Consider the following 57232-nt stretch of genomic DNA (forward strand, 5'->3'; position numbering starts at 1 on the left):
CGAAGACATCAACGTCGTGGCCTCGATCGACCAGGCGATCCTGGAGCAGGCGCTGTTCCAGATCTACCGCTGGGAAGCGAGCGGCATTCATATCCCCAAGGTCTCGGTCAATCTCTCCTATGCGCGGCTTCACGACGAAAATCTGATCGAGCGCCTGGAGCAGTTGCAGATCCCGGCGGGCCGCCTGTCGTTCGAACTGTTGGAATCGATCTCCTTCGACGAGAGCGACATGACGGTTCTGTCGAACATCCGTCGGATCAAGGGACTCGGCATCGACATCGAGATCGACGATTTCGGCACCGGCTATGCATCCATCGTCAGCCTCTTGAAGCTGACGCCGCGGCGCTTGAAGATCGACCGCCAGCTCGTCCTGCCGATCCTGAAGTCGCCGGCCGAAAAACGCCTGGTCGAGTCCATCATCGATATCGGCACCTCGCTCGGCATCGAGGTGATTGCCGAAGGCGTCGAGACCCTCGAACACGCTGCCATCCTGAAGGAACTCGGCTGCCACGGGCTGCAGGGTTATGCCTTCGCGCGGCCCATGAGCGCCAACGACCTTGCGACCTTTGCCTTCGAGCGCCGGTGGCTGGCAGCCTGAGATAGGCTTCGGCGCCTGTTAAAAACGCGGGTGCGTGCATTTTTCGCAGGCCTGAGGCTTGGCAGCCCTGCCGCGAATCGCCATAAAAACAATTGCCTGCCTCCGCTTCATGGGAATGGCGGCATCACCTGCGGCAGTCGCTGATGCGACCGCCCTTTCGGGCCTCTAGAGTGTCCCGCTTCAAGTGGAACCACTGAAAGCGGAAAAGATGCTCTAGAATCAAAATTCTGGTGCGTTTCCTGTGCATTCTTTCGGAAAGCACGGCGCTCGGGTGCCCGCTCTCCATGAACCCGAACGAAGGGAACGGTACGATCGAATACGCGGGAAAATTGCTTTCTGTCTTCATTCTCGCCCCATTTGCGGGAAGCCTCCTTGCAATCTTCTTTCCGCCCGATCAGCGCGGTGCGACAGCCTGGTTTGCAGGAGCGATCGCGCTCCTGTGTTTGCTCGTCGCCGCCGGTCTCTATCCCTTCGTCACCTCCGGCGGCGTCCTGCGCTACGACATCGCCTGGCTTCCGGAACTCGGCCTCAACTTCACGCTCCGGATGGACGGATTCGCCTGGCTCTTCACGGTTCTGGTGACCGCGATCGGCGTGCTTGTGGTGCTTTACGCCCGCTACTACATGGCGGCGGAAGACCCGGTGCCGCGCTTCCTGTCGCTGTTCCTCGCCTTCATGGGCTCGATGCTCGGCGTCGTGCTTTCAGGCAATCTCATCCTGCTCGCCGTCTTCTGGGAACTGACGAGCATCGTCTCCTTCCTATTGATCGGCTACTGGCACCACAATGCGCACGCCCGTGACGGCGCACGCATGGCGCTGACGGTGACCGGCACCGGCGGCCTCTGCATGCTCGTCGGCCTGCTTCTGATGGGCCGCATCGTCGGCAGCTACGATCTCGACGTCGTGCTCGCCTCCGGCGACCTCATCCGCAACTCGCCGCTCTACATTCCGGTCTTGATCCTGGTGCTGCTCGGCGCGCTGACGAAGAGCGCGCAGTTCCCGTTCCATTTCTGGCTGCCGCACGCCATGTCGGCGCCGACGCCGGTCTCGGCCTACCTGCACTCGGCAACAATGGTGAAGGCCGGTGTCTTCCTGCTGGCGCGCCTCTGGCCGGTCATGGCCGGCACCGAGGCCTGGTTCTGGATCGTCGGCCTTGCCGGTCTTTCGACGCTGCTGCTCGGCGCCTATTTCGCCATCTTCCAGCAGGACCTCAAAGGCCTGCTCGCCTATTCCACCATCAGCCATCTCGGCCTGATCACCGTGCTCCTGAGCCTCGGCAGCCCGCTGGCCGCCGTCGCCGCAGTCTTCCACATCGTCAACCACGCGACCTTCAAGGCGTCGCTGTTCATGGCGGCCGGCATCATCGACCACGAGACCGGAACGCGCGACATGCGCAAGCTCGGAGGGCTGATCAGGTACATGCCTGGAACGGCGGTGCTCGCCATGGTCGCGAGCGCGGCCATGGCCGGCGTGCCGCTCTTGAACGGCTTCATCTCCAAGGAAATGTTCTTCGCCGAAGCGATCGAAACGCACCAGGCCAATATTCTCGACACGATGACGCCTTATGTCGCGACGCTCGCCGGCATGTTCGCGGTCACCTATTCGCTGCGCTTCATCCACAGCGTCTTTTTCGGAAAGACGCCGGAGGACCTGCCGAAGGTGCCGCACGAGCCGCCGCGCTGGATGCGCGTGCCGATCGAGTTCCTGGTGCTTGCCTGCCTCGTCGTCGGCATCATCCCGGCGATCACCATCGGCCCATTCCTGCACACGGCGGTCGTCTCCATTCTCGGCGCCAACACGCCCTATTACAGCCTGTCGGTCTGGCACGGCTGGAACCTGCCGCTGATCATGAGCTTCGTCGCGCTTGCTGGCGGCGTCGGCCTCTACTTCCTGATGCGCAACTATCTCGCCACCAGCGTCGAAGGGCCACCGATCTTCCGCCTGCTGCATGGCCAGCGCATCTTCGAGCGCGTGCTGGTAACGCTCTCCTGGAAATGGGCGCGTTTTCTCGAGCAACGCCTCGGCACACGGCGGCTGCAGCCGCAAATGCGCTTCCTCGTCTTCATCGCGATCGCCGCCGGCGCACTGCCACTGCTTCTCAATCATTTCGAGTTGCCGCCGCTTCTCGTGCGCAGCATCGATCCGGCCTTCGCCCTGCTCTGGGCGATCGGAATCGCCTGCGCCATCGGTGCTGCGATCCTGGCAAAGTTCCACCGGCTGGCAGCGCTCGTGCTGCTCGGCGGCGCCGGGCTCACCACCTGCCTGACGTTCGTCTGGCTTTCCGCGCCGGATCTGGCGGTAACCCAGCTGCTCGTCGAGATCGTCACCACCGTGCTGATCCTGCTCGGCTTGCGGTGGCTGCCGAAGCGCATCGAGGACACCGAGGAAACCGAACTGTTGTCGCTGAAGGTCCGCTTCCGGCGCCTGCGTGACTTCCTGCTGGCGGTCGTCGCCGGCGGCGGTGTGGCGCTGATCGCCTATACGATGATGACCCGGCCCATGCCCGACACGATCGCAAGCTACTTCCTCGAGCGCGCCTACAAGGAAGGCGGCGGCACCAATGTCGTCAACGTCATCCTCGTCGACTTCCGCGGCTTCGACACGCTCGGCGAGATCGCGGTGCTGGCGATCGTCGCGCTCACGGTCTTCGCCTTGCTGCTGCGCTTCCGCCCGCAGGCCGACAGCCTGGAGGCGCCGGAACAGCAGCGCGTCCAGAACGCCTTCGACGACGATCATCCAGACCGCAACAAGGGTGACAGCGTCGCCGAATACCTGTTCGTGCCGTCGGTGATCATGCGCTGGATGTTCCCGGTCATCGGCATGCTGGCAGCCTACCTCTTCCTGCGTGGCCATGACCTGCCGGGCGGCGGCTTTGCTGCCGGCATCGCCATGTCGATCGGCTTCATCCTGCAATACATGTCCGGCGGAACCCGCTGGGTCGAGGAACGGCTGCGCATCCATCCGCTGCGCTGGATGAGCATCGGCCTTCTGGTGGCGGTGGCAACCGGCATCGGTTCCTGGTTCTTCGGCTATCCGTTCCTGACGTCCCATGCGCAATACGTGACGCTGCCGATCATCGGCAAGTTCCCGCTGGCGAGCGCGCTGTTCTTCGATCTCGGCGTGTTCTCGCTGGTGCTCGGCGCAACCGTGCTGATCCTGATCGCGCTTGCCCACCAGTCGATCCGCGCGCCGCGTGCCCATGCACGCGCCATGCGAAAGGAGGCACGCTGATGGAGATCATTCTGTCTGCCGCAATCGGCGTGCTGACGGCATCCGGCGTCTACCTGCTTTTACGTCCGCGCACCTATCAGGTGATCATCGGCCTCTCGCTGCTCTCCTATGCCGTCAACCTCTTCATCTTCGGCATGGGACGCCTTCGGGTGAACGCGCCGCCGGTGCTGGAACCGGGTGGCGTCGGCGATCTCAGCCGTTTCACCGATCCGGTGCCGCAGGCCCTTGTCCTAACGGCCATCGTCATCGGCTTTGCCATGACGGCACTCTTCCTCGTCGTGCTGCTCGCCTCGCGCGGCTTCACCGGCACCGACCATGTCGACGGCAGGGAGCAGCGCCATGACTAACTGGATGCACCACCTGCTGATCCTGCCGATCCTGCTGCCGCTGATGGTCGGCGCTGCAATGATCCCGATCGACGAGCGCAACCGCTCGCTCAAGGGCGTGATGAGCCTCGTCTCGACGCTCGCGCTCTTTATCCTCTCGATCGTGCTGATGCGAATCGCCTCGATGGACGGAACGCCCGCCGGCAATGGCGTCTATCAGCTCGGCAACTGGCCCGCCCCCTTCGGCATCGTACTCGTTCTCGACCGTCTGTCGGCACTCATGCTGTGCCTGACGAGCGGACTGGCGCTGGCCGCCCAGGCCTATTCGATCGCGCGCTGGCACACCGCCGGCCATCACTTCCATTCGCTGTTCCAGTTGCTGATCGCCGGCCTCAACGGCTCGTTCCTGACCGGCGACCTCTTCAACCTCTTCGTCTTCTTCGAGATCATGCTGGCGGCGTCCTACGGGCTGCTGCTGCACGGCTCCGGGCCGCTGCGCGTCAAGGCAGGCCTGCACTATGTCGCGATCAACCTCGCCGCGTCCTCGCTCTTCCTGATCGGTGTCAGCCTGATCTACGGCGTGACCGGCACGCTCAACATGGCCGATCTCTCGATGAAGCTGGCAACGCTCTCGCCGGAGGATCGCCAGATGGTCGAGGTCGGCGCCGGCGTGCTCGGTGTCGCTTTCCTGGTGAAGGCCGGCATGTGGCCCTTGAGCTTCTGGCTGCCGACGGCCTATTCGGCCGCGACGCCCCCGGTCGCCGCCGTCTTTGCGATCCTCACCAAGGTCGGCATCTATGTCATTCTCAGGCTTTCCCTGCTGGTTTTCGGTGCGAGCGCCGGCGCGTCTGCCGGTTTCGGCCAGCCGGTCCTGCTTGCAGGCGGGTTGCTGACGATCGCCTTTGGCGCCATCGGCGTGCTCGCATCGCAGGCCATGGGGCGCCTCGCCGCCTATTCGGTGCTGGTCTCCTCGGGCACGCTTCTCGCCGCCATCGGCCTCGGCCATCCGAGCATGATCGCCGGGGCGCTCTTCTATCTCGTCAGCTCGACACTGACGATCGCCGCCTTCTTCCTGCTGATCGAACTGGTCGAGCGCGGCCGTGACGCCGGCGCCGACGTTCTGGCGGTGACGATGGAAGCCTATGGCGACGCCGACGAGGACGAAGAGGAAGAAGAAGTCGGCGCCGCGATCCCCGGCACGATGGCGATCCTCGGCCTCTGCTTCTGCCTTTGCGCTCTCCTGCTTGCGGGCCTGCCGCCGCTCTCCGGCTTCGTCGCCAAGTTCGCCATCCTCGGCGGTCTCTTCGGCCTTTCGGGAGCGGAAGCCGCGCCGGCAATCTCCGCCGCCGACTGGACTTATGTCACGCTGCTGATCCTTTCCGGTCTCGCCGCGATGATCGCGATGAACCGCGTCGGCATCCGTACCTTCTGGGCGTCGATCGAAAACACCGTGCCACGCGTCGTCGTCATCGAGATCACCCCCGTCGTCGTGCTGCTCGCGGCTTGCATCTTCTTGAGCGTGCAGGCCGGGCCGGCCATGCGCTACATGCAGGCAACAGCGGATTCGCTGTTCGATCCCGCTGGGTATACGGAACGAGTGCTCACGGCGCCCCGGGCGGGAGGGCAGTAGGCGATGCGCACCTGGCTCCCCTATCCGCTTCTCTCCGTCGGGCTGCTCGTCATCTGGCTCCTGCTCAATCAGTCGGTCGCGCCCGGCACCTTCCTCATGGGGACGATACTGGCAACCGGTCTCGGCTGGGTGACGCTGAAGCTCGGCCTCATGCGATCGCACCCGCGCCGGATCCTGTTGATCGTGCGCTTCGGCTTTGCCGTCGCCCTCGACGTGATCCGCTCGAACATCGCGGTCATCGCCGTCATCCTGCGTGGCCAACGCCGCCCGCCGAATTCAGGCTTCCTGACCATCGATCTCGATCTGGAAGACGAAAACGCCCTGGCGCTGCTTGCCTGTGTCATGACCGCGACGCCGGGAACGGCCTGGCTCGAATACGATCGCGGCCGCAAATCGCTGCTCTTCCACGTGCTCGACATGGAAAACGAGGACATCTGGCTCGATACGGTCAAGCGCTACGAGACCGCCCTGAAGGAGATATTCGGATGATGGAACTTTCAATCATCTGGTCGATCCTGGTTGCCCAGATCATGCTCGGCCTGGCGATGGCCTTTGCCTTCTATCGCATGGTGCGAGGACCGCGCGCCCAGGACCGCATCCTCGGCCTCGACACGCTCTACATCAACGCCATGCTGATGCTTTTGACCTTCGGCATCCGCACGGCCAACTCGCTCTATTTCGAGTCTGCACTGATCGTGGCTTTGATCGGCTTCGTCTCGTCGATCGCCTTCGGCAAGTTCCTGATGCGCGGGGAGATCATCGAATGAGCCACCTCACCGATCTTCCCGTCTGGGCCGCCGTGCTCGTCTGCGGGCTGACCGTTCTCGGTGCCGCGGTGGCGCTGATCGGCTCCGTCGGCCTACTCCGGTTCACGAGCTTTTACGAGCGCCTGCACGCGCCGACGCTCGCGACCAGCGGCGGCGTGCTGATGATCTGCACCGCCTCGATCATCTGCTTTGCCGTGCTGCAGAGCCGCTGGGTGTTCCACGAGATCTTGATCATCGTCTTCGTCGTCGTCACCACGCCGGTGACGCTGATGCTGCTCGGCCAGGCGGCGCTCTACCGCGACCGCGTCGAGGAAAAGCGCGGTGTCCCGCTCAAGCAGCGACCGCCCCGCGAAGAACCGGGGGAATAGGTTTCAAGCCGTTCCTGGACCTGGGACTGCATGCCATGGGAGCGCGGCCTATTCGCCGCGCCCTCTGAAGCGCCGCTGATAGGCGGGATCATAAAGCGAGCTTTCGCGGAAATCGGAGGCTTCGAGCCCCGGACCGACGAAGATCAGCGCCGTGCGCTCGATCGGCTCTTCCGCCACCTTGGCGGCGATATTGCCGAGCGTGCCGCGCACCACCCGTTCGTCCGGCCAGGAGGCCTTGACGACGATCGCGACCGGGCAGTCGGCACCGTAGAGCGGCGTCAGTTCCTCGACGACCTGCCCGAGCGCGTGGATCGCAAGGTGGATCGCCAGCGTCGATCCCGTAGCGCCGAAGGCGGCAAGCGTTTCGCTGTTCGGCATCGGTGAAGCGCGGCCGGAAACGCGGGTCAGAACCAGGCTCTGGGCCAGCGCCGGAATGGTCAGTTCACGCCCAAGCGCTGCGGCGGCCGCCGCAAAAGAGGGAACGCCCGGCGTCATCGTATAGCCGATGCCGTGCTTTTCCAGCCGGCGGATCTGCTCGGCCACGGCACTCCAGACCGAGAGGTCGCCGGAATGCAGACGCGCCACATCCAGACCATCAGCTTCGGCTCTGAGATACTCGGCCTCGATCTCGTCGAGCGACATCGGCGCGGTGTCGATGATCCGAGCACCGGGCGGGCAATATTGCAGCAGTTCCGGCGAGACGATCGAGCCGGCATAGAGGCAGACCGGGCAGCGCCCGATCAGGTCGCGACCGCGCACCGTGATCAGGTCTGCAGCCCCCGGGCCGGCGCCGATGAAATGTACCGTCATAGGTTGCTCTTTCTTTTTCTTACGCAGTCCTGACGCAAGACCGCGTCATACTTTTTCTGGGCCTTAGCCCTTCGTCCACGACCATTGCGTGACCGGCATGGCCGGCTTCCAGCCGGTCATTGCACCGATCGGTCCTGCCCGCGCGATATCGATGCGGATCAACGAACCGCCGAGCCGCGCGTGATGTTCAAGCAGAACCGCCTCCATATCCGTCGTTACCGCATTGGCAACCAGCCGTCCGCCTGACTTGAGCGCGTCGATCGCCGCTTCCATCACGCCGTCTTCGCTGCCACCGCCACCGATGAAGATCGCGTCCGGCTGCGGCAAGCCGGCAAGCGCCGCCGGCGCCTCGCCTTCGACGACGGTCAGCCCGGGCACGCCGAACATCGTCGCGTTGCGGCCGATGCGCGCTGCCCGCTCCGGTTCCACCTCGATGGTGATCGCCTGCATGGTCGGGTCGGCCAGCATCCATTCGATGCCGATCGAGCCGGAGCCGCCGCCGATATCCCAGAGCAGTTCGCCCTTGCGCGGCGCAAGAGCCGAGAGCGTCAGCGCCCGCACCTCCCGCTTGGTGATCTGCCCGTCATGTTCGAATAGCGCGTCGTCGCGGCCGGCGGCGAGCGGCAGCACGCGCGCGCCCTCGTCAGCCGTCACTTCGATGGCGCAAACGTTCAAAGGATGCACGAGGCCGAGCATGAAGCGCGAGGCAATCTGCGTCGTCACCCGTTCGCCGGCGCCACCAAGTGCTTCCAGCACCGTCAGCCGCGACTGACCGAAGCCGCTTGAAACCAGCAGTTCGGCCAGGTCCCTCGGACCCGCACCGTCCGACGTCAGCGTCAACACCTTGGCACCGGGATGCAGGTGCGGCCGCACCAGATCGAGCGGGCGTCCATGCACGGAAACAAGCGTCGCGTCCTGCAGCGCCCAGCCGAGGCGCGAGGCGGCAAGGCTGATCGAGGACGGCGCCGGAAGCGTGCGGATTTCGGCCGACGCGATCCGGCGCGCCAGGGTCACGCCGACGCCGAAGAAGAACGGGTCACCCGAGGCGAGCACCACCACCGGGCTGCCGCGGCGCGCGACGATCTCGACGACCGAGCGCTCCAGCGGGCTTTGCCAATTGTGCGCTTCGCCGGTGATGAGGGAGGCCGCAAGTTCCAGATGGCGGTGGCCGCCGTAGACAACCGGCGCCTCGGCGATCAGCCGCTTGGCCTCGTCGCCGAGACCCGCTACACCATCCTCACCGATACCGATGACGGTCAGCCAGGGGGAGACGATGGCGGGTTCGCTGTTCGACACGTCAGCCATGGAAAAACCTCGTATTCTGATATTGGGTGGCACCACCGAGGCACGCGAGCTCGCACGCCGGCTGGCCGAAGATGCCCGCTTTGATACCGCCATCTCGCTCGCCGGCCGCACGGCCGACCCACGGCCGCAGCCGGTGAGGACCCGCATCGGCGGCTTCGGCGGCGCCGAAGGACTGGCGCATTTCCTGCGCGACGAAAAGATCGCGTTGCTGGTCGATGCGACGCACCCCTTTGCCGCGCGCATTTCGCACAATGCCGCCGAGGCGGTGCAAAGAATTGTCGTGCCGCTGCTCGCCCTTCGCCGACCGGAATGGTTGCCCCTGCCCAGCGACCGCTGGACCCTGGTCGATAGCGTTGTCGAGGCGGTCAGTGCGCTTGGCGATCGAAGGCGCCGCGTGTTCCTTGCCATCGGCCGGCAGGAGGCGTTCCATTTCGAAGTCGCGCCTCAGCACAGCTACGTCATCCGCAGCGTCGATCCGGTCACGCCGCCGCTCGATCTTCCGGACCAGGAGGCGATTCTTGCAACCGGCCCCTTCAAGCAAGCCGACGAAGCCGAACTGCTCAAGAGCCGGCAGATCGACGTGATCGTCGCCAAGAACAGCGGCGGCAGCGCCACCTACGGCAAGATCGCCGCTGCGCGCCGGCTTGGCATCGAGGTGATCATGGTCGAGCGGCGCAAGCCCGCGGACGTGCCGACGGTGGGCAATTGCGACGAGGCGCTCGACCGCATCGCTCACTGGCTCGCCCCTGCATAGAAGCGCGGCGTGTAGACGAGATCCGGCTGGCCGTCGCGCTCGACGGTACGCGTCTCGGGCGAACCGATGATGACGCAGGTCGCCATGTCGGCGCGGTTGGCATCGGCCTCGCCGAGCGGCATCACCGCAATCCGCTCGTCCGGCCGCCCGGCCGCGCGGCCGAAGATCACCGGAACCGTTGCCGGCAAGACGCCGCGCAGAAGCTCGAAGGCTTCGCCCAGTTGCCACGGCCGCGCCTTGCTGATCGGATTGTAGAGCGCGATGACGAAGCCCGCTTCCGCCGCCAGCCGCAGCCGCCTTGTGATGACTTCCCAGGGCTTCAGATTGTCGGAAAGCGAGATCGCGCAGAAATCATGACCGAGCGGCGCCCCGATACGAGCGGCAACGGCGAGCATCGCGGTCACGCCGGGCGTGATTACGAGTTCGACCGACTTCCATTCCTCAGGGCCCTTGTCGATGGCCTCACAGACGGCGGCGGCCATGGCGAAGACGCCGGGATCGCCGCCGGAGACCATGCAGACCTTCACGCCCGACGCCGCCCGCGCCAGCGCGACCTGCGCCCGGTCGAGCTCCTCGCGGTTGTCGGAGGCGACGCGGACCTGATCAGGTCTGAGGTTCAGCCGGTCGAGATAGGGAAAGTAGCCGTAGAATTCCTGGGCGGCGGCAACGGCTTCCGCCGTTTCCGGCGTCATCTGCTTGGCGCTGCCCGGTCCGGTGCCGACGACGTACAGCGTGCCGGTCATGGCCGGTCCTTCCAGCCGGGAACGAGCACCAGCGAGAAATAGGGCGCATCGTCATCAGCCTTTTCGGCGAGCGCCGTCATCGCCGCGTTCTTCATGGTGCCGCGTTCGACATAGACGGCCTGAGCGAGGCGGCCGGAGGCGGCAAGCGCGCGGCGGATCTTCGGCAGGTTGCGCCCCACCTTCATGATCACGGCCGCTTCGGTATCCTTCAGCCTGCGGCCAAGCTCGGCTTCGGCCATCGTGCCGGGAAGCACGGAGAGAACATCATCGCCCTGCACCAGCGGCAGGCCGGCAAGCGACCAGCAGCCGGACATGGCGGTAATGCCGGGGATCACCTCGACCGGGAAACGGTTGGCGAGCCGCACATGCAGATGCATGTAGGAACCGTAAAACAGCGGATCGCCTTCGCTGAGCACGGCGACCGTACGACCGGCGGCAAGATGCGCCGCCACGGCTTCGGCCGACGCATTGTAGAAATCGGTAATCTGGCTCTTGTAGGCGCCGTCGTCCTTGTCGATCTCGGTCGTCACCGGATAGTAGAGCGGCAATTCCACGAGATCCGGCTTCAGCAGTCCCTCGACCACGGCGCGACCGTTGCCGCTGCGCCCGGCCTTGGCGAAATAGGCAAGCACATCGGCCTGCCCGAGCGCTTTGACCGCCTTGACCGTCAGAAGCTCCGGGTCGCCGGGGCCGGTTCCAACGCCGATCAGGCGTCCCACACCGCCGCCGCTCACAGGCCCGGCCTCGCGAGCGAGTTGAGCGCCGCCGCCGTCATGGCGCTGCCACCGAGGCGGCCGCGCACGATCGCAAAGGGAACGCCATAAGAATTTTCCGCCAGCGCATCCTTCGATTCCGCAGCACCGACGAAACCGACGGGCATGCCGAGGATTGCCGCCGGCTTCGGCGCGCCATCACGCAGCATTTCGAGCAGGAAGAACAGCGCCGTCGGTGCGTTGCCGATCGCGACCACCGAACCGGCCAGACGCTCGCTCCAGAGCTTCAGGGCTGCGGCGGAGCGCGTGTTGCCGATCTCGGCGGCGATCTCGGGCGTGCGCGGATCGCGCAGCGTGCAGATCACCTCGTTACCGGCCGGAAGACGTGCGCGGGTCACACCATGCGCAACCATCTCGGCATCGCAGAGGATCGGCGCACCGGCCTTCAACGCCGTACGGGCGGAGCTTACGAAATCGGGAGAAAACACGAACTGCCTGGTCGCCTCGACGGAGCCGCAGGCATGCACCATGCGCACCGCCAGATCCGCTTCCTCTTCGGAGAAGCGCGAAAGATCGGCCTCGGCGCGAATGATAGCGAAGGAACGCTCGTAGATGGCGTTGCCATCGCGAATGTAATCATACTCAGGCATGTCTATCCCTGTTCGAACGCTGCCGAGACGCGCGCAGCTCCGAGCCGTGTAAGACAGGACTGCGCCGATTCGCCAGCGTCTTTGTTTTGCCGCACCAGCCAGCCGAGCCGGGCAAGTGCGGATCCCATTCCATTCTCATCGGTGTAGGCGCTTGGCAAGCCATTGGCAGCCCCATTTACGACAAGCCCGTATCCTGATGGCGCACCGACGAACGTCAGTTCGGACGGCTTCGGCCGGGCGCAGCCCTTGGCGCAGCCGGAGAGATGCACGGTCAGTGACCCGTCGAGCAACTCCGGCGCCGCCTCGACGAGGCGCTCAGCCATGCCCTTGGTCTCCATCCGGCCGGACGCACAGCCCTTGCTGCCGGCGCAGGTGGCGATCGCGTTGCGCGGATCCTCTTCGGCAATGCGAAAACCGTGTGCCACCGCCAGGCCCTGCGCCATCGCCGCCGTCTCAGGGCGAAGGCCGAGCACGAAGAAGGCGTGCCCCGGCGCAAGCCGGATCGCGCGCGCACCAAGTTCCTGGACCTGAAGGAGGTAGGATGCCAGCGCGGCAGCCTCCACTTGAGCAAAGGCCAGACCGAGACCAAGAACGGTGTCGGCGCTACCTAGGGCGTGAATGCCGGGTATGGCAGCCGAACGCGGAACGGCCGGGCGTTCGCTCGATGCCTCACAGCGACAGAGCGCGCGGATGTCCGCCGGGTCCAGATCGCGCCCGCGCGCCGCCGCGCCCAAGCTCGCCAGTTTCTCGAAAATGGTGACCAGGGCCGGCACGACTGCGTCGCCGGTAAACGTCCCGACGATCGATGCCTTCGCCGCCGTGCCGCCAAGCGACAGAACCCACGTCGCGCGCCCGGCAGTCGAAACCGCCTGAAGGCGAATGTCCGCAACCACGGCGCCAAGACCGAAGCGGCCGCCACTATCGATGACGACGGATAGTTTGGGTGCAAGCTTCAACGGCACCTGGCGCGCGCGAAGCGCTTCGCGAAGCTCGCTCGCAATCGGCCGGGGGTCGGCGATCTCGTCCGGGTCGATGCCGGCGAGAGGCGGCACTTCGATCGCGAGCCCGTCGGCTATCGTGATCTCCGCATCGCCGATCGCCTGCGCCAGCATCGCCACGGACGCCGCGCTCAGGCCGCGAAGCTGCAGGTTTCCGCGCGCGGTGATCTCGATGATGCCGTTGCCGAGGCGCTCGGCAGCAACGGCAAGTGCAATGACCTTCGGCAGCGTCAGACTGTCGTCCGTCGGCCTCAACCTGACGAGCAGGCCGTCGCCGGTCTGCATCGGCTCTGCCAAGGAAGGGCAGGCACCGCGGCGCATCGACGCGACAGTACCGGCATCTCCGGTCGATGGAAGGGCGCAGCTGGTCATCAAATCCGTCATCACGTGAGGCTCTCCTCCCTGAAGAAACCTCTTAAGACGCTATAACACAGCCGCAAACCTTGAGTGAGATCAAACACGACGCAGATCAGTACTTGCCGTCACTCGTCGAAGTCGGCGCCCTTGCGCAGGAGATAGATGTCCATGATCCATCCCATCTTCGCGCGCGCCGCCGCCCGCGTTTCAAGGATTCGGTCCTTCACCGCAGCCACGCGGCCGGAAATCACGATCTCATCCGGCGTGCCGAGATAGGCGCCCCAGAAGATCTCAGCGTCCGGATCGTCGATCCGCTGGAACGCCTGTTCGCCGTCGAGCATGACGACGGAGGTCTGGCTCTTTTGCGGAAAACTCTCGTGCAGCCGGCGCCCGGTGGTGATCTCCACCGGCTTGCCGACCAGGTTCAGCGGAATGCGGTGGCTGGCGCAGAGCGCCTGCAGGCTGGTGATCCCGGGAATGACGTCATAATCGAAGGCGACCTCACCGCGTGCCTTGACCCGCTCGACGATGCGAATGGTGCTGTCATAGAGCATCGGGTCACCCCAGACGAGAAACGCGCCAATTCCCTCGTTGCCCAACTCCTTCGAAAGAAGCCCTTCATAGATCGCGGCGATCTGGGCGTGCCAGTCGTCGACGCTGCCGTCATAGCTGACGCCCTCGGTGCGCCGCACCGGCACCGCGAACTCGACGGTGCGGCCGTCCTTGCGCGTGACGTAGCGGGCGCAGATGTCGCGACGCACGTCGGCAAGCTCGGTTTTCTTGGCGCCCTTGGTCGGAATGAAAAGCACGTCGGCGCGGTTGAGCGCATTGATCGCCTGCACGGTCATGTGTTCGGGATTGCCCGAACCGATGCCTATGATCAGAATTTTGCGCATGCCCGCCTCCGCCATTTCGTTCGGGCGTCTTAGGCGGATCTCCGCCGCCAAGGCAAGACCTCAGGGCGACGACGAAGCCGTCAATCACGCCAAGCCGTCAGTTGATGTCCGCAGCCGGATTCTCGGGCAGCCGCCAGTCGATCGGATCGTAGCCCTTGCTTTCAAGGAAGGCGTTGGCCTGGGAAAAATGCCGGCAGCCGAGAAAGCCGGAATGCGCCGAAAGCGGCGACGGATGCGGCGCCCTCAAGACCAGATGGCGTGAGCGGTCGACGAAGGCCGCCTTCTTCTGCGCATAGGAACCCCAGAGCATGAAGACGACGGGATGCTCGGCCTCGTTGACCGCGCGGATGATCGCATCCGTGAACTTTTCCCAGCCGCGTCCCTGGTGTGACGCCGCATTGCCGCGCTCCACCGTCAGCACGCTGTTCAAAAGCAGCACGCCCTGTTTCGCCCAGCTTTCGAGGAAACCATGCCGCGCCGGCGGAATGCCGAGATCGGTGTTCAGCTCCTTGTAGATGTTGACGAGCGACGGCGGCGTCCGAACGCCGGGGCGCACACTGAAGCAGAGCCCATGCGCCTGGCCATCGCCGTGATAGGGATCCTGGCCGAGGATGACGACCCGCACCTTGTCGAGCGGCGTCAGATCGAGCGCGCGAAAATACTCAGGTCCCCGAGGAAAAATCTGCCGGCCCTCGTTCTTCTGGACCACCAGGAACTGCTTGAGGTCAGCCATGTAGCCGCTGGCAAATTCCGGTGCCAAGGCTTCCTTCCAGCTTTCTTCAAGCTTTACTGCCGTTTCCATCGCGCGTCCGCTCCATGTCAGAGGATCGAGGCCGCAATTTAGGCCGCTCGGACATCACCGCAAGCCCAATCGCGCCTGCCGCGGGAATGCTGCACGGGTTTTGCCTGCCGGCCGCAGGCACAGGGGTATTGCGCTAGCCCTTTTGAGAAGCATTGTATTTCAACAGATACAACGGTAATCAGGAGGCGATATCGTTGTATCCTTAGAGATATCACGCATCGTTGGAGGGAAATCGATGATCAAGAGAAGAGACTGGCTGAAGGGCCTGGCGCTGACGCTCGGCCTCGCCTGGGTCGGCGCAATCGTTCTGCCGGCGTCCGCGCAGGCCGAAGAGAAGGTGACGGTCTTTGCGGCTGCGAGCCTGAAGAACGCGCTCGATGCGATCAATGCCGAGTGGCAGAAGGAAAGCGGCAAGGAAACGACCGTTTCCTACGCGGCAAGCTCCGCGCTTGCCAAGCAGGTGGAACAGGGCGCGCCCGCCGACGTCTTCATCTCTGCCGACCTCGCCTGGATGGACTATCTCGCCGATAAGAAGCTGATCAAGGACGACACCCGCGCAAACCTGCTCGGCAACCGCATCGTGCTCGTGTCCGGCAAAAAGGATGCTGGCCCGGTCGAGATCAAGCAGGGCTTCGATCTCGCTGGCATCCTCGGTGACGGCCGCCTGGCCATGGGTGCGGTCGATTCCGTTCCGGCCGGCAAGTACGGCAAGGCAGCACTCGAAAAGCTCGACGCCTGGGAGGCCGTAGAGCCGAAGGTCGCCGGCGCCGAAAGCGTGCGTGCCGCCCTCCTGCTCGTCTCGCGCGGTGAGGCACCCTACGGCATCGTCTACCAGACCGACGCCGCAGCAGACCCGGGCGTCAAGGTCGTCGGCACCTTCCCGGAAGACAGCCATCCGCCGATCATCTACCCGATCGCCATCACGGCCGAGAGCAAGAGCCCCGATGCCGCCGCCTATGTCGACTTCGTCAAGTCGGCCAAGGCTGCAGAACTCTTCGAAAAGCAGGGCTTCACGGTCCTGAAGTAACCGACCTGAAATCGCGTCGGATCTCGGCTGTCCAGAGGCAGGCGAAGCATCTATCGTGACACGTCGCCCGCGCCCAAACGCGGGCGACGTTATCGTGTTTGAGAGGCAGCGGCGGCCTGAAGCGTACAGCTAAGTCTGGCCGGCCTGGCATCGGGGAGCGACATCTGTTGGACTGGCTTGCAGTGAGCGACGCGGAGTGGACGGCGATCCTCTTGAGCCTGCGCGTCGCAACCGTCGCGATGATCGGTAGCCTGCCTTTCGCCCTCGCTGTCGCCATGCTGCTTGCCCGCGGACGCTTCTGGGGCAAGACGCTGCTGAACGGCCTTGTCCATCTGCCGCTGATCCTGCCGCCCGTCGTCACCGGCTTCCTGCTGCTTCTGCTCTTCGGTCGCCGTGGCCCGCTCGGCGCCTTCTTCGCCGATTATTTCGGACTGGTCTTTTCCTTCCGCTGGACCGGCGCGGCGCTCGCCTGCGCCGTCATGGCCTTTCCGCTGATGGTGCGCAGCATCCGCCTGTCGATCGAGGCGGTCGACCGCAAGCTCGAGGACGCGGCCACGACGCTCGGGGCGAGCCCGCTCTGGGTCTTCGCCACCGTCACCCTGCCGCTGATCATCCCCGGCGTCATCGCCGGCATGATCATCGCCTTTGCCAAGGCGATGGGAGAATTCGGCGCAACGATCACCTTCGTCTCCAACATTCCCGGCGAAACGCAGACGCTCTCGGCTGCGATCTATACCTTCACCCAGGTGCCGGGCGGCGACGCCGGCGCCATGCGGCTGACGATCATTTCCGTCATCATTTCCATGGCCGCGCTGATCTTCTCCGAACTGCTGGCGACCTTTGCCGCGCGCCGGGTGGCGGCTCAATGAGCCTCACCGTCGAAGCCCGCCACCAGCTCGGTAATTTCGCGCTCGATGCCGCCTTTACTTCGGATGGCGGCGTGACCGCATTGTTCGGCCGGTCCGGCTCTGGCAAGACCTCGCTCATCAACATCATCGCCGGGCTCTTGAAGCCGGAAAGCGGCCGCGTGCTGCTTAACGGCGACGTCATCGCCGACAGCGAGAAGAGGATCTTCACGCCGGTGCACCGCCGCCGCTTCGGCTATGTCTTCCAGGAGGCGCGGCTCTTTCCGCACTTGAGCGTGCGCCGCAACCTCGCGTATGGCCGCTGGTTTGCGGGCAACGGCGGCTCGGGCGGAGACTTAACCCGCATCGTCGAGATGCTCGGCATCGGCCATCTGCTCGATCGCAGCCCGTCGGCTCTATCCGGCGGCGAAAGGCAGCGCGTGGCGATCGGCCGGGCCCTGCTTGCGGCACCGCGGCTGCTGCTGATGGACGAACCGCTCGCCGCCCTCGACGAGGCGCGCAAGGCCGAGATCCTGCCCTATCTCGAGCGGCTGCGCGACGACGCCGGTATCCCGATCGTCTATGTCAGCCACTCCATCAGCGAAGTCTCCCGGCTGGCACGGCGCGTCGTGGTGCTCGAAAACGGCCGGGTGACCGCGTCCGGTGCAGCGGCCGAAGTGTTGAGCACACCCGCCGCCACGCTTGCCACCGGCCGGCGCGAGGCCGGCGTCCTCTTGGAGGGCGAGGTCGAGGGAACCGATCCGGCTCACGAACTGACGACGGTGCGCGTCGGACGGGAACGGCTGCGCATCGCCGGTGTCAGCGCCACGCCCGGAGGCAGGCTCCGCCTGCACATCGCCGCCCGCGACGTCATGCTGGCGACGTCGAGACCAGTGGAGATCAGCGCGCTCAATGTGCTCGAAGGGCGCATACTGACGCTGACATCGGAGGACGATGGCAGCGTGGATGTCCGGGTGACTTGCGGTGATGCGACCATTGCCGCCCGCATCACCCGCTTTTCGCGGGACGTGCTGCAGCTTGTTCCCGGCAAGACCGTCTATGCCGTCATCAAGTCGGTGGCGATCGATCACTAGAGCGCGGTGCGTTCATGGGAACGCACGAAGGACGCCCTAGGCTTTTTGGGAAACAACAGGTGCCGTATCGGACGGTGGTGTATCGCTGCTCCGAACACTTTCGAGCCAGGCGAGATCATCGGCAATCACCGCCTGCGCCTTCTCTTCCATTTCGCGGTAGCGACGGATGAGCTCTTCTCCGAACGCCGTCAGCGCCGCCCCGCCACCCTGCTTGCCGCCTCGCTGCGATTCCACCGAAGGCTCGCGGAACATCCGGTTCAAGGCATCGACCAGCAGCCAGGCGCGGCGGTACGACATGTCCATCGCCCGCCCGGCAGCGGAGATGGAGCCGGTCTCGCGGATCAGTTCGAGCAACAGGATCTTGCCGCGGCCGAGCCGATCGGCGGGCGGAAAATCGATGCGCAGGACGGGGCGAAGATCGGGGCGGCGTTCACTCATGCGGGCAAGCATAGAAGCTCCAGGCGGAAACCGGAAGTCCGCCCGGTGGCAAGGCGAACCGGCTTTCCCAAACAAAGTGAGCCGGCAACCACGCGCTTTCGATCCTTAGCCAGATTGCAGGTCTTGATCTCGCGGCGGCGGCATGCACCGATGACTACGATACTTCCCTGCCCGAAAGTGCCCCCATGCCTGGCCCCACACTCGATCTCATCGCCACAGACACCACCTTGCCCGCCAAGGCCGACGTCGTCATTGTCGGCGGCGGCATCATCGGCGTCTGCACCGCGCTCTTCCTCGCCGAGCGCGGCATCGATGTCGTGCTCTGTGAGAAGGGTATGCCCGGAGCCGAGCAATCGAGCCGCAACTGGGGCTGGGTGCGGGTCATGGGCCGCGACGAGCGCGAAATCCCGCTGGCGATCGAGGCGCTGAAGATCTGGGACACGCTCGACGCCCGCGTCAGCGGCGAGACCGGCTTTCGCCGCAGCGGCATTCTCTACATCTCCGAGAACGAGCGCGACGTCGCCAACCGAGACGCCTGGCTTGCCATGGCAAAGCCCTACGGTGTCGATAGCGTGCAACTCGGCTCCGACACGACAGAAGCGATGATGCCGGGTACAGCGATCCGCTACCCAGGCGGGCTCTTCACGCCGAGCGACGGCCGGGCCGAACCGCAAAGGGCCGTGCCTGCCATCGTCGCTGGCGCCCGCCGCGCCGGTGCCAAAGTTCTTACCGGCTGCGCCGTGCGCGGCGTCGAGAAGGCTGCCGGGCGGATTTCCGCCGTCGTGACCGAGAGGGGCCGCATCGAGACGTCGACCGTCATCGTCGCCGGTGGCGCCTGGTCGAGGCTGTTCCTCAAAGGCCTCGGCATAAGATTGCCGCAGCTGAAAGTTCGCAACACGGTGTTGAGAACCGGCCCGGTCTCGGGCGGTCCGGAGGGGGCTGGTGCAACCGCGACCTATGCCTATCGCAAGCGCCTCGACGGCGGCTACACGATTGCCGATGGCGCCACCAATCTGCACGCGATCGTGCCCGACAGCTTTGCCTTCTTCCGCGATTTCCAGCCGGCACGAAAAGCGGAGGGCGATGCCGTGCAGGTGGGCCTGAGCGCCCAGAGCTGGAACGAGCTATTCGAGATCGGCACCGTGCCCCTCGACCGGCCCGGCGCCTTCGAGCGTCACCGCGTGCTCGATCCCAATCCGGATTCGCGCCGCGCCTTGCATGCGCTCGATGCGGCTGCCAAGGCCTTGCCCTTGCTGCGCGAAACCAAGGTGCAGCAGATCTGGGCCGGCCTGATCGACGTGACGCCCGATGCCGTGCCCGTCATCTCGCCCGCCGAGACCGTTCCGGGCCTCATGATCGCAACGGGCTTTTCCGGCCACGGTTTCGGCATTGGCCCCGGCGCCGGCCACCTCGTCGCAGACCTCGTGACCGGCGTAGAACCGATCGTCGATCCGACGCCGTTCCGGCTCTCGCGCTTCCTCGATGGAACGCCGATCACCATCGCCCCGCCGGTCTGACCGCCGTCGCCGGCGGATAGCCGCGAAAGAAAATTACCGGCAATGGCCGGCGGGAAGATGTCCGACACAACGCGTGGGCGCACTCCCGGCAGGATTCTATCTTTCTTCGCCTGCCCCTGCCTCGCGACACTGAAAGACCTTCATAAGCCCCGGAACTCGTGGCAGTCTGTGAGCATTCCCGTTGGGAGAGCGGGGGCTTTTAGGAGGAGTCTGTGCAGACCTTAGGCGGAGGAGCCTTGCCGGTCAAATTGCACGTCCTCGTACACCTCAGGCCCATCGTTGTCCCGACCCAGAGCATTTCCAGCAAGGGTCCTAGCGTCCCTGCGTCCGGAAATGCGTGAGAACAGAAAAGAGGAGCGGTTCGACTGGAACCGCTCTTGACTGGTGCACTGCGCACTCCGGAGGAGGCCGGAAACCGCATGAGCGATCTCAATCGACTTAGCCTGCATGTCCCCGAACCCGCCGTTCGGCCCGGTGGCCAGCCGGATTTCTCCAACGTCAAGATCCCGAAGGCCGGCTCCGTGCCGCGCCCGGAGGTGGACATCGCGCCGGAAGAAATGCGCGACCTCGCCTATTCGATCATCCGCGTCTTGAACCGCGATGGCGAAGCGGTCGGTCCCTGGGCCGGGCTTCTCTCCGACGAGGAGCTGCTCGCAGGCCTCAGGCACATGATGCTGCTACGCGCCTTCGACGCGCGCATGGTCATGGCGCAGCGCCAGGGCAAGACCTCCTTCTACATGCAGCATCTGGGCGAAGAGGCCGTCAGCTGCGCCTTCCGCAAAGCGCTGGTGAAGGGCGACATGAACTTCCCGACCTATCGACAGGCCGGTCTTCTGATCGCCGACGGCTACCCGATGGTCGAGATGATGAACCAGATCTTCTCGAACGAGAGCGACCCGTTGCGCGGCCGACAGCTGCCGATCATGTATTCCTCCAAGGAGCATGGCTTCTTCACCATCTCCGGCAACCTCGCCACGCAATATGTCCAAGCGGTCGGCTGGGCGATGGCGTCGGCCATCAAGCGCGACACCAAGATCGCTGCCGCCTGGATCGGCGACGGCTCCACGGCGGAATCGGACTTCCATTCGGCGCTCGTCTTTGCGTCCACCTACAAGGCGCCGGTCATTCTCAACATCGTCAACAATCAGTGGGCGATCTCCACCTTCCAAGGCATTGCCCGCGGCGGCTCCGGCACCTTTGCCGCCCGCGGTCTCGGCTTCGGCATCCCGGCGCTTCGCGTCGACGGCAACGACTATCTCGCCGTCTACGCCGTCGCTAAGTGGGCCGCCGAGCGCGCCCGTCGCAACCTCGGCCCGACGCTGATCGAATACGTGACCTACCGCGTCGGCGCCCATTCGACCTCCGACGATCCGAGCGCCTATCGGCCGAAGACGGAATCCGAGGCCTGGCCGCTCGGCGATCCGGTTTTGAGATTGAAGAAGCACCTGATCCTGCGCGGCGCCTGGTCGGAAGAACGCCACACCCAGGCGGAAGCCGAGATCCTCGACGAAGTGATCCAGGCGCAGAAACAGGCCGAGGGCCATGGCACGCTGCACGCCGGCGGCAAGCCCTCGGTGCGCGATATCTTCGAGGGCGTCTATGCCGAAATGCCGCCGCACATTCGCCGCCAGCGGCAGAAGGCAGGATACTGATATGGCCAGAATGACAATGATCGAAGCCGTGCGCAGCGCCATGGACGTGTCCATGGAGCGCGATGACAATGTCGTCGTCTTCGGCGAGGACGTCGGCTATTTCGGCGGCGTCTTCCGCTGCACGCAAGGCCTCCAGGCGAAATACGGCAAGACACGCTGTTTCGACGCGCCGATCAGCGAAAGCGGCATCGTCGGCACGGCAATCGGCATGGCAGCCTACGGCCTGAAGCCCTGCGTCGAGATCCAGTTCGCCGACTACATGTACCCGGCTTACGACCAGATCACCCAGGAAGCGGCCCGCATCCGCTACCGCTCCAACGGCGACTTCACCTGCCCGATCGTGCTGCGCATGCCGACCGGCGGCGGCATCTTCGGCGGCCAGACGCACAGCCAGAGCCCGGAAGCGCTGTTCACCCATGTTTGCGGCCTGAAAGTCGTCGTTCCCTCCAATCCCTATGACGCCAAGGGCCTGCTGATCGCTTCGATCGAAGATCCGGATCCAGTGATGTTCCTCGAGCCGAAGCGGCTCTATAACGGTCCCTTCGACGGCCACCATGACCGGCCGGTCATTCCGTGGTCGAAGCACGATCTCGGCGAGGTGCCGGAAGGCCACTACACCGTCCCGATCGGCAAGGCGGAAGTCCGCCGAGAGGGTTCGGCCGTCACCGTCGTTGCCTACGGCACTATGGTGCATGTGGCGCTCGCGGCTGCCGAGGAAACCGGCATCGACGCCGAGGTAATCGACCTGCGCAGCCTGCTGCCGCTCGACCTCGATACGATCGTCAAGTCGGTGGAAAAGACCGGCCGCTGCGTCGTCGTGCATGAGGCAACGCTGACGTCGGGCTTCGGCGGCGAAGTGGCGGCCCTCGTCCAGGAGCATTGCTTCTACCATCTCGAAGCGCCCGTCGTGCGCGTCGCCGGCTGGGACACACCCTACCCGCACGCCCAGGAATGGGACTATTTCCCCGGCCCCGCGCGCGTCGGACGCGCGCTCGTCGAAGTGATGGAGGCCTGAGATGGGCGAATTCGTAATCAAGATGCCGGATGTCGGCGAAGGCGTGGCCGAGGCGGAACTCGTCGAGTGGCATGTGAAGCCGGGTGACCCCGTGCGCGAGGACATGGTGCTCGCCGCGGTGATGACCGACAAGGCAACCGTCGAAATCCCCTCGCCCGTTACCGGCACGGTGCTCTGGCTCGGCGCCGAGGTGGGCGACACCGTCGCGGTGAAGGCGCCGCTTGTCCGCATCGAGATCGCAGGCGAGGGCGGAGCGGCTGCTCCCGCGGAAGAAAAGCCGGCCGCCAAGGCGGAAGAAGAGCCCGCGGCAAAGGTCGAGGCGCCCACCCCGGTCGCCAAGCCGGCCCAGCCCGCCAAGGTGGAGGTCAAGGCACCGGTTGCAAATGGCGTCCAAGCCAACGGCGCACATGCCCCCGGTGAACGGCAGGAGAAAGCGCTGGCGTCACCCGCCGTGCGCCTGCGCGCCAAGGAAAGTGGCGTCGACCTGCGCCAGGTGACGGGCACCGGTCCTGCCGGCCGCATCACCCACGACGACCTCGACCAGTTCATCGCCCGCGGCGCCCAGCCGGCGCTGGCGCCGGCCGGCCTGCAGCGCAAGACTGCCGTCGATGAAATCAAGGTGACCGGCCTTCGCCGCCGCATCGCCGAGAAGATGTCGCTTTCGACCTCGCGCATTCCCCACATCACCTATGTGGAAGAGGTCGACATGACTGCGCTCGAGGATCTGCGAACGACGATGAACCGCGATCGCAAGCCGGAGCAGCCGAAGCTGACGATTCTGCCCTATCTGATGCGCGCGCTGGTGCGCACTATCGCCGAGCAGCCGGCCGTCAACGCCACGTTCGACGACGGCCCCGGCATCATCAGCCGCCATCACGCCGTAAACATCGGCATCGCCACCCAGACGCCGGCCGGCCTAACCGTTCCGGTCGTGCGCCATGCTGAAGCGCGCGGCATCTGGGATTGCGCCAACGAACTCAATCGCCTGGCGGAAGCGGCCCGCACCGGCACCGCCACCCGCGACGAGCTCACGGGATCGACGATCACGATCTCTTCGCTCGGCGCACTCGGCGGCATCGTCTCCACGCCGGTCATCAACCACCCGGAGGTCGCGATCATCGGCGTCAACAAGCTCGCCGTCCGCCCGGTCTGGGACGGCACGCAATTCGTGCCACGCAAGATCATGAACCTGTCCTCGAGCTTCGATCACCGCGTCATTGACGGCTGGGATGCGGCCGTATTCGTGCAGCGGCTGAAGACCCTGCTCGAAACGCCGGCGCTTATTTTCGTGGAGGCTTGAGACGATCATGAAGGAAATTTCCTGCAAGCTGCTCGTCATCGGCGCCGGCCCCGGCGGCTATATCTGCGCCATCCGCGCCGGCCAGCTCGGCATCGACACCGTCATCGTCGAGAAGGCCAAGGCCGGCGGCACCTGCCTGAATGTCGGCTGCATCCCCTCCAAGGCCCTGATCCATGCGGCTGAAGAGTTTCACAAACTGCGCGCGGCCGCTTCCGGCCGCAACCCGCTCGGCCTGTCGCTGGCCAACCCCTCGATCGATCTCGCCCATACCATCGCCTGGAAGGACGGTATCGTCGGCCGGCTGAACGGCGGCGTCATCGGGCTTTTGAAGAAAGCCGGCGTCAAGGCGGTCGTCGGCGCGGCCCGCTTCATCGATGGCAAGACAGTCGATGTCGAGACAGAAACCGGGCTGCAGCGCATCCGCGCCGAAGCGATCGTGATTGCCACCGGCTCCGCACCGATCGAGCTGCCGGACCTGCCCTTCGGCGGGCCGATCATCTCCTCGACCGAGGCCCTGTCGTTGAAGAGCGTGCCGAAGAGCCTCGCCGTCATCGGCGGCGGCTATATCGGCCTCGAACTCGGCACCGCCTTTGCCAAGCTCGGCAGCCACGTCACCGTGCTCGAAGCGCAGCCCCGCATCCTGCCGCTCTATGACGCCGATCTGACGAAGCCGATCGGCAAGCGCCTTGGCGAACTCGGGATCGAGGTCTTCACCCAGACGGTCGCCCAGAGCTACTCCACGGAGACCGGCAGCCTGCAAGCCGAACACAACGGCCGCGCCATCAATGTCGCTGCCGAAAAGGTGCTCGTCACCGTCGGTCGCAAGCCGGTGACCGAAGGCTTCGGCCTCGAAGAAATCGACCTCGACCGCACCGGCCGCTTCATCCGCGTCGACGACCAGTGCCGCACCTCCATGCGCGGCATCTATGCGATCGGCGATGTCACCGGCGAGCCGATGCTGGCGCACCGCGCCATGGCGCAGGGCGAGATGGTCGCGGAGATCGTCGCCGGCCACAAGCGCAGCTGGGACAAGCGCTGCATCCCCGCCGTCTGCTTCACCGATCCGGAGATCGTTACCGCTGGCCTTTCGCCCGACGAAGCACGCGCCAGCGGCATCGAGATCAAGATTGGCCAGTTCCCCTTCCAGGCGAACGGCCGCGCCATGACGACGCTTGCCGAGGACGGTTTCGTGCGCATCGTCGCGCGCGCCGACAACCATCTGGTGCTCGGCATCCAGGCGGTCGGCCACGGCGTCTCGGAACTCTCGGCAAGCTTCAGCCTGGCGATCGAAATGGGCGCGCGCCTCGAAGATATCGCTGGCACGATCCATGCGCATCCGACGCAGTCCGAAGCCTTCCAGGAATCGGCGCTGAAGGCGCTGGGACACGCACTGCATATCTGACGCTTCGCGTTGTAAAATGGCCCCTCATCCAGCCTGCCGGCCACCTTCTCCCCGCACGCGGGGAGAAGGAAATGCGAGACAAGCGCCTGCACCAACCATTGCCGTTTTCCGTATGGGAGAAAGACATGAGCAGAACTGACCCGATCGTCATCGTTTCGGCGGCCCGCACGCCAATGGGCGCCTTTCAGGGCAGCCTCAAGGATTTGACCGCACCCGAAATCGGCGCCATCGCGCTCAAGGCCGCGCTCGATCGCGCCGGCCTTGATGCTGTCGACGAGGTGCTTATGGGCAATGTGCTGCCGGCCGGCATCGGCCAGAACCCCGCACGTCAGGCAGCCCTTGGCGCAGGCCTCGGCAAGGAGACGCCGTCGACGACAATCTCCAAGGTCTGTGGCTCCGGCATGAAGGCGCTGATGCTCGGCCATGATGCGTTGTTGTCAGGCAGTGCCTCGGTGCTTGCGGTCGGCGGCATGGAGTCGATGACCAACGCCCCCTATCTGCTGCCGAAGGCGCGCGGCGGCTTCCGCCTGGGACATGGTGAGGTCAAGGACCACATGTTCCTCGACGGCCTCGAAGACGCCTATTCCGGCCGGTTGATGGGCACCTATGCCGAGGACACGGCCGAGCACTACCAGTTCTCGCGTGCCGATCAGGACGGCTTCGCTTTGCGTTCCCTGGAGCGCGCCAACCGGGCGGCCGAAGATGGTTCCTTTGCCGAGGAAATCGTAGCCGTCGCTGACGCCGGCAAGCGCCAGACCGGCAATCTCGACCGCGACGAGCAGCCGACAAAATCCGATCCGGCCAAGATCCCGAAGCTGAAACCCGCCTTCCGCGACGGCGGCAGCGTGACGGCGGCCAATTCGTCGTCGATTTCGGACGGCGCTGCCGCACTGATCCTGATGCGCGCAAGCGAAGCGGAAAAGCGCGGACTGACCCCGCTTGCGATCATCGCGGGCCATGCGGGCCACGCCCAGGAACCGGCCTGGTTCACGACCGCGCCGATCGGCGCGATCGACAAGCTGATGGCCAAGCTTGCCTGGGAGAAGGGCAGCGTCGGCCTCTACGAAATCAACGAGGCCTTCGCCGTGGTGGCGATGGCGGCGATCCGCGACCTCGGTCTGTCCGACGATATCGTCAACATCAACGGCGGCGCCTGCGCACTTGGCCACCCGATCGGCGCGTCTGGCGCCCGCATCATCGTGACGCTCCTGCACGCCATGCGCGCCAAAGGTGTCAAGCGCGGCATTGCCTCGCTTTGCATCGGCGGCGGTGAGGCAACCGCGGTCGGGCTGGAGCTGTTGCAATAACTTAGCGCGGTCTTCCGGCCGTCTCCAACTCCAACAAATGAAAAACGCCGCCGGTCGAACCGGCGGCGTTTCTGTTTTTCGCGGGCGATTGCGCTCGCTCCTCAGCCCATGCGCTCGGAAGCGTAGGAGCCCGGGCTCGGCGGGAAGACGACGACGCGGTTGCCGTTGATGAAGCAGCGGTTGTGGATATGGGCGTGCACGGCGCGGGCGAGCACCTGGCTCTCGACGTCGCGGCCGATCGACACGTAGTCCTCGGCGCTCTGGGCGTGGGTGATGCGGGCGATGTCTTGCTCGATGATCGGGCCTTCGTCGAGGTCGGCGGTGACGTAGTGCGCCGTCGCACCAATCAGCTTCACGCCACGCTCATAGGCCTGCTTGTAGGGGTTTGCGCCCTTGAACGACGGCAGGAAGGAGTGGTGGATGTTGATGATCCGGCCAGACATCTTCTTGCAGAGCGCGTCGGACAGGACCTGCATGTAGCGGGCGAGCACGATCAGTTCGGCGCCGGTCTGGTCGACGAGCTCGAGCAGCTGGGCCTCGGCCTTCGGCTTGTTCTCCTTCGTCACCTTGATGCAGTGGAAGGGAATGTCGTGGTTGACGACCACCTTCTGGTAATCGAAGTGGTTGGAGACGACGCCGACGATTTCGATCGGCAGCGCGCCGATCTTCCAGCGATAAAGCAGGTCGTTGAGACAATGGCCGAAACGCGACACCATCAGCAGCACCTTCATGCGCTCTTCGCTGTCGCGGATCTCGGCGTTCATGTCGAAGCGCTTCACCACCGCTTCGAAGCCGGCCTTCAACTCGTCGAGCGTGGCGCCTTCCTGGCTGATGAAGCTGAGACGCATGAAGAACAGGCCGGTTTCGAGGTCGTCGAACTGCGAACTGTCGGAGATGTAGCAGCCTTTTTCGGCGAGATAGCCGGTGATCGCGGCGACGATGCCACGGGTGGTCTTGCAGCTGACGTTCAGCACATAGCTTTTCATCGGTAGGTCTCTCGCTCCAGAGGTTTTTCCGGCCCCCCTTATACGGCCAGTCACACAAAAACTAGCGCGGCCTTTTCGCCGCTGTCGATCCATTCGCGACATTCGCTTGACGGAACCGGCCAGACAAGGCGGCCGCATCACGCAGGCTCGCCTGAAGGTGCAAGGAGAAGGGATCAAGCGGCAAGCGGCATGGCCTCAGCGCGGCGTGCGATCCGGGTGCGCGCGGGCGAAAGCCTCGATCTCGGCACAGTTCTGGTCGATCGCGACGAGCCGCGGACAGGCCGAAAGATCGACGTCCCATCGGCGGGCATTGTAGACCTGCGGCACTAGGCAGAAATCCGCCATGGTCGGACTGTCGCCGTGGCAGAAGCGCCCCGTCGCGGAATGGTCGAGCAAGCGCTCGAAAGCGGCAAGCCCCTCGCCGATGAACTTGCGCATCCAGTTCCGCCGCGCCGCCTCGCCATCCTCGGCATTGGCCATGACGTGGGACACGACGCTGAGATTGCAGACGGGATGGATGTCCATGGCGATCGCATAGGACAGCATTCGCACCCGCTGCCGCCCTACCGCGTCGAATGGCAGGAAGCCGGAATCGGCCCGCGTCTCGCCAAGATATTCGATGATGGCGAGCGATTGCGTGAAGCGCTCGCCATCGATCTCAAGCACAGGCACCAGCCCTTGCGGGTTGCGGGCCAGATGCTCCGGCGCCTTGTGTGCCTTGGCAAGCAGGTCGACCGGCGCCGAACGATAGCTTTCGCCGAGGCTGTTGAGCGCGATGCGCACCCGATAGCTCGCCGACGAACGCCAGTAATCGTAAAGGACGGTCTCGCTCATGCCTCTGCCCATTTTCTTATCTGCGGTCAGGCCTTGGTGTAGGCTTCGACGGTCTGCTCGATCGCGCCGAAGATCGAATGACCGGTCTTGTCCTTCATCTCGATGCGTACGACATCGCCGACCCGGAGGAACTGCGTCTTCGGCGCGCCGCCGGCGATCGTCTCGATCATCCGGACTTCCGCGATGCAGGAATAACCGGCGCCACCTTCGGCAACTGGTTTGCCCGGCCCGCCGTCGAGCTTGTTGGAAACTGTGCCCGAGCCGATGATCGTGCCGGCCAAAAGCGGCCGGGTCTTGGCCGCATGTGCGATCAGTTGGGCGAAATCGAAGGTCATGTCGATGCCGGCATTCGCCCGGCCGAAGGGCTTGCCGTTGAGATCGACGTTGAGCGGCAGATGCAGCTTGCCGCCATCCCAGGCGTCACCCAGCTCATCCGGCGAAACGGCAACCGGCGAGAAGGCCGACGACGGTTTCGACTGGAAGAAGCCGAAGCCCTTGGCAAGCTCGGCGGGGATGAGGCCGCGCAGCGACACGTCGTTGACGAGCATGACGAGACGGATCGCCGACCTAGCCTCGTCGATGGTGGCGCCCATCGGCACGTCGTCGACGACGACGGCGACTTCGCCCTCCATGTCGACGCCGAAGCTTTCGTCGGCAAGCGGGATCGGATCACGCGGCGCGATGAAGCTGTCGGACCCGCCCTGGTACATCAAGGGATCGGTCCAGAAGCTTGCCGGCATCTCGGCATTGCGAGCCTTGCGCACCAGCTCGACGTGATTGACGTAGGCCGAGCCATCGGCCCATTGGAAAGCGCGCGGCAACGGCGACAGCGCGTCATGTTCATGGAAGCGAATCGTCGGCTGCGAGCCGGTCTCGATCCCTTCAGCCACACGCGCAAGCCGTGGACCGGCATGCGCCCAATCGTCGAGCGCTGCCTGCAACGAGCGGGCGATGTGCCCGACTTCCGAGCAGCGGGTGAGATCGCGAGAGACGACCACGAGCTTTCCGTCCCGCGTACTGTCCTTGAGTGTCGCCAGTTTCATGCAGTCCTCCCTCTCAATCTTTTCATTGTTCACGCAATTTCGAACGAAACCGCGCTTAGACGGACGAATCGTCCGTAATCTTCACAACAAGGCCGTCGGCGGCGATCGTCAAGGCGCCCGCCCAGTTTTTGCGAGCCGCCGTAGTCCAGTGGTTTTCCGTAATTTCCGGATCGTCGGCCGGGATCAGATGATGCAGCACCAGCCGCCCGACGCCGGCGGCGGTTGCGATCGCTGCCGCCTCTCCGGCGAAGCTGTGGCTTGCCAGCAGATGCTCTTTCAGCCGCGCGCCATTGCCGGTGCGCGCCACCAACCGGTCGACGCCTTCGGCAAGCATCGCCTCGTGCACGAGAATGTCGGCCCCTTTGGCGAAATCGGCAAGCGGCGGGAAATAGGCGGTATCGGACGAAAATACGACCGAGCCTTCCGCATGGTCGAAGCGGAGCGCAAAACAGTCGGTCACCGGCGGATGGTCGACGCGCAGCGCCGAAAGCGTCAGGCCTTCCTCCGAGAAGATTTCGCCTTCGGAGAATTCGATGACCTCGACCAACGCGCGCAGGTCCGGCCGGCCTTCGTCGAAGATGCGGATGTCGACGTCGAAGGCCATCGACTGCAGGAAACCGTGCCAATAGGCGTGGGTACCTGCAGGTCCGAAGACCCGCACCGGCTGTGATAACCCAGCGGTCCAGGCCGTGTGAATGAGCGGGCCAAGTTCCAGCACATGATCCGAATGCAGGTGGGTAATGACGATCAGGTCCAGCGTCTTCAGTGTGACACCGGCATCGGTCAAACCTCGGGTGACGCCGAGGCCGCAATCGACGACAACAGTCCGGCCGCCGATTTCAAGCAGCGACGAGGTCGGCCACGGGCCGCCCGGCCGGATCGCCGGACCACCCTTGCTGCCGAGCAAAACCAGGCGTGAACTCAAGACCAATCGCCTTCCGGCGTCCCGTTGAACCGCTTCTTGAGATCCGTCCAGCAGTCGATGTAGTTGTCCTGCAACGTCTCCAGTTCGGCGGCGTAGCGGGTCAGTTGCTGCGGGAAGCGGGTCTCGAACATGAAGGCCATCGTATGGTCGAGCTTCACCGGTTTCAACTCACTGTTTGTCGCCTTGTCGTAGCCCGACGCATCGGGCCCATGCGCCAGCATCATGTTGTGCAGGCTCATGCCGCCGGGAACGAAGCCCTCTTCCTTGGCGTCGTAGCGACCGTAGATCAGCCCCATGAATTCGCTCATGATGTTGCGGTGGTACCAGGGCGGGCGGAAAGTGTGCTCGGCTACCAACCAGCGCGGCGGGAAGATGACGAAATCGATATTCGCCGTGCCCTCTTCGCCCGAAGGCGCCGTCAGCACGGTGAAGATCGAAGGGTCCGGATGGTCAAAGAGGATAGCGCCGACCGGCGAATAGGTCTTCAGATCGTACTTGTAGGGCGCGTAATTGCCGTGCCAGGCGACGACGTCGAGCGGCGAGTGGCCGATCTCGGTCACGTGGAAGCCACCGCACCACTTCACATGCACGCGGCAGGGCGTCTCCTTCTCCTCGAAGGCGGCGACCGGCGTCTTGAAATCGCGCGGATTGGCGAGGCAATTGGCGCCGATTGGGCCGCGGTCGGGCAGCGTGAACTTGGCACCGTAATTCTCGCAGATATAGCCGCGCCAGACCTTCTCGTCGCCAAGCCGCGTCACCTTGAACATGGTGCCGCGCGGCACGATGCAGATCTCAGAGGGTTCGACGTCCATCTTGCCGAGCTCGGTGAACACCTGGATCGCGCCCATTTCCGGAACAATCAGCAGCTCGCCGTCGGCATCGAAGAAATAGTCGTCCACCATGTCGGCGTTGAAGGCATAGGCATGCGCCGCCATGCCCGAATGCGTCGGCGCATCGCCCGCCGTCGTCATCGTGCGGATGCCCTGCAGGAAGTTCAGCTTTTCCGTCGGCTCCGGCAGTGGATTCCAGCGCAACTGGCCAAGCGCCAGGGAATGGTCGGCGACATGCGGTGCCGTCTTCCAGTGCGGATAGTCTATTCTGCTGAAGCGACCGGTGTGGCGGACGCTCGGGCGGATGCGATAGAGCCACGAGCGCTCGTTGGTGCCGCGCGGCGCGGTAAAGGGCGAGCCCGAAAGCTGCTCGGCATAGAGGCCATAGGCGCATTTCTGCGGGCTGTTCTGACCCTGCGGCAGCGCGCCGGGCAGGCTCTCGGTCTCGAAATCATTGCCGAAGCCGGGCATATAGTTGAGCGCTTCGTTGGCCTTCACCTGTGCTTCGGCCTGTTTTCCTGCCTTGTCCAGCATCGTCGATCCTCCTCCTCTTGGGCGCCCTGCTTCGGCTTCGCGAAGCGACCTCAAAAGGTCCGGCGCAATCCCAAATACCGCGGCGACGACCGTTTCCCAGGGTGGACGCAGGCGTGGCCTTCGGCATATTAGTTGCAATCGTAACTATCGATTTTGTAACTATCAAGGATGCGCGATGGCCGCCGATGGCTTCGAACTCAATACCTTCCTGCCCTATCGCCTGAACCGCGCCGCCGAGTTCGTCGCGCTGCGCTTTGCCGCCCAGTACAAGGCGCGCTACCAGCTCACCCGCCCGGAATGGCGCACGCTCGCAGCCCTCGGCAGCACCGGTCGCGCAATGACCGCCACCGAAGTCGGCGCGCACTCGGCCATGCACAAGACGAAGGTCAGCCGCGCCGTCGCCTTGCTCGAAAAGCGCCGCTGGCTGACACGGCGCGAAGACGAGAACGACCGCCGCATCGAGCACCTGGAACTGACGAAGACGGGCATCCGGGCCTATGGCGAACTGACGGAACTTGCCGCCCGCTATCAGGCGGAACTCGACACGCTGCTCGGGCCGGCCGGGATACAGGCGCTCGCCGTCGGGCTGGAAGCAGTAGAACGCGCTATCGGCAGGTTCGACCCTCCGCCCTCTGCCTGAGGCTTCAGCCCTTCATCCGCTCGGGGATCGGCACGCCCTCGAAGCTCTTCAACGTTTCGAGCACGATCGACGTCTTCACATGCTGCACGCTGTCGTGCGGCAGAAGCACGTCATTGACGAAGCGCGACAGCCCCGCAAGATCCGGCGTCACCACCCGCATGTGGTAGTCCATCTCGCCGGTGAGCGCATAGGCCTCCAGCACCTCGGGCAGCCCTGAAATGAGCTTGCCGAAACGCTTGGCATTGTCGCGATTGTGGGTGGCGAGTGTGACAGAGATCACCACCATCAGATCGAGGCCGAGCTTCTGCCGGTCGATCTGTGCCTGGTAGCCGGTGATGTAGCCTTCCGTCTCAAGCCGGGTGCGCCGGCGCGAGCATTGCGACGGCGAAAGCGCGATGCGTTCCGACAATTCGTTGTTGGTCAGATGCCCGTCGCGCTGCAATTCGCTGAGGATCTTGAGATCGAACCCGTCAAGCTGCTCCATTCGTGCATCCTAATACGCAATTTTGCATGTTTCGTGCGCCATTCTGTCTAAACCGCGCAAGAATACAAGCATCATGCATGGGAATTGCGTCATACTCCAGCAAAGTTTGGAAGAATAAGAGGAGACTTCCGATGGGCCCCTTCCCGCATGACGCCCCGCCGGCAACGATTACCGCTGACAATCCCGCCGGCACGGACGGCTTTGAGTTCGTCGAATTCGCCCATCCGGAACCGGAAAAGCTGGCCGAGCTCTTTACGCGCATGGGCTACAGCCCGGTCGCCAAACACAGAAGCAAGAACATCACCGTCTGGCGCCAGGGCGACATCAACTACATCCTGAACGCCGAACCCGGTTCCCACGCCATGCGCTTCGTCGACGAGCACGGCCCCTGCGCCCCGTCGATGGCCTGGCGCGTCGTCGACGCCAAGCACGCCTTCGACCATGCAGTCTCGAAGGGCGCGATCCCCTATGAAGGCACGGACAAGTGTCTCGATGTCCCGGCGATCGTCGGCATCGGCGGTTCGCTGCTCTATTTCGTCGAGACCTACGGCGCCAAGGGCTCGGCCTACGAGGCCGAATTCGAGTGGACCGGCGAGCGCAACCCGAAGCCCGAGGGCGTCGGCTTCTATTATCTCGACCACCTGACCCACAACGTCTATCGCGGCAACATGGACAAGTGGTGGGCGTTCTACCGCGAACTGTTCAACTTCACCCAGATACACTTCTTCGACATCGATGGTCGCATCACCGGCCTCGTCAGCCGTGCGATCACCTCGCCCTGCGGCAAGATCCGTATTCCCTTGAACGAGTCCAAGGACGATACGAGCCAGATCGAGGAGTATCTGCGCAAGTACAAGGGCGAAGGCATCCAGCACATCGCCGTCGGCACCGAAGGCATCTACGATGCCACCGACAAGCTGTCGGACAACGGCCTGAAGTTCATGCCGGGCCCGCCGGAGACCTACTACGACATGTCTCACGACCGTGTGCACGGCCATGACGAGCCGATCGAGCGGATGAAGAAGCACGGCATCCTCATCGACGGCGAAGGTGTGGTGAACGGCGGCATGACCAAGATCCTCTTGCAGATCTTCTCGAAAACCGTGATCGGCCCGATCTTCTTCGAGTTCATCCAGCGCAAGGGCGACGAGGGTTTCGGCGAGGGCAACTTCCGCGCCCTGTTCGAATCGATCGAAGCCGACCAGATCCGTCGCGGCGAACTGGGACCGCAGGCCGCCGAATAATCCGGGCGCGCGTCGACCGACACGCCTGGACCAGATGCAAAGCCCCTCGCCTCAAGCGAGGGGCTTTTTTTGCTGGCGGGGACACTGGATCCAGCCAGGGGATCCAAACATCCGTCGCGTGTGCCGGCCTAGTCTTTGCGGCCGGCAGTCTCAAAGCATGTCGTTATCGCAAAACCGCTGCGCACTTTCGCGCGACATTCAGTTCGTCGTGGCATCGGTTGCAACGCGCCAGTTCGGTCGGCCGAGGTCATGCGGCCAATCGATAACGTCGCGATCGTTGAAGTAGACGACTTCGACCAGGTTCGGGAACTGCGGATCCGGTTGGGTCGCCGTATTCATCCAGGGCTGCATGTAGGTCGGACTGCCCTCCCATCCGAGCTCGGCCACCCAGATCGGCTTGTTGTATTTGGAGACCAGGTCGTAGCCGGGCTTCAAAGCTTCGGCGAAGGTTTTCGGCGCGCCGTATTCGATCTTGTCGAACGGCTCGAGCCCGAAGACCGAGAGGCCGACGAGATCGACGTAGTCATCGCCCGGATAATAGTCGACGAGGTTCGGCAGCCCCTTGGGCGACCACATGATCTGCGCCTTTGGCGCCTTCGCCCGCACGATGTCCATCGCGTGCCGGTAGGCCTTGATCCAGTCCTGAGGCTCCCAGCCGGCCCAGGAGAAGCGCCCGGAGGTATCTTCCATTTCCTGGCCCCAACGCACGATGACCGGGCTCTTCAGCTCGGCGATCGTGTTGGCGATCGCTTCCATGTTGGCGTCATACTCGCCTCTGAGCATGCGGTCGCGCAGCTGCGTCGGCGTCAGTTTCCAGTCGAGCGACCAGGACCAAGGCTCGATGGTGATCAGCAGGTTGCGGTTGCGCTGGAGCGCGTACTCGTCGGCGGCCTGCAGGGAGGCGAGGTCCACGTCTTCCCAGGGCAGGAACAGGGCCTCGGTCGAGACATCGTTCTGTGCGCCGAAATCACCGTGGGGGTCATAGGCGCCGAATTTCGTTCCGCCCGGGTGAATGACCGGACGTTTATCGCTCATCGTCTGTTCTGCACTGGTCGCAGGATTGGCTTGTTCCTGCGCCAACGCGGATACCAAGCTTGCACTGAGATCCAGCTGGAGAGCCAGAGCCGTGCATAGCGCGAATGCCAATTTGCGTTTCATTTCATCCTCCTGCGGCAGAACGTCTATTTCTTGGCCAGGAACTGTTCCTTCAGCCGGAGTGCCTTGGCCGTAATGTTGTCGTGGGCGACGAAGCGCTTGTACTCGTCACCGGCGCGGGGCTTGGCATGGCTGAAGACGTACCACTTCCCATTGGGGACCTTGCGTTGATAGACCGTGTCGCCGATCCGGGCGTGACCGAAGCAGCTGCGGGCGTTGCCGGCATTGGCCGACGTCGTCCAGGTGGCCTGCATGCACATCATGCCGAGGTCGCTGACGTACCAGTTGCCTTCGGCAAAGGAGCGATCGCCCTTGCCCTTGTCGACGAACGCGACGAGCTTGCGCCCATGGGCTTCGAACCGGGCACCGCCCGTCGACCATTCCCAGGTCTTGTTGCGGTAGAGCGAATAGACCTCATAGGCGCTGAGCGGCGTCGGCTTGACTTCCATCTTCGCCTTGACCGGCTCGGCGCCGAAATAGACCGCGGCCGCTGCCAAAGGCACCAGCAGCGGAAGAGCTACAACTTTCAACGACCCTTTCATTACACTTCTCCTCGCATTGGAGACCACACACACTCGACTGCTTGCCGTCGTCATGACGGCACATGAAACCGACCGACCTTCCTGGTCGTTATCGTTTCCCTGTTCCTTGGTTGGCTGACATTCGATGCACTGATTTCGCCGCGCGCGGGCCCGTCGGAGGGCTGTGAAAACCCTCTCCATTTCAGGCGGAAGCGAACGGTTTTGAGATTGGTGCCGCTGCCGGCACCGGCGACCGTGTATCTCGTTTCGGTGAAGCTCACGAATTGCAGGCCGTGCGACAATGCCTGCGTTGCCTCGGCCCCATGGCGCACGGCCGATTGAGCCGAGAGCACCGAGACCAGCACCAGGCACCCGGCCGTCGCCGCGGTCATCGTCGAGCGCGGGATCAGGCCCAGCCGGTTTTCACGTGCGTGGCAAATGAGGATTACCGCCACCAGCCCTGCATAGATCAGCGCGTTGATGCCGGCAAAGACGTAAAACCCGCGTGCGGTGCCGGCATCGGAGATGCCCCAGGCGACCAGTGCCGACGCCAAGGCGAGCACGAGATAGGGCATCAGCACCCGCAGCGGCAAGGGCGCGGCGGCACCGCCGCCCTTCGGCGTGATGCGGAAGTCGACGAAGTTGCCGGTCAGGTGATCGCGCACTGCCGCAAGGCAACCGAGAAGCGACCAGGGCCAGCGCGCAAACAGGAACAGCGTGCCTTCCCAACTCAGGACGCGCGCATCATAGGGCCGGAACGTGCCCGTCGAGCGCCAGAAATAGGCAAGCGCGATCAAGACCAGCGAGAGCGGCACAAAGTGCAGCAGGAAGTCCGGATAGGTGATGGCGACGAAGGTTCGCCCGGCCGCGAGCGCCGCAATCGGCATCAGGAACATCAGCGCCATGAAGCACGAAAACAGCGGATACCAGAGCTGCGAGAACAGGAACTGGAACTTCAGCCGCGGCGACAGTTTCGGCACGTAGACCGGCGAGTATTTCAGCAGGATGGTGACGAGGCTTCGCGACCATTGAAACTCCTGGACCACCAGATCGGCGAAGTTGGCCGGTCCGTCGCCATGGGCGATCGCGTTCAGCGCATGCACGCCGCGCCAGCCATGGGCATTCATGATCAGCGTCGTCGAATGGTCTTCGGCAAGTTCGGGCCCCAGTCCGCCGATCTGCTTCAGCGCCTTGGTCCGCACGGCATAGTGCGAGCCGATGCACAACGGCGCCCAACCGTTGTTGTAGCCGGCCTGCAGCGAGCCGTGCATGCTGGCTTCCGCATGGAGCCGCCCGCGCGCCGCCCAGCTGGTGGCAGCGTTGGCGTCGCAAATGCTGGGCGCCGAGACATAGCCGACCGACGGGTCGTTGAACGGACGCAGCACCTCGACGAGATAGGTCGTTTCCGGCACATGGTCGGCATCGAACTGGGCGACGAAATCATAGCGCTCGTAGCCATAGTGATCGTAGAAATAGGCGAGGTTTCCCTCCTTGCAGCGGGTCCGGCGCGGCCAGGAGGAGCGGTGGTAGTCCGCGACACCCTTTCGCGTCGAGATCATCACCCCGCGCGCCGCGCACCAGGCAATCGTATCCGGCGACGGATCTTCGTCGGCGAGCCACACGTCGAATTCGCAGCCGGTCTGATCGAGCATGGCGAGCAGCGTCTTGCGCACCACGGAAAAGGGTTCCGAAGGCGCCTTGGTCACCACCATCGCGACCCGCCCGTGCGGCACCGGGCCGGCGCTTGCCGCCATCACCTTCGCGCCGGAAAAGATCACGATGAAATAGACCGGCAGCAGGGTGATCCACCCGACGACGACCGTGATCAGCACATAGGACGGCCAGTCGACGACGTGGGCGGGATCAAGCCACCACTGCCAGAAATACAGGAGGGCGCCAAACCATGCGGCAATGCCGAGGACATGGAGCAGTTGCAGCCGGCCCGAAAACAGGGCGGTCGGCGCGAAAGCCGCCTTCCGGCTCTTATCGATGGCGATGGTCTCATTTGGTTTCGCAGTTGCTGGCGACCAGCTCATGAGCGCACCTCCAGGCCGAAGCTCGGCGCGGCGGTGGCGATGATCGTGTCGATGTCCGAGAGCTGTGGGCTGAAGCCCAGCCTCTGGCGCGCCCAGTTCGTGTCGGCATAGAGAACCGGCGGGTCTCCGGGCCGGCGCGGCAGCATCTGCACCGGCACCGGCCGCCCGGTCACCCGGTCGATGGCCGACAGCACCTGCCGGATCGACGTACCGTGGCCAGAACCGAGATTGGCGTGCAGCACCTCGCCGCCGTCGCGCAGGTAGTTCACGGACGCCACATGCGCATCGGCAAGGTCGGTCACGTGGATATAGTCGCGGATGCAGGTGCCATCCGGTGTCGCATAGTCGTCGCCGAAGACGTCGAGCCTGTCGATGCGGCCGGCCGCCGCCATCAGCGCACGGGGAATGAGATGCGTTTCCGGATCGTGCTTTTCGGTCAGCTGCCCTTCCGGATCGGCGCCTGCCGCATTGAAGTAGCGCAGCGCCACCGAGCGGATGCCGTAGGCGCGGGCATAGTCGCCAAGCATCAGTTCTATCATCAGCTTGGTGCGGCCATAGGGATTGATCGGCAGCTGAACCATGTCCTCGGTAATCGGTAGCTGCGGCGGGATGCCATAGGTGGCGCAGGAGCTGGAAAAGACGATACGTCCCAGTCCGGTCGCCCGGCAGGCTTCCAGAAGCGCGATGCTGCCCGCGACATTGTTGGTGTAATATTTTCCGGGATCCTCGACCGATTCCCCGACATAGGCGGACGCGGCAAAATGAATGAGGCATTCGGGCGCATGGGTCCGGATTGCCGCCGCCAGCCGTTCCTTGTCCTCGATCGCTCCCTCAACGAGGGGCCCCCATTTCACGTTGGCCCGATGCCCCGTCGACAGATTATCGTAGACGACGGGCACGATACCCTGCTCAGCCAGGCGCTTGCAGGTGTGGCTGCCTATGAAGCCGGCTCCGCCGGTGACCAGTGCGACGCGAGACATGTCATACCGCCTCTCCGGCCACTGCGCGGTCGGCCGCACTGAGGCGCTCGTCGAAATGGGCGATCGTGCGCTCGAGGCCTTCGCGCAGCATCACCTTCGGTTCCCATGCGAGCTCGCCACGCGCCTGCGTGATATCGGGCCGCCGCTGGCGGGGATCGTCGGTGGCTGCTGCCAGATGCACGATGCGCGAGCGCGAGCCCGTCATCGAAATCACCATCTGCGCGAGCTCGAGAACCGTGAACTCTCCGGGATTGCCGAGATTGATCGGCCCGGTGCACGGGTCGGCCGAGACAGAAAGGCGGAGGAAGCCGTCGATCAGGTCGTCGACATAGCAGAAGGACCGGGTCTGGTAGCCGTCGCCATAGATCGTGAGATCGTTGCCGCGGAGAGCCTGGACGACAAAGTTGGATATTACCCGCCCGTCGTCGGGGCGCATCCGCGGACCATAGGTGTTGAAGATACGTGCGACCTTGATCTTCACGCCGTGGGTCCGGTGGTAATCGAAGAACAGCGTCTCGGCCGACCGTTTGCCTTCGTCATAGCAGGCCCGCGGACCGATCGTGTTGACGTTGCCGAAATAGGTTTCCCGCTGCGGACTGGTCAGCGGATCACCATAGACTTCCGACGTCGAGGACTGGATGACCGTGGCACCGGTGGCCTTGGCGTTTTCGAGCGCGTGCAGCGCGCCGAGGACGTTCGTCATCAGGGTTCCGACCGGGTCGGCCTGATAGTCCGGAGGGGATGCTGGAGAGGCAAAATTGAAGATGACATCCGCATCGATCAGGTAAGGCTTTCGAACGTCGTGATCGATGATGTGGAGATGGGGGTCCTGCGCCAGATGAGAGAGATTTTCGCGCCGGCCGGTCGAAAAGTTGTCAAGACAGATGACCGTATGCCCCAGGGAAAGAAGTCTTTCGCAAATATGAGATCCAAGAAAACCGCTTCCACCCGTTACTAGTATTCTCTTCGGTATTCCTGCGATCTTCTTAAGAAATTCCCGCTGTCCGACCACGGACAGCGGTCCCTTGACGACCTTTCGCATGCGCACCTCCAATTATTAAGCTCACCATTTTCGTTGGTGATTTGGAGACGGGATGCGAGCGTAATAAATAATAAAAATATTCTCTTTATTACAATGACACGCACAACCCGACAAAAAATAAACTATTCAATCGCAATCAATATTTTTCAGTTTTTCAATTTCAATATTAGCTAATTATCAAATAAGGAGCATTCAGTCAATATGTATGGAATTTATTTCCAGTAAATAATCCAAAATTACAATAAACTTCTATTGACATAATCACATGTGATTACTTTCCGGCCAATCCAGCTCAAAAGTAACGAAATATTTACCAGCATGTTCTAAGGTAAATTACGGTTTTATCTTCGGGGTTTCGCATACCTGTCGCGGAGACATACTGCGGCCGAACCGCCCGGCCATTCGCCGGGCAGGTTCCAAAGCAGCATTTTATTTCGAGAGCAGCCCCAGGAGAGTTCACCTGGGACCGAGGGGGAACCTGGCATGTCTTCGATGACATCCAGGCCTTCAAGCGGACAAACGCCCGCCTTGCGTCGCGCCTAGTTCTTCCAACGCGACAGGATGACGTCGCCGTTGCGCTCCGTCGCCGCATCGTTGGTGAAGTAGCGAGACGCAGCTTCCGTACGGTTGCGAACGTTCATCTTCTTGTAGATGTTGCGGACGTGAACCTTGACGGTGTTTTCCGACAGCCCGAGCCGGTCCGCGATGATCTTGTTCTGCGTACCCTTGCAGATCAGATCGAGGATCTGGACCTCGCGTGTCGTCAGGCCGTCCGGGCCGGCATCGCGCTTGCGCCGCCCCGTTCCCGAGACGACCGTCTGGCCCGAGGCTTCCCCGCGCCGGCCGTAAAGGTTGTTTGCCGCGAAAGGCTCGGGAGAAAGCCGCCGCAGCAAAGCCGCCGGGAAATGTTCGCCGCCCTTCATCAGTAAATCGATGGCGGCAAGGCAGACGTCGAGATTGAGGTTCAACGGCAGGACGCCATGGATGAGTCGCTCTTCGACGAAGCCGGCAATCGAAGGATCGAGTTCCTCGGCATTCTCCACCACCAGGCCGATCGATGCCCGCGGGTGGAACTCGTGAATGGTCCGCAAGATAGCCGGAAAGGACTTGGGAGGCATCCGGTACAGCATGATCAACGTGACATCGACGAGATTGCCGTCGAGCAGATTGTCGGGATCGGAGAAGCTGACGATATCGTGCCCTTGAAACCTGGACCCGACGGCCTGCATCAGGCATTCGGCGAACAGATCGATCTTGGCGAGCATTACGATTTTTTTCTTTTGTGACAAAGCCTTGTTGTTATCTTCAAAATCACCCACTTTGGAGCTTCCAGGATACATTACGCCCTCCTAGGATTTTTCCATTTATTTTTATGGGTGCCGCGGTCTGGCCGTCGGCACGCCCCACTTTCAAAAAATTTATTCGGAACCACTTATGCGTCACGTTTTTTCCTGCGCGATAAAATTCGCGATAGCTAATGTAACGTAAAGATCTCCGCAACGAAACAGCCCAAAAGGATTAGAGAAGCGCCGGAAAGGCACTTAAATCGTTATAAATCGAACCATCTTTGGGTTATATTGTAAACGTTCTGTTTACCAAGGCGCGGAACGTCCTCAAAAACAAGGCTCCAGGATACCTCCGCAAGAGCCGATGTCCTATGCTTTTCTGCCAAGGCGCGGCCGGCGGCACGCAATAATAGGATTAGTTAAGCAGGCCCGCACGGCCGTTCTTAATCCCCTCTTCCGCTCCGAAATACGCAGGAATACTTATTCCGGACTAGGACGCCCTTACTTTACTATCGGCGATCGCCCGCATCCCGGCGCAAACGGCCTAGAGTGCCGGGGCACCGCGCGATGGATGCCTCTGAAAAAGCTTGGGATTTCATCGCAGCGCCAAGGGTTTGCCACCGATGGTTAGACGGGAAAGTGTCAGTAATTACAAACCACTAACTAGAATTGGTATCTTCCGCGTCGCGCCGTTTGGAGTCAAATTGGACTTTCGTTCCGGAAGATCAAACGGGTCCGGCCGAGCGCCACCAGGCGCTTGCAGCCAATAAGAAACCTGCCCTTCGGACAGTTGCGTCCGCGTTCCATCGAGTAAGCGTAAAGCAAGTCGACATATAGCTCGGACGCAATCCGGGCGGACATTATATAAAAAAGTAAAAACTAAAATAAATTTAACAAAAAAGCGAAAATCTCTAAATCAAGATATTACGCGTCTCTCCAAAAGGAGCCAACACCGGATAAATACCGTAAGAGTTAAGGGTATTTGGTGTTGGCTTCCCTTTGTCCCGAAATCCGCCCGGCGGCGAAAAGAGTTCCCCTATGGGCTAGTTGTGACAGGCGACCGCGAAAGCGGCGCTTTGAAACACGCCTGCACGCAACGCAGCAATCGGGTGGTAAACAGCGACGCCGCAATGCGGCGTCGCGTTGCAATCACTTCTTGCTCAGCGCCTGCGCCAGCTGATCGACAATGTCCTGTTGCGACTTCAGGCCCGATGCCGTGAGGTAAAGCTTGGCGGAGTCGAGATAAACGACGTGTCCGTCCTTCCAGGCCTTGGTCTGCCGCACGAGTTCGTTGTCGAGCAGGGCCGCTGCCGGCTGTGCCTGCTGGCCGATGGCTGCATCGCGATCGACGACGAAGATCCAGTCGGGGTTGGTTTCGAGAATGTATTCGTAGGAAACCGCCTGGCCGTGGGTCGCGACCTGCAGCTCGGGATCGGCCGGCTTGATCCCGAAGACGTCATGCAACGCGCCGAAGCGCGATCCCTTGCCATAGGCGCTGATCTTTCCGCCGGTCGTCAGCAGGATGAGACCCGTTCCACGTTCCGCAGCAAGGCCACGCAGCGCCTCGATCGAGGAATCGAGCTTGGCGATGCTTGCCTTGATCTCGGCTTCCTTGCCGAAGATCTCGCCGAGGATCTCTGCATTCTTCTTGACGCTGCCGATCAGATCCTTGTCGTCCGAGGTCAGGTCGATCGTCGGTGCCAGTTTGGCGACTTCAGCATATTTCGCCTGCGACCGCCCGCCGACGATGACGAGGTTGGGCTCCGCCGCATTGATCGCCTCGAAGTCGGGTTCAAACAGCGTGCCGATCTTCGCATAGGTGTCGGCCTTGTACTTTTCGAGCGACGGCGGGACGGCCGATCCGGGGACGCCGGCGACGGCGACGCCGAGCATATCCAGCGTTTCCAACATGCCGAAATCATAGACCAGCACGGTCTTCGGGTTTTTCTCCACCTCGGTGACGCCGCTGCTGTGTTCGATCTTCAGTGTTTCGGCCATCGCCACCGATGCGCCGCCAGCCGTCATCACGGCCGCAACGAGCAGGCTGCGCAGACCATTAGAGAAGGGAGATATATTCATGACTATTTACCTCATGTTTTCTCCTCCTCCCTAGCGCGATTTTACGGGGAGGGCAATGCGCGCATTGCGCGTCACAAAACTTGACGAAGCCGATCATATATATGAGTAAGGCGAGCCTTCGATCGAGCACCCCTGGCGGCCACAACCTCAGGAGTTCCGTTGCGGCGGTCGATGGAAAGAATGCAGCCACGGGATACGAGAGCGGTGGTCACCACGAAATGCAGCTGGAGCGTGACGGAACCATGAGGGCGGTCCTGCTTGCCATCCCGGTCGTCCTGCTGCTTGCCGCCGTCAGCGTCTTTACCGGTGTCGGCAGTCTTGCGGCCAGCGACGACGGCCGCGGCTGGCTTCTGGTCGTCGAAAGCCGCCTGCCACGCACACTGGCGCTGATGCTCGCAGGCGCCGGCCTCGCCGTGTCCGGCACGATCATGCAGATGCTGGCGCGCAACCGCTTCGTCGAGCCGTCGACCGCCGGCACTGCCGAATCCGCCGCACTCGGGATGCTCTTGGCCATGCTGATTGCGCCGAACCTGCCGGTCGCCGGCAAGATGGCGTTTGCCGCCCTGACCGCGCTTGCCGGAACCGCCCTGTTCCTGCAGATCCTGCGGCGCGTTCCGCTGCGCTCGGCACTCATGGTGCCTCTGATCGGCCTGATGCTCGGCGGCGTCGTCAACGCCATCACCACCTTCATCGCCTATCGCTACGACCTGATGCAGTCGATGGGCGCCTGGATGTCCGGCGATTTCTCGGTCGTGCTGCGTGGACGCTACGAGCTGCTGTGGATCGGCTTCGCGCTGACGCTGGTCGCCTACGCCACCGCCGCGCGCTTTACCGTCATCGGCATGGGCGAGGCGATCGCCCGCAATGTCGGGCTCGACTACGACAAGGTGGTCACCCTCGGGCTTGCCATCGTCTCCATGGTCACGGCGACTGTCGTTGCGACCGTCGGCATGATCCCGTTCCTCGGCCTCGTCGTTCCCAACATCGTCAGCCTGACCCTTGGCGACAATCTGAGGCGCACGTTGCCGGTGATCGCCATCGCCGGTGCCGGGCTGGTGCTCGCCTGCGACATCGTCGGGCGGATGGTGATTGCGCCCTATGAGGTCCCCGTCGGCACGGTCATGGGCGTGATCGGCAGCCTCGTCTTCCTTCATCTCCTGCTATCGAGGCGGTCCCATGCAGGCTGATGCCAAGCGGCTCTCTCCGTCGACCGTCCTTGTTGCGTCCGCCGCGCTCGCGCTGTTGTCGATGATCGCCTTCATGACCATCGGCGCCAAGGGAAGCTGGAGCTTCATACTCTCCTTCCGCGGCACGAAGCTGCTCGGCATGGTGCTGGTCGCCTACGCGATCGCCGTCTCGACGGTGCTGTTCCAGACGATTTCCGGCAACCGCGTCCTGACGCCGTCGATCATCGGTTTCGACGCCATGTACACGCTGCTGCAGACGGTCATGGTGTTCTTCCTCGGTGCCGCCGGCGCGGCAAGCGTCAACCCGCAGATGCAGTTCACGCTCGAAACGACCGTGATGGTCGGCCTCTCGCTTCTTCTCTTCCGCACCCTCTTTTCCGGCGGCAGCCGCAGCCTGCATCTCCTGATGCTGGTCGGCGTCATTCTCGGCGGCCTGTTCCGCAGCCTCTCCTCCTTCCTGCAGCGCGTTCTCGACCCCAACGATTTCGTCGTGCTGCAGGACCGGCTGTTTGCAAGCTTCAACAGCATCGATGCCAGCCTGCTCGGTATTGCCGCCGCAGCCACCCTCGGCGTGACCTTCGTCCTGTGGCGGCTGTCGCCCACCTTCGATGTGCTCTCGCTGGGGCGCGAGGCGGCGATCGGGCTCGGCGTCGACCATCAGCGTGTCGTGACGCTTCTCCTGATGCTGATCGCCGTTCTGGTGTCGGTCTCCACCGCCCTCGTCGGGCCGGTGACCTTTTTCGGCCTGCTCGTCGCAAGTCTCGCCTGGCAGTTGACGCCCACCGCCAGCCACCGCTTCGTGCTGCCTGTCGCCGTCTTTATCGCGATCGCGACACTCGTCGGCGGCCAGGTCGTCCTGGAGCGGCTGTTTTCCTTCAACACGGCGCTCAGCATCGTCATCGAATTCTTCGGTGGCCTAGTCTTCATCTTCCTGCTCGTCCGAGGCTCCGCGCGATGATCGAGATCCAAGAGGTAACAAAATCCTATGGCGGCACCGCGGTCGTCGACCGGGTGTCGCTGACCCTGCCCACGGGCGGCCTGACCTCGATCATCGGCCCCAACGGCGCCGGCAAGTCGACGCTTTTGTCGATCGTCAGCCGGCTGATGCCGATGGATACGGGCAAGGTGCTGGTCGATGGCCTCGACGTCAGCCGCGCTGCCGGCGACGTGCTTGCCCGACGGCTGTCGATCATGCGCCAGGACAACCACATCACCGCGCGCCTCAGCGTGCGCGACCTCGTCGCCTTCGGACGCTATCCCTATTCCAAGGGACGGGTGACGGCAGCCGATGCGGAACACATCGATCGCTCGATCGCCTATCTCGGGCTCGAACCCTACCAGAACCGCTTTCTCGACGAACTCTCGGGCGGCCAGCGCCAGCGCGCCTTCATCGCCATGGTGCTCTGCCAGGACACCGACTACATGCTGTTCGACGAGCCGCTGAACAATCTCGACATCAAGCATGCTGTCGAGACGATGAAGCTGTTAAGGCGCCTCGCCGACGATTTCGCCAAGACGGTAGTCGTCGTGCTGCACGACATCAATTTCGCCTCCGCCTATTCCGACCGCATCGTCGCCATGCAGGGCGGCCGCCTCGCCTTCGAGGGCCCGCCGCAAGACATGATCGTGCCCTCGCGGCTGCAGGCGATCTTCGATGTCGACTGCCGCGTCCACGCCGTGGGCGACACGCGCCTCGTCAACTATTTCGACTAGACCCCAGAAACCACCGCTGGGCCCGAATGCGCGAAGCGCGCCGCACGGAGACCCATACAGCGCGCTTCGACAATGCTTATGCCGAGATGAGGCGATGCGCTACCCGGCCGCGCCGGATGCCCCCTCCTTACCGATCCGGGCCGCATCCGCCGCATGGTCCTCGTCCGTCACCGAGGAGAAGCGCTTCAGCCAGCGGCCCATCTTGGTGTTGATGTCGTCCATCACGGTGAACATGACAGGCACGAAGACGAGGCTCAGCATCGTCGAGGTGATCAGGCCGCCGATCACCGCAACCGCCATCGGCGCGCGGAAGGCGGCACCGGCGCCGACGCCGATGACTGCCGGAACCATGCCCGCCACCATGGCGATCGTCGTCATGATGATCGGCCGCGCGCGGGTGACGCCCGCCGTCAGCAGCGCCGTACGCCGGTCCGCACCCTCGTTGCGGCACTCGATCGCATAGTCGACCAGCAGGATCGAGTTCTTGCAGACGATACCCATCAGCATCAGGATGCCGATCATCGACGAAAGGTCGAGTGCCGCGCCGAACAGGATCAGGGCCAGCGCGGCGCCGCCGATCGACAACGGCAGAGCCACGAGGATGGTCACCGGCTGCAGGAAATCCTTGAAGAGCAGGATCAGAACCGCCACGACCATCAAGATGCCGGCAAGCAACGCCAGGGCGAAGTTGCGGAACATCTCCGACATGTATTCCGCATCGCCGTAATTGGCCTGCGACACGCCCGCCGGCAGCTCCTTCATGGCCGGCAAGGCCGAAATCGCCTCGAAGGCCGTGCCGAGCGTCATGCCGTTGAGGTTGGCTTCGACGGAGATCAGCCGCTTGCGATCGAGACGCTCGACGCTGCTTTCCTCGGCGCCGAAGGAGACGTCGGCGACCGAAGTCAACGGCACCAGGGCGCCCGCATTCGTGCCCACCCGCAGATTGCGCAGGGTGTCGAAATCGCCGCGCGCCGACCGGTCGAGCATCACCCGGATCGGCACCTGGCGGTTGCCGAGGTTGAAGCGCGCGGAGTTGCTCTCGCTGTCGCCCATCGTCGCGATGCGGGCGACGGTGCCGATCGACGTCACCGACACGCCGAGCCTTGCCGCCTCGTCGAAGCGCGGCTTGACCAGAAGCTCGGGTGAGAGCAACGGCTCGGTCGACCGCACGCTGACAAGCCCCGGAAGCGCACGCATCTCGCTTTCCAGGCGCCGCACCGACGCCATCAACGTTTCCGGATCGTCGCCCGTCAGGTAGATGGAGAGGTCCTTCGCGCCCTCGGTCGAAGAGAACGTCGCCTGGATGTCGGGCGTCTCCGCCAGCAAGGGCCGCAACGACAGCTCGAAGGACTTGCGGTCGAGTTCACGCTCCTTGCGCGGCTTGAGCTTGATGCGCAGCGATACCTCGTTGAGACTGTCGGTCGTCGCCAGGACGTTCTCGACTTCCTTGCGCTCCTTGAGCTTGGCCACGAGATCGTCGGAAATGCGCGCCGTTTCCTGGAGCCGCGTACCGGGCGGCAGGGTGATCTTGAGCTGCGAGACGTTGCTGTCGCTCGTCGGCATGAAACCCGTCGGCAGCATGGTCAGAAGCGCGATCGAGCCGACGAAGATCAAAGCGACCATCGAGAGCGCGGTCTTGCGGTGATCGAGGGTCCAGCCGAGCATGCTGCGATAGGCGTCGGCGATGCGCGACGGCTTGACGGCATGGCCGTGACCAGGCTTCGGCCGCAGCAGATAGGCCGCCATCAGCGGCGTCAGCAGGCGGGCGACCAGCAGCGAGAACAGAACGGCGATTGCCACGGTCAGGCCGAACTGCTTGAAATACTGCCCGACCGCGCCACCGATGAAGCTGACCGGCGCAAAGACGGCGACGATCGTCAGCGTCGTTGCGACGATCGCAAGGCCGATCGCGTCGGCCGCGTCGATCGCCGCGATGAACGGGCGCTTGCCCATGTCGACATGCCGCTCGATGTTCTCGATCTCGACGATCGCGTCATCGACGAGAATGCCGATGACCAGCGTCAGGGCGAGAAGGCTGATGCCGTTGAGCGTGAAGCCGAGCAGGTCCATCACCGCAAAGGTCGGCAGGATCGAAAGCGGCATGGCAAGCGCCGAGATCAGCGTCGCCCGCCAGTTCCGCAGGAACACGAAGACGACGACGATGGTCAAAAGCGCGCCTTCGATCAGCGCCGTGACGGCTGCATCGTAGCTTTCCTGCGTATATTCGACGAGCGAGATCAGCTCGGTCATCTCGACGCCGGGGGTGCGCGCCTGGATCTCCTTCAGCCGCTCGATGACACGCTCGGCAACGACCGTGTCGCTCGCGCCCTTGCTGCGCGAAACCGAGAAGCTGACGATCGGTTCGCCATCGAAATGGGCAAAGCTGCGCGGCTCGGACGAGGTGTCCTCGATCGTCGCAATGTCGGAGAGCTGCAGCCAGCGGCCGCCTGCAAGCGGGATCGAAAGCTGCCGGAGCTCGTCCACCGAGCCGGCACTGCCGACGGTGCGGATCGACTGCTCGCGCCCGCCGATTTCACCGCGGCCGCTCGGGATGTTGATGTTGATTTCGCGGAGTGCCGTGTTCACCTGGTCGGCCGTCACGCCAAGCGCCAGCAACCGCTCGGGATTGAGCGAAACCCGCACTTCGCGGCTGACGCCGCCGAGGCGCTGCACCTTCTGCACGCCGGGCAGCGTCAGCAATTCGCTGGTGATCGTGTCATCGACGAACCAGGAGAGCTCCACTTCCGACATGTGCGGCGCCCGCACGGCGTAATAGACGATGGCGCTGCCGTCGACGTCGAGGCGCGAGACGATCGGCTCCTGAATGGATTGCGGCAGGTCGGCGCGGATCTGCGCCACGGCCTCGCGCACGTCGTTTGCCGCCCGGTCCGGATCGGTGCCGATCTTGAATTCGACCGTGGTCGTGGAGACGCCGTCGGTAATGGTCGAGCGGATGTGACTGACCCCGACGAGGCCGGAGGCGACCCCTTCGACGCGACGCGTCACCTGCGTCTCCATTTCGCCGGGCTGCGCGCTCGGCTGCGTGATCGTCACCGTCACGATCGGGAAGGATACGCTCGGATTGGCGTTGACCGGCAGCCGCAGAAACGAGGCGATCCCGATCAGTGTCAACACGACGAAGAGAACGATCGTCGGAACGGGCTTTCGGATCGCCCAGGCGGAAATGTTGCTCGTCATTGCTGGTCGCCCGTCTGCGTCGGCTGGACGTCTTTCGTTGCGACCGCTTCGCCTTCGCGCAGCGACGCCCCGGATTTAAGGACGACCCGTTCGCCGGTCGAAAGGCCCGAGGTGATCTCCACCTTGCCACCCTGGCGCATGCCCGCCTTGACCGGCTTGCGCACGATCTGGCCGCCATCGACGACGAAGACCGAGACGGCGCCATCCGGCGCACCGAACAGCAGGGCGGAATCGTCGACCATGATCGCCTTGCGCTCGGCCACGACAATCTCCGCCCGGCCGAACGTGCCCGCGAAAGGCGGGCGCTCGGTCGACAGCGTGACCTGCGCGGTGCCGAGCCTGGTCTCGCGGTCGATCTTCGGGTTGATCACCCGCACGTGCCCCTCGATCCAGTCGTGGCGCCCCGAAAGCTTGACCTTCACCGTCTGGCCGACCGCCAGCAACGGCAGCTCGGTTTCCGGCACTTCGGCCGCAAACTCGATTTCGCCGCCGCGAATGAGCTTGAGCAGCGGCTCCGAGCCCGCAAGCGCGCCGGCGCGCGCCAGCCGCTCCGACACGATCCCGTCGGCGGGCGCCACGATCACAGCACGATCGAGCTTCCGGCGCGCCTCGGCCTCGAGCGCTTCCGCCTGGTCGTAGTCGGCCCGCGCCACCTGGACGGCCTGCTCGGCAAGGGCGAGCGCCGAGACGCGCTCTTCGAGAGTGGTGGCGGCCTGAAGGTGGCTCAACTGCCGGGCGCGGGCGAGTTTCCTCTGTTCCTGCGTGACCGTCTCTTCTTCCCGCGCCATCGCGGCGCCGGCGCGCGCGACCCGGCCCTTGGCCTCGCGCAGCAGGTTCTCCAGCATGTCGGTTTCCAGCCGGGCGAGCACCTGGCCTGCAGCGACCCGATCGCCGATCTCGACCTCGACACTGGCAATGCGCTGGTCGGTCAGAGTGGTGCCGACGGCAATCTCCTCGCGGGCGACGAAGATGCCGGCAAAGGAGCGTGTCCATTGCTGCGGGCGGCTGTCGGCAACGAGCGTCGTGACCGTGCGGGTGGCAGACGGGGCGGGAACGGAGGCTGCGGCCTCCCCCGAGGCGCGCGCCGGACCAGCAGCCGCCGCAATCACGAGCAACGCTGCGAGAGCGACGTTCAACTCAACTGTACGTCTCATTTCATTGGCTTTCCATTGGCGGGGCCGGCGGCGCGATTGCGCCTGCAGTACCGGATCCCGGGTCGGGCAAAAGGCGTCGATAATTTATTAGATCATTCAATCTAATAATTGAATTCATCAAACGCGACAATTGTAAGGCAGATCACATACGAGCATTGCGGGAAGATGGCGGAGATCGTGCAAGCGCCCGGCCTTGACACCGATCGACTGCCCACCGAAATTAGAGCGCCTGATCTAATAATTGAACGGCATGCAAGGAGACCGGCGATGCGCAAGATCGACCCCGAAAAACATGCGGCCAGGCGTCGGCTGATTCTCGATGCGGCAATCGCCTGCTTTTCGCGCAAGGGTTTTCACGGCACGTCGACGGCCGAGATCTGCGCCGAGGCAGGCATGAGCCCGGGAAATCTTTTCCATTATTTTCCGACCAAGCACACCATCATCGCGGCGATCGTGGAAGAAGAACGTCAAGAAACGGCGGAGATTTTCCGAAAGCTGGGTGAAGAGGAGGACCTGTTCGCCGCATTGCTGGGCTTCATGGATAGCGTTCTCGAACTGGCGGGCGATCCTGCCTATTCGAGCCTCGCGCTCGAAATCGCCGCCGAAGCGATGCGTGACGAGCGCATCGGGACGCTCGCGACGACAAACGACGCGGAACTCCAGTCGGCGCTCGTGGCGCTCCTGCGCAAGGCCGCCAGCCGAAACCAGATCGACAGGAGCCTCGACGCCGAGGGCGCTGCCCGCTGGATCGCCGCGATCATCGACGGCATCTTCAGCAGGGTCGCGGTCGATCCCGGCTTCAAGCCGAAGGAGGAAAGCGCGTTGCTACGCCGCCTGCTGAGCCGTTTTCTGCGCGCGCAAGACTGAGCGCGTGAAAAATGCGAGACCGCGGCAGCCCTTCGGCACGCCGCGGTCTCTTGTTTCCGGCTGGCCTCGGCTTGAAGCCGAGGCCGTTCGTCGAAGTTTTCTCAGGAATGCTTCTGGATGACGCCGTAGACGATGTTGCGGTTGGCACCGAAGAAGACGCGTCCATCGATCGCGGATTTCCCGGCACTCTTGTGGACGATGTTCCACATGTCCGCTTCGGAACGCAGCAGCAAGGCCCAGTTCATGAAGCTCTCCATGTAACCGTCGACGCCGATGTCCTGGGCGAAGTTGGCAAACAGGAAGACGCCGTTCGGCTTCAGCATCTGCAGGCAGCGATGGGTCAGCTTGATGGCCACCTTGTCGGCCAGATAGTCGTAGAGACCGGCGGCATAGATGAAGTCGAACGTGCCGAGCTTCTGGTCGCGACCGAGCAGGCTGCGAACGGACCCGTCGACCGCTTCGATCGCCGTGCCGGAGAAATCGCGGCTGATCGATCCGACACTGAGAGGATCCTGATCGAGCGCCACCCAGCGCTTGATCCGGCCTTCCTCGAGTGCCTTCGAGCGATTGGCTTCCCGCAGATGACCGGCGGCAATCGTCAGGATCTCCGCCTCGGAACCCCGGCTCGCCGCGATCTCGTCGACGTGGCGCGTGAGGATATCGCGGCGCTCGCGCACCGCCACCGAGGACGAAGCGTCCTTCGTGTAGTCATAGAGCGCCCGACCGACCGGAGACGCCCGCTCGATTTCACCGGCAACGCTCGCATGGCCGTAGATGAAGTCGAGCAACTGCGCGTCACCCGAATAGCCCCTGGGCTTGTCGAACGACCACCGGGTGAACGGATCCTGCAGGAAGTACTCCGAAACCGGGTGATCCTGGGCAATCGGGATTAGCTCCTGCCACACGCTCGGGTGGTATTTGGCACGGGTCTGGTGGAGGGAGGCAGCGAGCCGGTCGATAATTTTCGACGCATCCGTCCCTTGAATGAATTGTTCCTGAGCGACCCTGAGAATCAATGCGAGCTCGGCCTTGGCGGTCGAGAGCTGTTCGTCATGTCGTTCGCCGCGGGGCGAAACGAACTCATCAGCCATTGCCTTGGGAGTAATGAGGCTCTGACCGTCGAAAACAGTCTGAAATTGGCGCACGCGAGACCATCCGTTAAAGCTTTGTTAACAATAGTCGCGAAGATGCGCGCATAACGGCTCGGAATGCAAGTTTTTGTATATAATAAGGTAAATACTCGGAGCTCACCTCTTTGGGTGATACCGATTCGCAGATGCCCTGACCCATTAATTTAACAAAACTTAATGGACACCTCCTATCATGCCTCGCAGCGTTTCCCGCCCTTGTTGCAGATGGGTCGCGGTGAACACGCAGGGAGTGTCCGAAACAACGTCCATTGATGGAAAAGCGACGACAGATTTCCGTTGACCGTGACGCAACTCGATGGATCAGTGCATGAAGCACACGTTGGCCGACGTAGTTGACATCGACCTACACAAGCAGCCGCACAGGCCGCACCTGGCTGAGCTTCAGACCCTCTATCGCATGGAGGGCGAGGCTGGCCGGCGCGCCTCGACCCGGCAAGGGCTATGGGTTGCCGTCGTCGTCTACCTGCTTTTCTTCATCCCGGACATCCTGCTCGTCCCCGACGTCGCCTTCTACACGATCGTCTCGCGCCTCTTTGTCGGCATCGGCTCGCTGCTGACCTTCGAGATCCTGTTTCGACTGAAGGCCCAGACCAAGTGGCTCGACGCCACCTGCGCCGCAGCCCTCGTCTTCGGCTACATCGGCTGGCTCGTCCCGGCGATGATGACGGCCGATACGAACAGCATGTCCTATTACATGATCTTCGGCGCCATCTTCATGATGGGCGCCAACCTCTTCTTCAGCCTACGGTTCCGCCTCTCGGTGGTCGCCTCCAGCATCGTACTGGTGACGTTTTTCATCGCGCTGTCGTTCTTCTCCGAACACGATCCGGCCTACCTGATCGCCTTCGGGACGTTCTACGTCTCCTGCTTCGTCTTCACCTCCTATGTGAACTGGAAGCTCAACCGCGAGCGCTACAAGGTTTTCCTCAACGCCTTCGAGGCGAAGATCCAGCAGAACGAGGCTTCCGAGCGCGGCATGGCGCTTCTGCGGCTGTCCAACACCGATCCGCTGACCGGTCTCGACAACCGCCGCGCCATCGACCAGCAGCTGCGCGACTACTGGAACGATTGGCAGAAGCTCGGCAAGAACTTCACCGCCATGCTGATCGACGTCGATTTCTTCAAGAAATACAACGACTGCTACGGCCACCAGGAGGGCGACCGCTGCCTCATTCTCGTGGCCAATGCACTCGGCGAGGCGATCAGGGACTATCACGGCTCGATCGGCCGCTACGGCGGCGAGGAGTTCATCGTCCTTGCCCGCCTGGATACGCGTGAGCAGGCGGCCGAGCTTGCGGAGGTCATCTGCCGCACGGTTGAGAACATGGGGCTGACCCACGAGCAGCGCCGCGACGGCGTGTCCATCGTCACTGTCAGCGTCGGCGCCGCCTTCACCCGCAACCACACCGGAGCCAAGCTAGAAAAGATCATCCACGAGGCCGACCGCGCGCTTTACGCCGCCAAGGCGAGCGGGCGAAACTGCTCGAAGCTGTTCGATCCGAACGATCCGCAGAGCAGCGACGAGAGCGAGAACATCGCAGCGCTGCTGAAGATCGCCGTCGACCAGAACCTGGTATCCCTCGTCTACCAGCCGATCACGAACGTGACGACCGGCGAGGTCGATGCGGTCGAGGCCCTGATGCGCCTGACGATGCTGGACGGCACGTCGGTGCCGCCGAGCCTCTTCATCCCGGTTGCCGAACGGACCGGCGCCATTCTCGATCTCGGCCGCTGGGCGATAAAGACCGTCTGCCGCGAGCTTCTGGTCGACAACCACATCCCGCTCGTCAGCGTCAACGTTTCGCCGATCCAGCTGAAGACGCCGGGCTTTGCGACCTCGGTCGCAGCGATCCTCGGCGAGACCGGGGTTGCCGGCAGCCGCCTCGCCTTCGAGATCACCGAAGGGCTCGAGATGGAGATGCATTCGGGCATCCTGCGCTGCATCAGCGACCTGGAAACGCTCGGCATCCGCATCTGGCTGGACGATTTCGGAACCGGTTTCGCCGGCCTCTCCTGGCTGCGCCTGATCGATTTCGACACGGTGAAGGTTGACCGGTCGTTCCTGCACGATTGCGCCACCCCGAAGGGCCGCGCGATGCTGCAGGACATCATCGGGCTCGTGCGCAACCGCGGCCACAAGATCCTGATCGAGGGCGTGGAGACCGACGAGCAACTGGCCCTGATGCGCCGCTTCCGGATCGACCACGTGCAGGGTTTCCACGTCGGACGCCCGGCGCCTGCGGAAATGTTCCGCGCGCCCACCGACAAACCACGCATCCCGCTTCGAAACGGCGTCCGGACCTAGAAGCCTCTTCGACTTCATTTGCCACAATCGGCGCTCGACGTACGGCAAGGCGGCATCGGCGAACCGGGAACACGGGCCGCCGCCTTTCCCGTCCAGCGCGGGTCATGACCTCGGCGAGGGATAGCGCGGCCCCGCGCCGCTTCCTCGGCATCGCCAGCGCACGCCCGCGCAGCCTCGGCAGGGAACGTGAGGCGCAGTGCACGAATAAATGTTGCGCTCCGACCGAACCGGTGCGTAGGATACGGGAGAATACACTGCCGCCGGATACAATCTCACATTGTGACCATGGAGGCGCGTGATGGCCATCGGAGACCAGCAGGACGTCGGCATTGAACCGACCATATCTCCGCCGAGCCGCGCAGAAGTTCTGGCACAGCTTGAGCGCATTCGCCTGAGCACCGAATTCGACGCTCCGGACCGCGACCGTAAATTCCTGGCCTATGTCATCGAGGAAACGCTCGCCGGGCGTGGCGACCGCATTAAGGCCTATTCCATTGCCACCGAGGTTTTCGGCCGGGATTCCTCCTTCGACCCGCAAACGGATCCTGCCGTTCGGATCGAGGCGGGCCGCATTCGACGGGCGCTCGAACGCTATTACCTCGTCGCCGGACGCAGCGACCAGATCGTGATCCGCATGCCGAAGGGCGCCTATGTGCCGACCTTCGAAAGGCGGGCCGAAAAACAGCCGGCACCATTTATGGAAAGCGGAACGCCACCGTCCGAAGCAGTGGCGGTCGGCTGGCATGAGCGCCGCCGCGTCCTGCTTGGCGCTGCGGCGCTTGTGTGTGGGGTCGCCGGCCTATCGGCCGGCTTGCTGCTTTTCGGTGACGAAAGCACCACGAACAATCGGCCCAATATCCCGAAGGTGATCGTCACGCCTTTCGAGGATCTCTCAAGAACCCGGCAATCGGCGCTGATGGCGCAGGGACTGACGGACGAAGTCGTCAGCAACCTTGCCAAGTTCAAGGAGATCGTGCCGGTTACCGGCAACGGCCGACTGCAGATACCGGACGATCACGCCTATGCGCTCGAGGGACGCGTAAGGCTCGAGGGCGAACGGTTGCGGCTGGTCGTGAAGCTTGTCCAGCGATCCGACGGGGCGATCGTCTGGGCAAACACCTATGACGAACGACTGCAGTCCGGCGAAGTCATAGATCAGCAGGCAAGGACCGCGGCGGCGGTATCGAGCGCGGTGGCAGAGCCCTACGGCGCCGTCTTTCAGGCAAGCGCGGCCGAACTCAGGCACTCGGTTCCTGAAGGTTGGAAGCCCTATGCCTGCAGCCTCACCTACTACGATCATCGCGGCGACGCCGATCCGCAATCCCGCCGCGCCGCCGAAGACTGCCTGCAGCGCGCGACCCGGCAATTTCCGACCTATGCGACCGCCTGGGCGCTTCTGTCGATGAGCTATGTCGATGCCCTGCGCGATCGCGCCGACCCCGCGTCCGCGCCAGGATTGCTGGAACAGGCTGGCGAAGCGGCGGCGCGCGCCGTCGATCTCGCCCCCTTCGACGTTCGCGCCCTCGAAGCGCAGATGCTCGTCCTCTTCGCTCGCGGCGAGGTCGATGCCGCCCTCGCTGTCGGCGCCCGTGCGCTTGCCATCAATCCCAACGACAGCGAGCTTGCCGGCGCATACGGCCTCCGGCTCGCGCAGTCGGGACAGTGGGAGGCAGGCTGCAAGCTTCTGTCGGACACGACGGAACGCAATCTCGGCCAGACAGGCGCTTTCGAGGGGGCGCTGGCAAGCTGCGCCTACTTCGCGGGCGACTATGTCGCCGCCGAGCGATGGGCACGCCTTGCCAATTCAAGCGCCAGCCCGGCCGACCGGGTCCTCCTGCTTGCGGTTCTCGGCAAGCTCGGCAAGGCGGATCAGGCGCGCGAGGAGCGGAAGTGGTTCGAGACCCACGCCCCGGGCTTCCTCGGTGACCTCGGGCAGACGATTGCCGCTCAATTGCACCGGCCTGAGGATCAGCACCGCCTGTTCGACGGCTTGCGCGCCGCCGGCGTCTCCGTGCCCGAGGCGGAGTATCAACAGGCAGGGACCGCGAGCGCCATACGCTGATCAGATATTGCCGGGTTCAAGCTCGCCGTCGCGAACGGCGGGTTCAGCCGCTTTCTCAGGCTCAGCATCCGAGCGCGCCCAAACCATCAGCAGATCATGCGCGACACTCAGCACGATCGGCCCGAGGAAAAGACCGATCAGGCCGTAGGACAGCGTGCCACCGAGCACCCCGAGCAGGATCACCAGCGTCGGTGTTGACAGCCCGCGTGCCACCAGGATCGGCTTCATCACGTTGTCGATGACGAAAAGCGGGATCAACAGGATCGTCAGCAACAGCGCCGGACCGAAATCCATGGTGAACCAGGCCCAGATCATGACGGGCAGTAGCACCAGCGCCGGGCCGATCTGGATGATGCAGAGCACGAGCACGACGAAGGCGATTGCGCCGGGTGCCGGCACGTCGAACAGGCTGAGCACCAGCCCGCACAGAAA

51 protein-coding genes (2 of these 51 only partly in view) are annotated in these 57232 nt (G+C 63.6%); 25 read left to right on the forward strand and 26 right to left on the reverse strand.

Annotation, left to right across the window (positions count from 1 at the left end; all coding sequences use genetic code 11):
* From IB267_RS28585 to mnhG, 7 genes are all read left to right on the forward strand, one after another.
* Positions 1 to 598, forward strand: the 3' portion of a protein-coding gene (locus tag IB267_RS28585; RefSeq protein ID WP_192450893.1) for an EAL domain-containing protein. Its footprint begins 2042 nt before the window's first position; the window shows 598 of its 2640 coding nt (coding positions 2043–2640); the start codon falls outside the window, past its left edge; its stop codon occupies positions 596 to 598.
* A 284-nt stretch (positions 599 to 882) separates the two neighbouring features.
* Complete coding sequence (locus tag IB267_RS28590; RefSeq protein WP_192450829.1) at positions 883 to 3828, forward strand: monovalent cation/H+ antiporter subunit A; 2946 nt, start codon at positions 883 to 885, stop codon at positions 3826 to 3828.
* On the forward strand, positions 3828 to 4175 hold the full coding sequence (locus IB267_RS28595) for a Na+/H+ antiporter subunit C (RefSeq protein ID WP_034787081.1): 348 nt from the start codon (positions 3828 to 3830) through the stop codon (positions 4173 to 4175). The genes IB267_RS28590 and IB267_RS28595 overlap by 1 nt, the downstream gene beginning before the upstream one ends.
* On the forward strand, positions 4168 to 5784 hold the full coding sequence (locus IB267_RS28600) for a monovalent cation/H+ antiporter subunit D (RefSeq protein WP_192450830.1): 1617 nt from the start codon (positions 4168 to 4170) through the stop codon (positions 5782 to 5784). The genes IB267_RS28595 and IB267_RS28600 overlap by 8 nt, the downstream gene beginning before the upstream one ends.
* 3 nt (positions 5785 to 5787) lie before the next feature.
* Positions 5788 to 6273, forward strand: a complete 486-nt coding sequence (locus tag IB267_RS28605; protein WP_192450831.1) for a Na+/H+ antiporter subunit E — start codon at positions 5788 to 5790, stop codon at positions 6271 to 6273.
* The gene (locus tag IB267_RS28610; protein ID WP_192450832.1) at positions 6270 to 6551 is read left to right on the forward strand and encodes a K+/H+ antiporter subunit F; all 282 of its coding nucleotides are present in this window, start codon (positions 6270 to 6272) and stop codon (positions 6549 to 6551) included. The genes IB267_RS28605 and IB267_RS28610 overlap by 4 nt, the downstream gene beginning before the upstream one ends.
* A complete protein-coding gene (gene mnhG, locus IB267_RS28615) occupies positions 6548 to 6919 on the forward strand; it encodes a monovalent cation/H(+) antiporter subunit G (protein ID WP_192450833.1) in 372 nt (123 codons plus the stop codon). Before IB267_RS28610 ends, mnhG begins: the two co-directional genes overlap by 4 nt.
* A gap of 48 nt (positions 6920 to 6967) precedes the next feature.
* On the opposite strand, the gene cobM is transcribed toward mnhG, so the two are convergent.
* Both cobM and cbiE read right to left on the reverse strand, forming a co-directional pair.
* Positions 6968 to 7729 (reverse strand): precorrin-4 C(11)-methyltransferase, encoded by a 762-nt coding sequence (gene cobM, locus IB267_RS28620; protein WP_192450834.1) that lies wholly within the window; start codon positions 7727 to 7729, stop codon positions 6968 to 6970.
* Between the two features lie 63 nt (positions 7730 to 7792).
* Positions 7793 to 9034, reverse strand: coding sequence for a precorrin-6y C5,15-methyltransferase (decarboxylating) subunit CbiE (cbiE, locus tag IB267_RS28625; RefSeq protein WP_192450835.1), 1242 nt, complete (start codon positions 9032 to 9034; stop codon positions 7793 to 7795).
* Here cbiE and IB267_RS28630 point away from each other — a divergent pair.
* Positions 9003 to 9788, forward strand: a complete 786-nt coding sequence (locus IB267_RS28630) for a cobalt-precorrin-6A reductase (protein WP_192450836.1) — start codon at positions 9003 to 9005, stop codon at positions 9786 to 9788. The two genes, cbiE and IB267_RS28630, sit on opposite strands and share 32 nt — an antisense overlap.
* On the opposite strand, the gene IB267_RS28635 is transcribed toward IB267_RS28630, so the two are convergent.
* From IB267_RS28635 to ung, 6 genes are all read right to left on the reverse strand, one after another.
* Positions 9767 to 10531: a precorrin-3B C(17)-methyltransferase gene (locus IB267_RS28635; RefSeq protein ID WP_192450837.1), complete on the reverse strand. Its 765-nt coding sequence runs from the start codon at positions 10529 to 10531 to the stop codon at positions 9767 to 9769. The two genes, IB267_RS28630 and IB267_RS28635, sit on opposite strands and share 22 nt — an antisense overlap.
* Positions 10528 to 11265, reverse strand: a complete 738-nt coding sequence (locus IB267_RS28640; RefSeq protein WP_192450838.1) for a precorrin-2 C(20)-methyltransferase — start codon at positions 11263 to 11265, stop codon at positions 10528 to 10530. The genes IB267_RS28635 and IB267_RS28640 overlap by 4 nt, the downstream gene beginning before the upstream one ends.
* The gene (locus IB267_RS28645) at positions 11262 to 11894 is read right to left on the reverse strand and encodes a precorrin-8X methylmutase (RefSeq protein ID WP_192450839.1); all 633 of its coding nucleotides are present in this window, start codon (positions 11892 to 11894) and stop codon (positions 11262 to 11264) included. Before IB267_RS28645 ends, IB267_RS28640 begins: the two co-directional genes overlap by 4 nt.
* Positions 11895 to 11896: 2 nt before the next feature.
* The gene (gene cobG / locus IB267_RS28650) at positions 11897 to 13264 is read right to left on the reverse strand and encodes a precorrin-3B synthase (RefSeq protein ID WP_192450894.1); all 1368 of its coding nucleotides are present in this window, start codon (positions 13262 to 13264) and stop codon (positions 11897 to 11899) included.
* A gap of 110 nt (positions 13265 to 13374) precedes the next feature.
* Positions 13375 to 14145: a precorrin-6A synthase (deacetylating) gene (cobF, locus tag IB267_RS28655; protein WP_192450840.1), complete on the reverse strand. Its 771-nt coding sequence runs from the start codon at positions 14143 to 14145 to the stop codon at positions 13375 to 13377.
* Between the two features lie 97 nt (positions 14146 to 14242).
* A complete protein-coding gene (gene ung, locus IB267_RS28660) occupies positions 14243 to 14947 on the reverse strand; it encodes a uracil-DNA glycosylase (RefSeq protein WP_192450841.1) in 705 nt (234 codons plus the stop codon).
* A 235-nt stretch (positions 14948 to 15182) separates the two neighbouring features.
* Here ung and modA point away from each other — a divergent pair, with 235 nt between their 5' ends.
* The 3 genes from modA (at position 15183) to modC (ending at position 17913) form a co-directional block, all read left to right on the forward strand.
* Positions 15183 to 15974 carry a molybdate ABC transporter substrate-binding protein gene (gene modA, locus IB267_RS28665; protein ID WP_192450842.1) on the forward strand — a complete coding sequence of 264 codons (792 nt, stop codon included), beginning with the start codon at positions 15183 to 15185 and terminating at the stop codon, positions 15972 to 15974.
* 167 nt (positions 15975 to 16141) lie between these two features.
* Complete coding sequence (gene modB / locus IB267_RS28670) at positions 16142 to 16843, forward strand: molybdate ABC transporter permease subunit (protein ID WP_192450843.1); 702 nt, start codon at positions 16142 to 16144, stop codon at positions 16841 to 16843.
* The gene (modC, locus tag IB267_RS28675) at positions 16840 to 17913 is read left to right on the forward strand and encodes a molybdenum ABC transporter ATP-binding protein (RefSeq protein WP_192450844.1); all 1074 of its coding nucleotides are present in this window, start codon (positions 16840 to 16842) and stop codon (positions 17911 to 17913) included. The genes modB and modC overlap by 4 nt, the downstream gene beginning before the upstream one ends.
* A gap of 36 nt (positions 17914 to 17949) precedes the next feature.
* Here the strand turns inward: modC and IB267_RS28680 are convergent, their stop codons facing one another.
* Positions 17950 to 18351 (reverse strand): winged helix-turn-helix domain-containing protein, encoded by a 402-nt coding sequence (locus tag IB267_RS28680; RefSeq protein ID WP_192450895.1) that lies wholly within the window; start codon positions 18349 to 18351, stop codon positions 17950 to 17952.
* A gap of 185 nt (positions 18352 to 18536) precedes the next feature.
* Between IB267_RS28680 and IB267_RS28685 the strand changes: the two genes are divergently transcribed.
* The 6 genes from IB267_RS28685 to IB267_RS28710 all read left to right on the forward strand — a co-directional run bounded on the left by IB267_RS28685 (position 18537) and on the right by IB267_RS28710 (position 26544).
* A complete protein-coding gene (locus IB267_RS28685; protein WP_192450845.1) occupies positions 18537 to 19868 on the forward strand; it encodes an FAD-binding oxidoreductase in 1332 nt (443 codons plus the stop codon).
* A gap of 419 nt (positions 19869 to 20287) precedes the next feature.
* Complete coding sequence (locus IB267_RS28690) at positions 20288 to 21520, forward strand: 3-methyl-2-oxobutanoate dehydrogenase (2-methylpropanoyl-transferring) subunit alpha (RefSeq protein WP_192450846.1); 1233 nt, start codon at positions 20288 to 20290, stop codon at positions 21518 to 21520.
* Between the two features lies 1 nt (position 21521).
* Entirely contained in the window at positions 21522 to 22535 is a 1014-nt protein-coding gene (locus tag IB267_RS28695) for an alpha-ketoacid dehydrogenase subunit beta (RefSeq protein ID WP_034787163.1), read from the forward strand.
* Position 22536: 1 nt separating this feature from the next.
* On the forward strand, positions 22537 to 23835 hold the full coding sequence (locus IB267_RS28700; protein ID WP_192450847.1) for a dihydrolipoamide acetyltransferase family protein: 1299 nt from the start codon (positions 22537 to 22539) through the stop codon (positions 23833 to 23835).
* A 7-nt stretch (positions 23836 to 23842) separates the two neighbouring features.
* Positions 23843 to 25237 (forward strand): dihydrolipoyl dehydrogenase, encoded by a 1395-nt coding sequence (lpdA, locus tag IB267_RS28705; RefSeq protein ID WP_192450848.1) that lies wholly within the window; start codon positions 23843 to 23845, stop codon positions 25235 to 25237.
* Between the two features lie 125 nt (positions 25238 to 25362).
* On the forward strand, positions 25363 to 26544 hold the full coding sequence (locus IB267_RS28710; protein WP_192450849.1) for an acetyl-CoA C-acyltransferase: 1182 nt from the start codon (positions 25363 to 25365) through the stop codon (positions 26542 to 26544).
* A 101-nt stretch (positions 26545 to 26645) separates the two neighbouring features.
* Here IB267_RS28710 and purU read toward each other — a convergent pair whose 3' ends face one another.
* From purU to hmgA, 5 genes are all read right to left on the reverse strand, one after another.
* Positions 26646 to 27530 (reverse strand): formyltetrahydrofolate deformylase, encoded by an 885-nt coding sequence (purU, locus tag IB267_RS28715; protein ID WP_192450850.1) that lies wholly within the window; start codon positions 27528 to 27530, stop codon positions 26646 to 26648.
* A gap of 195 nt (positions 27531 to 27725) precedes the next feature.
* The gene (gene maiA / locus IB267_RS28720; RefSeq protein WP_371742656.1) at positions 27726 to 28364 is read right to left on the reverse strand and encodes a maleylacetoacetate isomerase; all 639 of its coding nucleotides are present in this window, start codon (positions 28362 to 28364) and stop codon (positions 27726 to 27728) included.
* Positions 28365 to 28390: 26 nt separating this feature from the next.
* Complete coding sequence (locus tag IB267_RS28725) at positions 28391 to 29407, reverse strand: fumarylacetoacetate hydrolase family protein (RefSeq protein WP_192450852.1); 1017 nt, start codon at positions 29405 to 29407, stop codon at positions 28391 to 28393.
* 55 nt (positions 29408 to 29462) lie between these two features.
* Positions 29463 to 30332 carry an MBL fold metallo-hydrolase gene (locus IB267_RS28730; RefSeq protein ID WP_192450853.1) on the reverse strand — a complete coding sequence of 290 codons (870 nt, stop codon included), beginning with the start codon at positions 30330 to 30332 and terminating at the stop codon, positions 29463 to 29465.
* A complete protein-coding gene (gene hmgA / locus IB267_RS28735; protein ID WP_192450854.1) occupies positions 30329 to 31696 on the reverse strand; it encodes a homogentisate 1,2-dioxygenase in 1368 nt (455 codons plus the stop codon). Before hmgA ends, IB267_RS28730 begins: the two co-directional genes overlap by 4 nt.
* Before the next feature lie 175 nt (positions 31697 to 31871).
* Here hmgA and IB267_RS28740 point away from each other — a divergent pair, with 175 nt between their 5' ends.
* Positions 31872 to 32336: a MarR family winged helix-turn-helix transcriptional regulator gene (locus IB267_RS28740; protein WP_192450855.1), complete on the forward strand. Its 465-nt coding sequence runs from the start codon at positions 31872 to 31874 to the stop codon at positions 32334 to 32336.
* A gap of 4 nt (positions 32337 to 32340) precedes the next feature.
* Here IB267_RS28740 and IB267_RS28745 read toward each other — a convergent pair whose 3' ends face one another.
* Entirely contained in the window at positions 32341 to 32820 is a 480-nt protein-coding gene (locus IB267_RS28745; protein WP_192450856.1) for an Lrp/AsnC family transcriptional regulator, read from the reverse strand.
* A gap of 131 nt (positions 32821 to 32951) precedes the next feature.
* Between IB267_RS28745 and hppD the strand changes: the two genes are divergently transcribed.
* Positions 32952 to 34064, forward strand: a complete 1113-nt coding sequence (gene hppD / locus IB267_RS28750; protein ID WP_192450857.1) for a 4-hydroxyphenylpyruvate dioxygenase — start codon at positions 32952 to 32954, stop codon at positions 34062 to 34064.
* 198 nt (positions 34065 to 34262) lie between these two features.
* Here the strand turns inward: hppD and IB267_RS28755 are convergent, their stop codons facing one another.
* The 7 genes from IB267_RS28755 to IB267_RS28785 all read right to left on the reverse strand — a co-directional run bounded on the left by IB267_RS28755 (position 34263) and on the right by IB267_RS28785 (position 43163).
* A complete protein-coding gene (locus IB267_RS28755) occupies positions 34263 to 35222 on the reverse strand; it encodes a glycoside hydrolase family 26 protein (protein WP_192450858.1) in 960 nt (319 codons plus the stop codon).
* Between the two features lie 23 nt (positions 35223 to 35245).
* Entirely contained in the window at positions 35246 to 35749 is a 504-nt protein-coding gene (locus IB267_RS28760; protein WP_245281651.1) for a DUF995 domain-containing protein, read from the reverse strand.
* 62 nt (positions 35750 to 35811) lie between these two features.
* Positions 35812 to 37776 (reverse strand): glycosyltransferase, encoded by a 1965-nt coding sequence (locus IB267_RS28765; RefSeq protein ID WP_192450859.1) that lies wholly within the window; start codon positions 37774 to 37776, stop codon positions 35812 to 35814.
* The gene (gene galE / locus IB267_RS28770; RefSeq protein WP_192450860.1) at positions 37773 to 38756 is read right to left on the reverse strand and encodes a UDP-glucose 4-epimerase GalE; all 984 of its coding nucleotides are present in this window, start codon (positions 38754 to 38756) and stop codon (positions 37773 to 37775) included. Before galE ends, IB267_RS28765 begins: the two co-directional genes overlap by 4 nt.
* Before the next feature lies 1 nt (position 38757).
* Positions 38758 to 39798, reverse strand: coding sequence for a UDP-glucuronic acid decarboxylase family protein (locus IB267_RS28775; protein WP_192450861.1), 1041 nt, complete (start codon positions 39796 to 39798; stop codon positions 38758 to 38760).
* 539 nt (positions 39799 to 40337) lie between these two features.
* Positions 40338 to 41138, reverse strand: a complete 801-nt coding sequence (locus tag IB267_RS28780) for a response regulator transcription factor (RefSeq protein ID WP_192450862.1) — start codon at positions 41136 to 41138, stop codon at positions 40338 to 40340.
* Positions 41139 to 42233: 1095 nt separating this feature from the next.
* The gene (locus tag IB267_RS28785) at positions 42234 to 43163 is read right to left on the reverse strand and encodes a siderophore ABC transporter substrate-binding protein (protein WP_192450863.1); all 930 of its coding nucleotides are present in this window, start codon (positions 43161 to 43163) and stop codon (positions 42234 to 42236) included.
* Between the two features lie 242 nt (positions 43164 to 43405).
* Between IB267_RS28785 and IB267_RS28790 the strand changes: the two genes are divergently transcribed.
* Genes IB267_RS28790 through IB267_RS28800 form a run of 3 tightly spaced genes read left to right on the forward strand, consistent with a single transcriptional unit; the run spans position 43406 to position 46063 of the window.
* The gene (locus IB267_RS28790) at positions 43406 to 44350 is read left to right on the forward strand and encodes an ABC transporter permease (protein WP_192450864.1); all 945 of its coding nucleotides are present in this window, start codon (positions 43406 to 43408) and stop codon (positions 44348 to 44350) included.
* The gene (locus tag IB267_RS28795) at positions 44340 to 45308 is read left to right on the forward strand and encodes an iron chelate uptake ABC transporter family permease subunit (RefSeq protein WP_192450865.1); all 969 of its coding nucleotides are present in this window, start codon (positions 44340 to 44342) and stop codon (positions 45306 to 45308) included. The genes IB267_RS28790 and IB267_RS28795 overlap by 11 nt, the downstream gene beginning before the upstream one ends.
* On the forward strand, positions 45305 to 46063 hold the full coding sequence (locus IB267_RS28800; RefSeq protein ID WP_192450866.1) for an ABC transporter ATP-binding protein: 759 nt from the start codon (positions 45305 to 45307) through the stop codon (positions 46061 to 46063). Before IB267_RS28795 ends, IB267_RS28800 begins: the two co-directional genes overlap by 4 nt.
* Before the next feature lie 99 nt (positions 46064 to 46162).
* On the opposite strand, the gene IB267_RS28805 is transcribed toward IB267_RS28800, so the two are convergent.
* Positions 46163 to 49261, reverse strand: coding sequence for an efflux RND transporter permease subunit (locus IB267_RS28805; RefSeq protein ID WP_192450867.1), 3099 nt, complete (start codon positions 49259 to 49261; stop codon positions 46163 to 46165).
* The gene (locus IB267_RS28810; protein WP_192450868.1) at positions 49258 to 50415 is read right to left on the reverse strand and encodes an efflux RND transporter periplasmic adaptor subunit; all 1158 of its coding nucleotides are present in this window, start codon (positions 50413 to 50415) and stop codon (positions 49258 to 49260) included. Before IB267_RS28810 ends, IB267_RS28805 begins: the two co-directional genes overlap by 4 nt.
* 165 nt (positions 50416 to 50580) lie before the next feature.
* On the opposite strand from IB267_RS28810, the gene IB267_RS28815 reads away from it, so the two are divergent.
* Complete coding sequence (locus tag IB267_RS28815; RefSeq protein ID WP_246764945.1) at positions 50581 to 51282, forward strand: TetR/AcrR family transcriptional regulator; 702 nt, start codon at positions 50581 to 50583, stop codon at positions 51280 to 51282.
* Between the two features lie 101 nt (positions 51283 to 51383).
* Here IB267_RS28815 and IB267_RS28820 read toward each other — a convergent pair whose 3' ends face one another.
* A complete protein-coding gene (locus tag IB267_RS28820) occupies positions 51384 to 52427 on the reverse strand; it encodes a class I SAM-dependent methyltransferase (RefSeq protein WP_192450869.1) in 1044 nt (347 codons plus the stop codon).
* 313 nt (positions 52428 to 52740) lie between these two features.
* Here IB267_RS28820 and IB267_RS28825 point away from each other — a divergent pair, with 313 nt between their 5' ends.
* Entirely contained in the window at positions 52741 to 54738 is a 1998-nt protein-coding gene (locus tag IB267_RS28825; RefSeq protein ID WP_192450870.1) for a bifunctional diguanylate cyclase/phosphodiesterase, read from the forward strand.
* Positions 54739 to 55036: 298 nt separating this feature from the next.
* Positions 55037 to 56800: a hypothetical protein gene (locus tag IB267_RS28830; RefSeq protein ID WP_192450871.1), complete on the forward strand. Its 1764-nt coding sequence runs from the start codon at positions 55037 to 55039 to the stop codon at positions 56798 to 56800.
* On the opposite strand, the gene IB267_RS28835 is transcribed toward IB267_RS28830, so the two are convergent.
* Positions 56801 to 57232 carry the final stretch of an AI-2E family transporter gene (locus IB267_RS28835; RefSeq protein ID WP_192450872.1) on the reverse strand. Its footprint extends 717 nt past the window's final position, so 432 of the gene's 1149 nt are visible here — the last part of the coding sequence; the start codon falls outside the window, past its right edge — the gene reads right to left on this strand; its stop codon occupies positions 56801 to 56803.

Source organism: Ensifer sp. ENS09 (assembly GCF_014852425.1).
In the GTDB taxonomy this organism is placed as follows: domain Bacteria; phylum Pseudomonadota; class Alphaproteobacteria; order Rhizobiales; family Rhizobiaceae; genus Ensifer.

Excerpts from the sequence above, each read along its gene's own strand:
- IB267_RS28590 (WP_192450829.1), top strand. The coding sequence starts at position 883 with ATGAACCCGAACGAAGGGAACGGTACGATCGAATACGCGGGAAAATTG.
- IB267_RS28595 (WP_034787081.1), top strand. The coding sequence starts at position 3,828 with ATGGAGATCATTCTGTCTGCCGCAATCGGCGTGCTGACGGCATCCGGC.
- IB267_RS28600 (WP_192450830.1), top strand. The coding sequence starts at position 4,168 with ATGACTAACTGGATGCACCACCTGCTGATCCTGCCGATCCTGCTGCCG.
- IB267_RS28605 (WP_192450831.1), top strand. The coding sequence starts at position 5,788 with ATGCGCACCTGGCTCCCCTATCCGCTTCTCTCCGTCGGGCTGCTCGTC.
- IB267_RS28610 (WP_192450832.1), top strand. The coding sequence starts at position 6,270 with ATGATGGAACTTTCAATCATCTGGTCGATCCTGGTTGCCCAGATCATG.
- mnhG (WP_192450833.1), top strand. The coding sequence starts at position 6,548 with ATGAGCCACCTCACCGATCTTCCCGTCTGGGCCGCCGTGCTCGTCTGC.
- cobM (WP_192450834.1), bottom strand. The coding sequence starts at position 7,729 with ATGACGGTACATTTCATCGGCGCCGGCCCGGGGGCTGCAGACCTGATC.
- IB267_RS28630 (WP_192450836.1), top strand. The coding sequence starts at position 9,003 with ATGGCGGGTTCGCTGTTCGACACGTCAGCCATGGAAAAACCTCGTATT.
- cbiE (WP_192450835.1), bottom strand. The coding sequence starts at position 9,034 with ATGGCTGACGTGTCGAACAGCGAACCCGCCATCGTCTCCCCCTGGCTG.
- IB267_RS28635 (WP_192450837.1), bottom strand. The coding sequence starts at position 10,531 with ATGACCGGCACGCTGTACGTCGTCGGCACCGGACCGGGCAGCGCCAAG.
- IB267_RS28645 (WP_192450839.1), bottom strand. The coding sequence starts at position 11,894 with ATGCCTGAGTATGATTACATTCGCGATGGCAACGCCATCTACGAGCGT.
- cobG (WP_192450894.1), bottom strand. The coding sequence starts at position 13,264 with ATGACCAGCTGCGCCCTTCCATCGACCGGAGATGCCGGTACTGTCGCG.
- cobF (WP_192450840.1), bottom strand. The coding sequence starts at position 14,145 with ATGCGCAAAATTCTGATCATAGGCATCGGTTCGGGCAATCCCGAACAC.
- ung (WP_192450841.1), bottom strand. The coding sequence starts at position 14,947 with ATGGAAACGGCAGTAAAGCTTGAAGAAAGCTGGAAGGAAGCCTTGGCA.
- modA (WP_192450842.1), top strand. The coding sequence starts at position 15,183 with ATGATCAAGAGAAGAGACTGGCTGAAGGGCCTGGCGCTGACGCTCGGC.
- modC (WP_192450844.1), top strand. The coding sequence starts at position 16,840 with ATGAGCCTCACCGTCGAAGCCCGCCACCAGCTCGGTAATTTCGCGCTC.
- IB267_RS28680 (WP_192450895.1), bottom strand. The coding sequence starts at position 18,351 with ATGAGTGAACGCCGCCCCGATCTTCGCCCCGTCCTGCGCATCGATTTT.
- IB267_RS28685 (WP_192450845.1), top strand. The coding sequence starts at position 18,537 with ATGCCTGGCCCCACACTCGATCTCATCGCCACAGACACCACCTTGCCC.
- IB267_RS28690 (WP_192450846.1), top strand. The coding sequence starts at position 20,288 with ATGAGCGATCTCAATCGACTTAGCCTGCATGTCCCCGAACCCGCCGTT.
- IB267_RS28695 (WP_034787163.1), top strand. The coding sequence starts at position 21,522 with ATGGCCAGAATGACAATGATCGAAGCCGTGCGCAGCGCCATGGACGTG.
- IB267_RS28700 (WP_192450847.1), top strand. The coding sequence starts at position 22,537 with ATGGGCGAATTCGTAATCAAGATGCCGGATGTCGGCGAAGGCGTGGCC.
- lpdA (WP_192450848.1), top strand. The coding sequence starts at position 23,843 with ATGAAGGAAATTTCCTGCAAGCTGCTCGTCATCGGCGCCGGCCCCGGC.
- IB267_RS28710 (WP_192450849.1), top strand. The coding sequence starts at position 25,363 with ATGAGCAGAACTGACCCGATCGTCATCGTTTCGGCGGCCCGCACGCCA.
- purU (WP_192450850.1), bottom strand. The coding sequence starts at position 27,530 with ATGAAAAGCTATGTGCTGAACGTCAGCTGCAAGACCACCCGTGGCATC.
- maiA (WP_371742656.1), bottom strand. The coding sequence starts at position 28,364 with ATGAGCGAGACCGTCCTTTACGATTACTGGCGTTCGTCGGCGAGCTAT.
- IB267_RS28725 (WP_192450852.1), bottom strand. The coding sequence starts at position 29,407 with ATGAAACTGGCGACACTCAAGGACAGTACGCGGGACGGAAAGCTCGTG.
- hmgA (WP_192450854.1), bottom strand. The coding sequence starts at position 31,696 with ATGCTGGACAAGGCAGGAAAACAGGCCGAAGCACAGGTGAAGGCCAAC.
- IB267_RS28740 (WP_192450855.1), top strand. The coding sequence starts at position 31,872 with ATGGCCGCCGATGGCTTCGAACTCAATACCTTCCTGCCCTATCGCCTG.
- IB267_RS28745 (WP_192450856.1), bottom strand. The coding sequence starts at position 32,820 with ATGGAGCAGCTTGACGGGTTCGATCTCAAGATCCTCAGCGAATTGCAG.
- hppD (WP_192450857.1), top strand. The coding sequence starts at position 32,952 with ATGGGCCCCTTCCCGCATGACGCCCCGCCGGCAACGATTACCGCTGAC.
- IB267_RS28755 (WP_192450858.1), bottom strand. The coding sequence starts at position 35,222 with ATGAAACGCAAATTGGCATTCGCGCTATGCACGGCTCTGGCTCTCCAG.
- IB267_RS28765 (WP_192450859.1), bottom strand. The coding sequence starts at position 37,776 with ATGAGCTGGTCGCCAGCAACTGCGAAACCAAATGAGACCATCGCCATC.
- galE (WP_192450860.1), bottom strand. The coding sequence starts at position 38,756 with ATGTCTCGCGTCGCACTGGTCACCGGCGGAGCCGGCTTCATAGGCAGC.
- IB267_RS28775 (WP_192450861.1), bottom strand. The coding sequence starts at position 39,798 with ATGCGAAAGGTCGTCAAGGGACCGCTGTCCGTGGTCGGACAGCGGGAA.
- IB267_RS28780 (WP_192450862.1), bottom strand. The coding sequence starts at position 41,138 with ATGTATCCTGGAAGCTCCAAAGTGGGTGATTTTGAAGATAACAACAAG.
- IB267_RS28785 (WP_192450863.1), bottom strand. The coding sequence starts at position 43,163 with ATGAATATATCTCCCTTCTCTAATGGTCTGCGCAGCCTGCTCGTTGCG.
- IB267_RS28790 (WP_192450864.1), top strand. The coding sequence starts at position 43,406 with ATGAGGGCGGTCCTGCTTGCCATCCCGGTCGTCCTGCTGCTTGCCGCC.
- IB267_RS28795 (WP_192450865.1), top strand. The coding sequence starts at position 44,340 with ATGCAGGCTGATGCCAAGCGGCTCTCTCCGTCGACCGTCCTTGTTGCG.
- IB267_RS28800 (WP_192450866.1), top strand. The coding sequence starts at position 45,305 with ATGATCGAGATCCAAGAGGTAACAAAATCCTATGGCGGCACCGCGGTC.
- IB267_RS28805 (WP_192450867.1), bottom strand. The coding sequence starts at position 49,261 with ATGACGAGCAACATTTCCGCCTGGGCGATCCGAAAGCCCGTTCCGACG.
- IB267_RS28810 (WP_192450868.1), bottom strand. The coding sequence starts at position 50,415 with ATGAGACGTACAGTTGAGTTGAACGTCGCTCTCGCAGCGTTGCTCGTG.
- IB267_RS28815 (WP_246764945.1), top strand. The coding sequence starts at position 50,581 with ATGGCGGAGATCGTGCAAGCGCCCGGCCTTGACACCGATCGACTGCCC.
- IB267_RS28825 (WP_192450870.1), top strand. The coding sequence starts at position 52,741 with ATGAAGCACACGTTGGCCGACGTAGTTGACATCGACCTACACAAGCAG.
- IB267_RS28830 (WP_192450871.1), top strand. The coding sequence starts at position 55,037 with ATGGCCATCGGAGACCAGCAGGACGTCGGCATTGAACCGACCATATCT.